We start from the raw sequence: 57,671 nt of genomic DNA, 5'->3' as shown, positions 1-57,671 counted from the left end.
GCTTGCTGGTGGTCGGTTCGCACGGACGTACGGGCGTGCGACGGCTCATGCTCGGGTCGATCAGTGGTGAGGCATTGCACACCGCCGCTTGTCCGGTGGCTGTAGTGCCCTCGATCCCCTCCCGAGATGAGTGACCGGCGAGAGCGGCCCGGCGAGCTGTTCGACGCCGCGGAAACCGCCGTTTCACCGGTCAGTTCCCACAACGAGTGGGACCCGCTGGAGGAGATCATCGTCGGACGGCTGGAGGGCGCGACGATCCCTTCCAGTCATCCGGTCGTGGCCTGCAACATCCCGCCGTGGGCGGCGCGACTGCAGGGGCTTGCCAGCGGTTTCGAGTATCCGAGCCTGCTGATCGAGCCGGCGCAGCAGGAGCTTGATCAGTTCGTGGCTCTCCTGGAGTCCCTCGGCGTCACGGTCAGGCGCCCGGACGAGGTCGTGCACAAGCAACGTTTCGGCACCCCCGAATGGTCGTCGCGCGGATTTTGCAACACCTGTCCGCGCGACAGCATGCTCGTGATCGGTGACGAGATCATCGAAACCCCGATGGCCTGGCCGTGCCGGTATTTCGAGACGCACTCGTACCGCACGGTCCTCAAGGAATACTTCCGGCGCGGCGCACGCTGGACGGCGGCGCCCAGGCCGCAGCTCACCGACGAACTCTTCGAGGCTGATTTCAGCATCCCTGAGGGCGATGAGCCCATGCGCTACATCCTCACCGAATTCGAGCCGGTCTTCGACGCGGCGGACTTCGTGCGCGCGGGACGCGACTTGTTCGTGACGCGGAGCAATGTCACCAACCAGATGGGCATCGAATGGCTGCGCCGTCATCTCGGAAGCGGATATCGCATTCACGAGATCGAGAGCCGCTGCCGTACCCCGATGCACATCGACACGACGTTCCTCTTGCTCGCGCCAGGAAAGGTGTTGATCAACCCCGAGTACATCGACGTCGACCGCCTGCCCGACGTTCTGAGCTCGTGGGAGATCCTGGTCGCCCCGGAGCCCAACCCCCTCGACGAGCGCTTGCTCAAGATGACGTCGATGTGCGGCAAGTGGCTCAACATGAACGTGCTCATGATCGACGAAAAGCGGGTGATCGCGGAGCGACACCACACCGACACCTTGCGCGCGTTGGAGAGATGGGGGTTCGAACCGATCCCGTGCGACCTGCTGCACTACGCACCGTTCGGCGGATCGTTCCACTGCGCGACGCTCGACGTCCGGCGCCGCGGCACGCTGGAATCCTACTTCGACTGACTCCGGTCAGGTCTTCTCAGGTGACTTGCGCACTGAGCTGACCGGCGCCTGCTCCGGTACGTACTGGTCGCAACGCGGTTGGTGGCATGGGCCCGCGACCCAGTGGGGGACGTAGACGCCCATGGTCTTGTGCCGTTCCACCACGGTGCCCACCGGCTGTTTGCATGAGCGGCAGACGTGTTGGGTCGACGAGTTCGTCTCTGGCTTCGGCTGCGCTTTCATGACCATAGTTTACGACAATTTTAAGCGGCTTTAGAAGGGAATTGGTTGATTTTTTTGACTTGGCACCGATCAGGTGTCGGGGGGAGGGCGCAGCACGCTGATTGCGACAGAGGTGGCCAGTACGGCGACGATGACGGCGAGGCTGAGAAGCGAAGGGATCTCGGGGATGGCGCTGTTGATCGTCTTATGGGATGCCTGAAGGACGAGCTTGACGCCGATGAAGGCGAGGATGATCGCCAGGCCCACGCTGAGGTAATGGAATCGGTCGAGCAGACCGGCCAGCATGAAATACAGCGCGCGCAGGCCCAGGATGGCGAAGGCATTGCTCGTGTAGACGATGAAAGCGTCATTGCTGACGGCCAGGACGGCGGGAACGCTGTCGACGGCGAAGACGAGGTCGGCGGCTTCGATCGCGGCGACGACGGCCAGCAGCGGGGTGCCCACGCGTCGTCCGGCTTCCCTGACGAAGAAATGAGCCCCGGCGTATTCGTCCCGCACCGGGATGATCTTGCGCAGGAGCCTTACGGCGATGCTCTTGCCGGGGTCAAAACTGTCGTCCTCTTCCTTGAGGATCTTGTAGGTGCTGTAGAAGAGGACGGCCGCGAAGACGAAGAGTACGGCGGTGAAGCGGCTGACCACGGCCACACCGGCGGCGAGGAAGATGCCGCGGAACACCAGGGCGCCCAGGACGCCCAGAAAGAGCACGCGGTGCTGGTAAGCCCGTGGCACCCGGAAGTAGCCGAAGATCAGGGCGAAGACGAAGAGGTTGTCGACCGACAGGCTCTTCTCCAGAAGCCAGGCGGTCGTGTACTCCACACCGGCATCCGTACCGACCACGAGGAAGACGACAGCGCCGAAGGTGATCGCCAGACCCACCCAGACCCCGCTCCAGGCGGCGGCCTCCCGGAAACCGATGACGTGTGCTTCCCGGTGCGCAAGCAGATCGACCGCCAACGACACCAGCACGGTGATGGCGAAGACCAGCCACAACCACATCGGTACTTCGTGCACGATCCGACCCCTCAGACACGGTCGACCGACAGCCTTACTTCGAGTCTGCGGGATGCGGCCGCGGTTGTCCTTGGGGGCGCTTGCCGCTCCGGACGCGACGACCGCCAAGCGACGTGATCTCTTACTCGGGGGAGGGGCCCCGCCGACTGCCGTCGTGCCGCTGGCCGCTCACCATTCGGTACATCAGGTAGGTCAGGCTCACGATGACGTCTGTGGCCATCCAGAATGCGAGGATGAGACCGACGCCGATGGTGGTTCCGAGGGTGCCGGCGTTCTCGCACGCTTCCAGGCTGTCCCCTGTCAGGCCCTCGCACGAATCGGGGGTCCCGCCGGCAGAGGTGATGCCCGCGATGATCCAGACCAGGAACATGATCTGCAGGGCCAGGAAGCACCAGAAGAAGACGCGGCCGTGCTTCCTCGGAGGAGGGGGAGGCCGCCGATGCTCGTGAGGGACTCCGTGCGGCCGCTCCTGGCCGTCTCCCGGCCTGGGCATGCCCTCGGCGCGCTGCCCCCACCCCTGGGGCGGCTGTGCCGATGAGTGCCGGGCACGGCTGTTCTTGCTCATGGCCCGTTCCTTCCGGAAGGCGCTCCCTTCTATTGTGCGCTTGTGAAATGGTCTTCACCATCACAGCTCCGAACGAGGCTGGGCCCTCTTACGCGCCGACGCTCACTCGCCGGCCTGTTGGTCAGGCGCCAAGTCGAGGAATTCCCAGTGTGCTCGGGGCTGCGCGCCGCTGAGCCACTTCCCGCAGTTCTGCAGAACCGTGGGGCTCGAGGTGATGTGCTGGGTGCCTGTGCCGAGATCACGCAGGAACCGGTCGATCGGCCCGCGTCGGATCGCCGCCGTCCCAGCCCATCGGTGCACCGTCTGGCCCACGTCCTGCACGGTCCATGTCGTGTGGTTGAGCGCCAGCCTGAGCAGCGTGTCCTGCTCGGTGCTCGGCACCTCGCCCGCTTCCAGGGTGACTTCGACGCCTCGCCATACCTCCATCGCCCATGCCCGCGCCGAACGAAGCCTGGCTTCGGCCGTCGCGTACTCCGCGTGGAACTGAGCGGTACCGACCGCGGCGTTACGTGTGCCGGACTTGGCCGCGGCGACCAACTTCAGCTCATCGAGCAGGCGCCGCCCGACGCCGAGGGCCCAGCCGGTGTGCCCGATCGCGGACATGTTGACCAAGCCGAGGCGGTAGATAGCGCCGCCGTTGGCCGGGTCCGTCGTCGTGGCGAGGTACGTGTGCGTCGCGGGGACATGCACATCGGCGCAGTGATAGTCGATGCTGTGCGTCGCACGCAGCCCCAGCACATCCCAATTGTCGACGAGTTCGACCTGTGACTTCGGCATCGCAAGCACCCGCAGCTCACCGGTGCCCTCGACCTGGATCGCACTGTGGATATGGGTGGCGTGCGCCATTCCCGAGGCGAACTGCCAACTGCCGCTCACCAGATAGCCACCGCCCACCGGAACGGCCCGGCCCGGCCGAGTGCCATGCCCTGCCAACAACGCGTGGTCTCCGCCCGCGACGTCCGGAAACAGGTCGGCTGCCGCGACCGCGTCGAGGTAGGCCGCGGTGGTACCGGTCATCAACTGCAGGGCCATCATCGTCCAGCCGGCAGAGGCATCGTGGTAGCTGACCCGCTCGACTGTCTCCATCAGTTGGCGCGGGGAGAACTCGTAGCCACCGAGGTCCAGTGGCAGCGCGGCCCTCACGACCCCGGTGCCGAGCAACTCCCGCGCGGTGTCGTCGGTGAGTCTGCCGAGCTCCTCGGCCGCGTCCGCGCCCGCCTCAAGAGCCTTGCCGAGTACGTCGATTCGCTCGAGCATCGTGGGAAATTCCGGGCTGACGTGCAGTCCGGCCGAGACCGCCATGGGTGGTCACTCCTCACAACTAGTGCTGCCTGGGCGGCAGATGACAGGGAACGGCAGAAGAGCGGGGGTCGGCGGCGGCACACGTGCCTGCCCCTGAGTACCAGCGATCACGCTCCGTCCACAACCTCTCCCAATGCACCGGGCGCTGGGCGTGACGCGAGACGCGTGACCGCAGGCGTCAGGAGCGGGTAGCAGTTGCGCAGTCGGTGCCCGTGGCCGGCGTGCCGTTGCTCGTGTCGATCGGTTTGCTGCGGTCGTACGGGTCGACCTGGTGGGCCTTGTCGGTGGGCTGCTCGTCCGCTGTGCCGAAGGGCGGCGTGAAGTAACCGGTGGGGTCGGAGCAGCCGCCGTTGGTCATGTCGAGCGTGTACGACACGAGGGACATCGTGCCCGGTTCGGTGATGACCTTGGCGGGGTCGTCCCAGCTCATCACCGTCTCGCGACGCACGATCGTTCGGACGACCTCGGCGTCCCGCTCGCCGTCGCGCGCCGGGGTGACCGGATAGACGAAGGTGACGTCCGCTGTCACCTCGAGCGCCCCCCGTTTCCCCTCCCGGTAGGTGAGGCGACCGCGCGTCTTGACCACGTCACCGGCCAACCGGGCCTGCTCGGGCCGGAAGCGGCTGAACAGGAGCAGCGGGTCGGTCTCGGAAGTGGGCGTCTTCGACGACAGGGCGGTACGGAGATACTCCTGCACGTCCTTCTGGTGCGGGTTCAGCAGCGCGATCGCCTTCGTGGGCCGTTCGCCGCGAAGCACGCGGGGATCGAGCCCCGCGGCCACCAGGAAGCGTCGGCTCTGCCGCAACGCCGTCTCGACCTGGGCGGCGTCCATCCAGCCGGTCGCCTTGGCCGGTGGCACCGTGATTCCTGCCGCTCCGTCGGCCCAGCGGCTCGCGGGCGAACCGCGGAACGGTTCGGCAGGGGTGGGGCGCAGACCGGGCTCGGCCCCGGGAGCCGTGCGCGGCTTCTGTGACTCGGCGGCCAACGGCGCCTTGTCCTGCCCGTCGTCGTTGCCACCGAACCAGCCGATGACCTGGTGCGGGAACAGGCCCCCGACGAGCAGGGCCACGGCCGCGGCCAGCCCCGCCACGTACCAGCCGGTCCTGCGCCGGGGCCGGGCCGGTGAGTACGTACGCCAGCCCTCCGGCGGCTGACCCGAGCGCTCTCGCAGCCGCCGCTCCACTCCACGGGCGCGCGCCGACGGCTCTACGGGGGCCCCGGCCGAACCGCCCACCGATTCACGAAGGAACCGCTCCCACTCCTCATCAGACACGGACGACCCGTCCTGCCCCCCAGCCCCGCTCACACCGCACTCCCATGCTGCTCGATTGGTCGATTGCTCGGTTCCTCGATGCCCCCGTGGTTCAATCGCTCGACCGTCTGATCAGTCATGGGTGCGCCGGTACATCGAACCGTCCGCATAATCGCATGAGTTGGCCGGCGCCCCGCCTACTGACCTCCCTCCTCGGCATCATTGACTGTGCGGATCGACGCTCGGGGACTGCGGTGCGTCGTCCAACTGCAACCGTTCGGCTTCGCTCAGCTCGAGTCCGGCTGCCTTGGCGGAGTCCCGGATGGACGCCGGGCGGCTGGCGCCCGGTACGGGGATCATCGCCGGGGAGCGGGTCAGCAGCCAGGCCAGGGCGACCCGTTGTGGGCTGACGCCGTGCCTGACCGCGATGCGGTGGAAGGCCGTGTGAACAGCAGCGGTCGGTCTGCCGGGGCCGTCGAGGGAGCTTCGGGAGATGCCGCCCAGAGGGCTCCAGGGCAGGAAGGCCAGGCCCAGCTGAGTACTCAGCCGCAACTCGGGCTCGCTGACGCGGACGGCCGGCGAGTACTGGTTCTGTACGGAGACGAGGCCCTCGCCCAAAATGGCGTGCGCCTCGCGGATTTGTTCCGTGGTGACGTTGGAGATCCCGGCGGATCGGATGGTGCCCGCGTCGAGCAGTTCGCGCAGCGCGCCCACGGAATCCGCCCAGGGCACGGCCGGGTCGGGCTTGTGCAGCTGGTAGAGGCCGATGGCCTCCACGCCCAGCCGTTTGAGGGACGCTTCGGCGGCGCGCTTGAGGTGGGAGGGGGCGGCGGCGACGGTCCAGCTGCCGTCGCCGGGGCGTCCCCGGCCGCCCTTGGTGGCGACGAGCAGGTGGGAGGTGTCGCCGCCAGAACGGGCCAGGGCGCGGGCGATGAGGAGTTCGTTGTGTCCGGCTTCGCCGGCGTGCCAGTGGTAACTGTCGGCGGTGTCGATGAGCGTGACCCCGGCGTCCAGGGCCGCGTGGATGGTGGCGATCGCCCGCTGCTCGTCCGGGCGGTGCTCGATGGACAGCGGCATGGCGCCCAGGCCGACGGCGCTCACGGAGGTGTCCCCGATGAAGCGGTAACGCATGGTGTCTGCTCCTCAGGTGGTGTGTGCGGCGCGTGCGGTCGACGTAGCCGAGGCCGTGTATGCGTCGAGGGCTTCGGTGACGACGCCGGGGAGCCAGTGGGCGGTGTGGGAAAAACAGAAGCCCAGTTCCTTGGCGCGGGTATTGCTCATGGCGTAGTGGCGGTCGAAGGAGAACGGTGAGGCCGACTCGCCCACACTGACGCTGCGGTAAAGGGCCTGGGTGCCGGCCTGTGAGGCGATCACAGCACTGAGCGCGCGGGCATCGAGCGGCCCGTCGGAGCACGCGTTGAGCGGGCCGGTGAAGTCTGTCGCCGTGGCTGCCCACACCAGCAGGTCGGCCAGCTCCCGGTAATGGATGAAGACCGTGGGCAGGGCCTGGTCGTGCACGGTGATCGGAGTGCCCTTCGTGATGTGCTCGATGTAGTGCGCCAGTCGGCCGGTGAACTCCTGGGGACCACCGCCCAGGACATGGGCGCTGCGCACAGCGGCGGAATGGAACCCGTGATGCTGCGCGAAGACGGCCTCTGCCTGCCGCTTCCCCTCGGCGTAGTGCGCTTCCAGATACGCCGCGTCGTGCCAGGGCAAATCCATCTGCACCCGCCACGTGTCCGGATCAACCGCCTGTTCATGCACGGGTGTTCCGGTCGGGGCGATGGGCAGCGCGGCGGTCGCCGGATCGTAGACCTCGATGGTGGAGGTCATGACGTAGCGCTGAGTGCGGCCGCCGAAGGCATGGGCGGCGATTGCGGCCTGAACCGGCGTGTAGCAGACCTGGTCCACGACCACGTCGAAGCTGCGGGCGCCCAGTGCGGCGATCAGGGCGGCCTCGTCATCGCGGTCGGCGACGAGGTGCTCGACCCCTGCCGGCGCCGGGGTGGAGCCGCGGTTGACGACGGTGACCTGGTGGCCTGTCGCCTGTAGGCGCTGCACCAGGAGCTTGCCGAAGTATCGGCTTCCGCCGACCACGCAGATTCTTTGCATGCGCCTCATCCTGACCACCTAAAGTCGCCAGTAGAAGTGCCTGCTTACTGGATACGTATTAAGGAATACTGTTGATCGATGTGCAGCGGCTCCGGGTCCTGCGGACCGTGGCCGAACACGGCAGCTTCAACCAGGCGGCGGCAGCTCTCCACCTCACCCCCTCCGCCGTCTCCCAGCATGTCGCCGCACTCGAGCGCAGTCTGGGCGCCCAGGTCGTTGCGCGCAGCACCCGCGGAGTCACCCTCACTCCGGCCGGCCGGATCATGGTGGGGGCTGCCGAGTCGGTCGCCGCGGAACTCGTACACGCCAAGCAGCAAGTCGACCGACTCGGCAGCGGTCGCGGCCAGATCACCATTGCGACCTTCACCAGCGGAGGCAGGCTCCTGCTGCCCGGCGCGCTCGCCTCTCTGGCCGCCGCCCATCCCGACACCGTGGTCCACGTCAGGGAAGCCGAGCCCGAAGACAGCCTGCCACTGGTGCGTCAGGGCGCCGTGGACGTCGCCCTCGCCTATCACTTCGACGGCCCGCTGCCCGGTCGGCTCGGCCCGAGCTCCAGCCTGGCGTGGACGGCGCTCATGAAGGATCCTCTGCATGTCGTCCTGCCCGACGCTCATCGGCTGGCCGACCGTGCGTCACTTGACATCGCTGAACTGGCCGACGACCCCTGGGTACTTGGCTGCCTCAAGACCGAGGCGTACCTACGTCGCTACGCCGAGCGTGCCGGCTTCGACCCGGAGGTGCGCAGCACGACGACCGACTATTTCTTCGCCCGCTCGCTCGTCGCCGCAGGCGTGGGAATCTCACTGATCCCCTCCATCGCCCTGGCCCCGCAGATCGCAGGGGTACGCACTGTCCCTGTCGCACCGCCGACACCGACTCGGCACATCGGCGTGGCCACCATCCTCCGACGCAACAACCCGCAGGTCATGACGGTGATACAGGCTCTCCAGGAGCAAATAGAAACGCTGGAGGAAAGCTGACAGCGGCCCCGCAAGGGTTGTCGATGGCCGTGGTTGCCGGTTGGCACAACGGGTGAGCGCCCTCAGCTGTGGCGGTTCGAGCGTGTGCTCAACTCGTGGTTGCACGCTGGGCGTGCAGGCTCTCGCGGATGCGCTCTTCGGCTTCGGCGCGGGTGGGGCCCCAGGCGACGGTGCCGGTCGTCTGCTCGAGGGCCATCACGCCGTCGGTGTCGCTGTCGACGTCGTCGGCAAGATAGATGATCTGGGTGTTCATGGGCTGTCCTGGTTGGCTCGGGGCCGTCCCGAGATGGTCTGGACGGTGATGAAGGGGGCTTTGACTGCCAACGCCGGAACCGCACGGCTGGTCACGACGGCGCGGACAGAAAGGCCCTTTCAGCGGTGGTCGGCCGGGGTCTTCCCGAACGAGCGGCCCTTGACGACCGGACTGTAGGTTTTGGCCATGACTGGTGACTGGCGGACGGACCGGATCGGGACCGCGCTGCGGGGCGAGAACCCCACCGTATTGCGACGGTTGTCGTCGGGCTTCGCCGTGATCGGTGATGTTCAGTTCCTGCCGGGCTACTCGGTTCTTCTCGTGGATGAGCCGAAAGTGCAGCGGTTGTCGGACCTGCCGAGGGCGAAGCGGTCGTCGTTCTTGTCTGACATGGACCAGCTCGGTGAAGCGGTCGAGCGTGCCTGTCGGCGGCTGGATCCGGCTTTCCGGCGGGTCAACCTGGAGATTCTGGGGAACAGGGACCCGTTCTTGCATGCGCATGTCTGGCCGCGGTTCGAGTGGGAGCAGGCCGATGTGGCGTGTGCTCCGGTGTGGCTCTATCCGCGTGAACGGTGGAGTGACGAACAGTTCAGGCTCGGTCCGCAGCATGACGTGCTGCGAGATGCGATCAGCAGTGAACTGGCCCGGCTGGGCTCGGCGGGCCCGGTGATCGGTGACGGTCAGCCGAAGGTCATGGGAGGCATCAGGCAACGTCCGCTTCGGGCGGTCTGCGACGATGGATCCATGGACGAGGAAGTCATTCCCATTCTTTGCGTCGAGGACGCTGCGGCGGCAGTCGCGTGGTACGAGCGACTGGGCTTCGCCAAGCAGTGGGAACACCGATTTGAACCGGGACTTCCCGCGTTCGTCGAGGTTGCCCGGGGCGGGGTGCGGTTGTTCTTGTCGGAGCACAAGGGTGACGCCCGCCCCGACACGTTGGTCTACCTCCGCGTTCGGGATGTCGAGGCCATCGCCTCCGAGTTCGGTGTGCAGGCGAGGGATGTTCCGTGGGCGCGTGAGATTGAGCTGCGCGACCCCGACGGCAATCGGCTTCGGATCGGCACGCCGACGGAGTGACGCTCGCCGGCAGTGTCCGGCAGGGAAGCCGCTGATCTCTCTCAGTAGTACACCGCCCGCTGATCTTCGGCCTCAACTCGCGCGCCCACGCGCTTGGTTGTGGTGAGTCATGGGTGGGAGTCGTGAAGAGTTCGTACATCATTCTGGGGATTCGGTCACGGGAGCGAAAAGATCGGGGAGCTCACTCGGCGCTTCCGAACACGTCGGGCGCCGACCACGCGATGGGAGACCGATCAACGATGTTCACTCTGGTACGGAGCAGAGTGCGGACCGCCGCACTCGCGCTCTCGGCCGTCGCGGCCCTCGCTTTCGGCGCGACCGCCACGACCGGCGCGGCAGCGGCCCCCGCTCCCGCTCCCGCGAAACAGGGACCGACCTCGGTGGCGTATGTCGAGGTGAACAACAACAGCATGCGCAACGTCGGCAAGTACACGCTCGCCAACGGCGGCGGCAACGCCTTCGACGTCGCCGTGATCTTCGCGGCGAACATCAACTACGACCCGGGCAAGAAGGCGGCGTATCTGCACTTCAACGAGAACGTGCAGCGCGTCCTCGACAACGCCGCCACGGAGATACGGCCGTTGCAGCAGAAGGGCATCAAGGTCGTCCTCTCGGTGCTCGGCAACCACCAGGGCGCTGGTTTCGCCAACTTCCCGTCCCAGCGGGCGGCTTCGGCGTTCGCGAAACAACTCTCGGACACCGTGACCAAGTACGGCCTCGACGGCATCGACTTCGACGACGAGTACGCCGAGTACGGGAACAACGGCACCGGCCAGCCCAACGCCGGCTCGTTCGTGCACCTGGTGACGGCACTGCGCGCGAACATGCCGAACAAGATCATCAGTCTCTACAACATCGGTCCGGCCGCCTCGCGCCTGTCCTACGGTGGCGTCGACATCTCCTCCAAGTTCGACTACGCCTGGAACCCGTACTACGGCACCTGGCAGGTCCCCGGCATCGCACTGCCCAAGTCGAAACTCTCGCCGGCGGCCGTCGAGATCGGCCGGACTTCGCAGAGCACGTCCGCCAACCTCGCCCGCCGCACCGTAAACGAGGGGTACGGCGTCTATCTGACGTACAACCTCGACGGCACCGACCGCAGTGCCGAAGTCTCCGCGTTCACCAGGGAGTTGTACGGCAGTGACGCCGTCTACACGCCGTAGGGCGACCGCACGCCTCGGCGCAAGGTGCCCCTTCGGAGTGTGCCGCATCCCGTAGGGATGTGATTCGCCGACCCGTGCAGGCCGCGCCCTCGACAACGATGTCGGGGGCGCGGTCGCGGCTCAGAGGCAGGGGCAGCGGCGGCTGCTTATGGCGAAGTCCTTCTTTCATCGGCCCTGAGCCCGCGGAGTGTCCAAAGTCCGTACAGAGCCAGCAGCGGTTTGGCGACCACCCACTCGCCGGGGCGGTAGTCAGCCGCGCGCACGAGCTTCTCCGCCAGATCTGGGCGCTGCCGCCGTACGTACGCGCGGGCCTTGAGCGCGTGAGCCGGCTGGGACGTGATCTTGATGCGATCGACGTCCTCGAGCAAGGGGATTACGTTCGCGATGTTCTCCCATGTCGACGCACTTTGGTCTTCGAGGAGCACGGGGCCGTCGAACTCCCACACCGACTTGGCGTAGTCAGCCATCAGTTGGGCTTCCGAAGCGCAACCGCCGACCGCGCCACCGCTGAAGATCACGCGTGTGTCTCGCGCGTTGTCAGCAGCAACGGAGCGGGCCCCAGCACGGACTCGCCAGCGATTGACGAAGTTCGCCGTCGGTTGGGGGTTCCGGTAGCCCAACACCACCACGGCTTCGGATGTGCCTCCGCTGCTGCCCACGAGGGTTCGAGACCAGCGCCAGTTCAACCACTCGCCCCAGGCCAGGACCGCAGCCCCGGCTATCGCCAGTCCTGTCCTTCGTCGCATGCGGCGACTCTAGGGCACCGCGGAATCGAGCAGCGAAGGCACCAACCGCGCTACGGACGTGTGTGGCTGCTCAGCGGCTTGCCGTACTTGTGAGCCGTGGATAGGTACGGGAGGCCGAGCGTGCGGGGCGAGAAGGCCGCCGAGCCGTTGGCCTGGCCTTCGGGGAAGAGCCATACGGCGCCCAGGGACGAGTTCTCGCCCGGGGAGCCGACCGCGACGTCCGGTACGTCGCCGGCGTCGTGGTCGCCCGCGGCGATCGCCGCGCCGAAGGTGTCACCCGACTCGGCGACGCCCGGGACACCGGATGTGTCCTGGTTCCAGGCGACGGACGTAGCAGCGCCGCCTGCGTCGAGCAGGCCCCGAGCACCGCCGCGCAGCAGCCAGGCGGCGCCCGCCCCCGTTCTGCTTCCGATGGCCTCACCGGGAGCGCCTGCGATCAGGTCGTCGCGGCCGTCGCGGTCGACGTCGGCGACGGCGAGGGCGGCGCCGAAGCGGTCGCCGACCTCGGCCGCCCCCGGCACACCTGCGGTGTCCTGGTTGAGGGTCTGGGCGCGGCTGCCGAACGGGCCGCCCGTGGCGCTTGCGTAGTGGACGTGGACGCCACCGCCCTTGGCGAGTTCTTCGGGACCGCACGGGTCGTCGATGTTCTCGTCGGCGATCTCACGGCATTCGCCGAGCGCCAGGTCGTCGTGGCCGTCGCCGTCGAAGTCGCCGGCGGCCAGGGCGGTGACCCCGGCGTTGTCCGTGTTCCAGAAGTTGGCCATCTCGGACCGGTCGGCGTCCCACTTCCACAGGCGCACGTGGGAACGCGTGTCGGGGGCGCCCGCGGTCCAGTACGCCACGGCCAGGTCCGCCGTGCCGTCACTGTCGAAATCGCCGGTGGCCAGGACGGGGGCACGGCCGCCCATGGGGGCGGCGACGACTGTGGTGACCATGCTGTCCTCGCCCTGGATGACACGGGCGACGACCTTGTCCGTGCCGCCGATCACGATGGCTTTGTTGCCACCGCCGGTCAGGTCGGCCGCCACGACCGATGTGCCGTACGCGGCCGACGGCGACGGCCCGGTCAGGACCGTCGACGCCGGCCCCGGCCCGTTCTTCGAGCCGCCTACGGCGATGACCATGCCCGCGTCCGTGCCGCGGTCGGTGACGTCCTCACCCGGCACACCGGCGAGCAGTTCCGCGATGCCGTCGCCGTTGAGGTCCGTCAGGGCCACGGACGCGCCGAAGCGATCGCCCGCCTCAGGGGTGCCGGGGACCTCGGGGGTGGCCTGGGTGACGCGGATGCTTCCGTGGCCGCCGACGCCCTTCGGGCCGCCCCAGACGACGTTCACGTATCCGGCCTTGGCCTGGTCGGCCACGGTCCCGTCCGGGACGCCGACGGCGAGGTCCGCGTATCCGTCGCCGTTGAAGTCGCTCGTGGTGGTACGGGGTGCGGCTGCGGCGGCGGGCGGGAGCGCGAACCCGGCGGTGGCCGCAGCGGCGGCCGCGATGGCGTACGTCAAAATGCGGCGGCTGTGCGGCACGGTGGCTCCCACTCGGTCGACGGGGTGCGGGTCTGTCTGGTGTGACCGGCGAAGGGTGGCTCTGGTTGTACGGAGTGCGTCCCACCGATGAACTCCGTACCACCAGCCGCGCCCTTCGCCGGTGTCAGGTTCATGCAGAAGCAGCCAAGGACCGTGGGCCGCGAGGCTCAGGCACCAGACGACGGTGAGCCGGCCGTTGTTGCCGATCTCGGTGCCGAGGATCAGGCCGCGCAGGGTTTCGATGGCGGGGGTGAAGGGTCGTCCAGAGCTCGTTGAAACGGCCGCCCTGGGATCAGCTACGGCCTGACCTGCCCCGGGTTGCACCGCAGGCGCCCCCTGCGCGGGCCGGGAGCGCCTGTCGGTGTGTTCAGATGCCGCAGCTCGACGCCGACCAGAAGCGGCTTGCGCGGTGATCGAGGTGGGTGTGGTCGCTGTGGCCCGGGTAGCCGGGGCCGAGGATTCCGTTGAAGCCGTGGTTGCGGGCCTGCTGGGCGAGACGGCACAGCGAGTGGGGGCCCGCGCCGAGGTCGGCCGCGTCGCCGTACAGGTGGCGGCTGCCGGCTGCCCCGCCGACCGCGTCGTTGCAGGCATGTGAGCGGAAGCCGCTGGTCACGCGTATGGGTTGGTCTCCGAGCGCGTGCCGCAATGCCTCAAGTTTCCACATGGTGCGCAACGCGTTCGACTTCGCGGTGCTTGCGCTCACAGCGCCTCCCGCCCAGGTGGAGTTGCAGGTGTTGAGTTCGGCGTAGGTGAAGTGGAGCGGTGTGCAGTCGTCTTTCTGGAGGGCGTAGATCTTGCTGAATGTCGCCGGCCCCGCGACGCCGTCGGCGGCCAGTCCGTAAGCCGCCTGGAACCGTTTGACCGCGGCGGTCGTCGCGGGCCCGTAGGCGCCGTCGATCGCGAGCGCGCCGCCACTGCCGGCGTGACCCGCTACCCGGATCTGCAACTGCGATACGTCGGCGCCCGAGGCCCCTTGGGACAAGGTGCGCGACCATGTGTAGCAGCCGTCGGCCTGAGCGGTTCCGGCGGCGGCCACGACACCGCCCACGCTGGCAGCAAAGAGCATGACAAGTGACAGGACGAGTCGTACGGTGCGTCTGGCCATCAGAGCACTCCATGTGTGGCGGGGGATGGGGGGTGCGCACATGCACTCCGAGCGTGGCGGGATGGGCGGCGCACGTCAACGGGACGTGAATGACCGTCATTTGTCGGCCCAATGGCGGAGCCGCCGGTCCTGTGAGGCGCACCCTCCGGCTGGGGCGTCAGGGAGCGCGTTGCGTAATGCCTGGCTGCTGTGGCCCCTGGGACGGAACTCGTGCTCAAGCAGGTCGTGTTCACCGGGCGGCTGCCTTCGCACAACCCTTCGTATGCCTCGTGAGTCACATTGCCGGAAGTGAAGTCCTTCCCCCAAGGTCTTCCCCTGACTTCTTCTTGATTTGGCCCTTCGATCACCGGAGTTGCACTGTGCGTGTACGTACCCTGTCCGCCACCGCTGCCGTAGTGGCACTCACCGCCGCCGGACTGACCCTGCCGCTCGCCGGGAGCGCCGCGGCCGCCACGACTGCGCGGTTCGACTTCAACGGCGACGGATACGGGGACATCGCGGTCGGCATGCCCGACGCCACGGTGGACGGCAAGGCCAAGGCCGGCTACGTCAGCGTGATCTATGGCGGCCCGCAGAGCCCGAGCCAGTCCACCGGCGTCATCGGTCAGGCCGAGGCCGGCATACCCGGCACGCCCGAGGCGGGCGACCGCTTCGGGTCATCCGTGGCACCCGTGGACGTGAACGGCGACGGCGTCTTCGAGCTCGTCGTCGGCGCGAGCGGCGAGACGCTCAACTCCGAGCAGCACGGCAGCGAGGGCACCATCACCGTCCTGGACGGCTCGGGGTTCAACGTCAAGGGCACCACCGTGGCCAGGGGCACGTCCGAGTTCAGCGGCATCGGCAGCACCATCGCCACGGGCGACTACGACGGCGACGGCGACACCGACCTCGCGTACGGCGAGAGCAGCGAGGAGCGCGGGTCGCTCCGGTTCCGCCCTGGCCCGCTCACCGCCGACCCGGTGACCACCACCACTCTGCGCAGCTACGGCATGGGCGGCAGCACGAGCGACCTGGCCACCGGTGACTTCGACGGCGACGGCCGGGACGACCTCGCCACCACCTGGAAGGCCATGGAGGACTCCGGCACCTTCATCACGCGCTGGGACGACCAGGCCGAGCCCGCCCAGTGGTGGGCCGACGCCGACCGTGGCAGCGCGCTCGCCACCGCCGACTTCGACCGGGACGGAACGGACGACCTCGCGGTCGGCCTCGTACAGCCCAACCCCGAGTCGGAGACCACGCATTGCGAGGACCGCCTCGGCGGTGCGGTAGTCCTGCTCAAGGGATCGAAGACCGCGGACTTCGGCACCGAGAACGAGTGCATCACACAGTCCAACCCGGATGTCGGCGGCGCCGCCGAGGAGGGCGACGACTTCGGCGCCGCGCTGGCCGCCGGTGACCTGAACGGCGACAGCCGTCCGGAACTGGTCGTCGGTGTGCCCGGCGAGGACGTGGGCACCGTGAAGGACGCGGGCGGATACGTCACCATGAACGGCACGGAGCACGGCCTCCACGGCGGCCTGGCCCGCAGCCAGAGCACCCCGAACATGCCCGGCACGGCCGAGGCCGGCGACCGCTTCGGCGCCCAGGCGGCCGTCGGCGACTACAACCGCGAGGGTCTGTGGGACACCGCGGTGAGCGCGCCCGGGGAGAACGCCGGTGAGCCCAGGTCGGGTGGTGTCTGGTTCGCGCCGAGCAGCACCGAGGAGACGTACCCGCTGGGCAAGTCGCTGACCCCGTTCGGCTTCGCGCTGCCTCACGGGGCCATCAAGTACGGCGAAGTGCTGGGACTTTAGGCATCCGCCTGTCCTCCGGCATGTGAACTCACTGTCCAGCATCGTGATGTGGAGCACCTGTGCGCAGTAGGAGACTTTCCGCCGCCCTGCTCGGCGCCGCCACCGTCCTCGCGTCGGCGGGGCTCGCCCCTACGGCGGGCGCGGCGCCGGCGGCCGTCCAGGGGCCCGACTTCAACGGTGACGGGTACGCGGACTCGGTGGTCGGCGTGGCTCGAGGGGACATCGACGGTGAGAAGTCCGCGGGCTATCTGCACGTGCTCTACGGCGGATCGAGCGGGGCGGGCACCTCCACCACCTCTGTCAGCCAGGACAGCCCTGGCGTCCCCGGTACCAGCGAGAAGAACGACCAGTTCGGCAGTACCGTCGCAACGGCCGACGTGGACGGCGACGGCTTCACCGACGTCGTCGTCGGGGCGCCGGGCGAGGACGTCGGCAGCGACCCGGCGGCCACGGGCCACGGCTCGGTGGTCGTTCTGTACGGCTCGTCCAGTGGCCGCTTCGAGCGCGGCAGGACGATCGCGCAGGGCCCGGCGGGCGCCGGCGCCGGGGCCTCGCTCGCCGTGGGTGACTTCACCCAGGACGGCGCGGTGGACGTGGCGGTGGGCCTGCCCCACGGGGAGTTCGGCGAGGTCACCCTGCGGCCGGGCCCGCTCACCGAGGACAAGCCGCTGACGCATCTGCTCCACACCGGCTTCGGTGGCACCTCGGGCAGGCTGGCGGCCGGGGACTTCGACGGGAACGGCAAGACCGACCTGGCGATCTCCGCGTACTCCAACGACTACTCGCGCACCGCCCTGTGGCGCTGGAACGGCTCGGCCCTGCAGGAGTACTGGAAGTCCCCGGCCACCGGCTACGACATAGCCACGGGCGACTTCGACGGCGACAGCGTGGACGACCTGGCGCTCGGGCACTGCCTGATCACGGCCGAGGCCGACCGGCCCACCGGAGCCTGCGGCCCTGACGAACTGGCCAAGGGTGGCAAGGTCCGGGTGTTCTACGGAGGTGGGGGCGCCGAGGGCTTCGGCACCCGCAACCACACTGTCAGTCAGGACACCCCGGGCGTCGCGGGCACGGCGGAGGACGCGGACAACTTCGGCATCAAGCTGGCCGCGGGGGACCTCAACGGGGACGGCCGGGACGACCTGGTGGCGGGTGTGCCCGCCGAGGCCATCGGGACGTCGGACCGTGCCGGTTCGGCGACCGTGCTGACCTCGGGACCGGACGGTCTGCTCGACGCCTCGGGCACCGCCAGGTCGGCGGCCTGGCACCAGGACTCCGCCGGGGTGCCGGGGGCGCCGGAGGTCAACGACGAGTTCGGCTCGGCGCTGGCCCTCGGGGACTACGACGGTGACGGGGACGGCGATGTCACGGTCGGCGCCTACAACGAGAACAGCGCGGAGTACGACCAGAACCTCAGCACGGGCGGCGTCTGGACCCTGCCGAACGGCGCCGGGGCGGGCTCCAAGGCGCTGACGCCGCGGCTGTTCGGGCTGCAGGGTGCGCTGTACTACGGGCGGGTGCTCGGGCGCTGAAACAGCGGTGACGTGACCCGGCACGCTGTCCATGCGGGGTCACGGAACGCCCCGAACCGGCTGACCTTGGCCGGGCCCGCCTCGACGGCCCGCCGCCTTTCGGGCGGCGGGCCGCCCCATGCACGGACGTCATCCCGGATGCACACACCTCCGAGTCTTTGCTGCAGGCCGCGGATCAAGCGGCCGTGCCGGGAACAGTTGGCGCGACCGGCGCTGTTGCATCGACGAGGCACCGGTAACCCGCGGCAGGGAAAGGGCGACCACAAGGTCGCCCTCCCCACCAGGGACTGGGCCCCAGGATCGCGGTACGCCAGCCGCGCCCTGAGACCAAGACATAGTTCTGCAGGAGGACTGTTCCATGACTGACCGGCCTTTGACGCTCATGGCAGTACACGCCCACCCCGACGACGAGGCCACCGGAACCGGAGGGGTCCTCGCGCAATATGCGGCGGAAGGCATCCGCACGGTTCTCGTGACGTGTACCGACGGCGGGTGCGGTGACGGGCCGGGGGGCGTCAAGCCGGGCGATCCCGGGCATGATCCGGCGGCCGTCGCCCTGATGCGCCGTCAAGAACTTCAGGAGAGCTGTGAAGTCCTGAAGATCAGTGATCTGGAGACGCTGGACTACGCCGACTCCGGGATGATGGGCTGGCCGAGCAATGATGCCCCGGAGTCCTTCTGGCAGACCCCCGTGGAGGAGGGCGCCGCCCGGCTCGCGGAACTCATGCGGCACTACCGCCCCGATGTGGTCGTCACCTACGACGAGAACGGCTTCTACGGCCACCCCGACCACATCCAGGCCCACCGCATCACGATGGCGGCGCTGGAGATGACCGCGCTGACACCGAAGGTGTACTGGACGACGATGCCCCGCTCGATGATGCAGCGGTTCGGGGAGATCATGCGCGAGTTCCACGAGGACATGCCGGAGCCGGACCCTGCCGAGGCTGCCGCGCTGGCCGAGATCGGCCTGCCTGACGACGAGATCACCACGTGGGTGGACACCACCGCCTTCAGCGGCCAGAAGTACGACGCGCTGGCCGCGCACGCCAGTCAGGGCGAGAACATCTTCTTCCTCAAGATGGGCAAGGAGAGGTTCGGCGAGTTGATGGGCATGGAGACCTTCGTACGCGTCAAGGACGCCACCGGCGCGGCCGTACCCGAGAAGGATCTCTTCGCCGGACTGCGCTGATCCGCCCGGAGGGGTGCTCGGCAGGGGACGCCCTGCCGAGCACCCCTCCGCTGGACCCTGCGGGTGACCGGCCGTGGCTCCGGTCGTCACCCGAACGGATCCCGGCGCAGTGGTGCCTCCTCGTGCCCGAATCAGGCTCGTACCGACCCACCGCCCCGGGTCGATCAAGCGGGGTCGTGGTGAGGAGGCCGCGGCCGGTCCGGTGTGGATCAAGCCCGGTCAAGTCCTTGAAGGTCCCATCGCGTACTGGGTGACCTGCTGCAAAGCTGAGCCTGTGCCACCCGGTTGCGGGTGGTTTGGCGGCATTGGTCCGTGCGGAACGCTCAAATCCGGGTACCCCACTTTCACCATTGCGTGCGGGCTGCTCGTACGGCCCGCCCCAGCACGTCGCACCAAGAGGAGATGCAGATGGATGGCGACCACCCCATCAAGGCAGCTGCCGAGAAGCTGAAGGACACGGTCACGGGGACGACGGGGCCTGAAGAGGGCGTCCCCGGCAAGCCGGGCCCCGAGTCACCGACGTTCGCCGAGCCCACCGAGGTGCGAGATCCCCTGCCGCCCAAAGCCGACCAGAGCGGCCCGAGGCCCGTGAGCCCCACCGGCGCCCCCTCACGTGACGGCCAGGCGGACGCCGCCCAGCAGGGCGCCTACCTCACCACCGCGCAGGGCGACCGGCTGTACGACACGGACCACTCGCTCAAGGCAGGTCCGCGCGGGCCGGTCCTCCTCCAGGACCACCACCTGCGCGAGAAGATCACCCACTTCGACCACGAGCGCATTCCGGAGCGGGTCGTCCACGCGCGGGGTGCCGCTGCCCACGGCGTGTTCCGCGGTTACGGCCGGGCGACCAATGTCACCAAGGCGGCCTTCCTCGGAGAAGGGGTCGAGACCGACGTCTTCGTCCGGTTCTCCACCGTCCTCGGCTCGCGCGGCTCGGCGGACACGGTCCGGGACACCCGCGGCTTCGCGACGAAGTTCTACACCACCGAGGGCACCTTCGACCTCGTCGGCAACAACATTCCGGTCTTCTTCATTCAGGATGCCATCAAGTTCCCGGACATCATCCACGCCGGCAAGCCCCACCCCGACCGGGAAATCCCGCAGGCGCAGAGCGCCCACGACACGTTCTGGGACTTCGTCACCCTGCACTCCGAGGCAACCCACCACACGCTGTGGAACATGTCCGACCGGGGCATCCCCCGCTCGTACCGGATGATGGAGGGCTTCGGGGTCCACACCTTCCGCCTGGAGAACGCGGCCGGCGAGACCACCCTGGTGAAGTTCCACTGGAAGCCCAAGCTCGGTGTGCACTCCCTCGTGTGGGAGGAGGCGCAGATCGCCGGTGGCGTGGACCCCGATTTCCACCGCCGCGACCTCGCCGACGCCATCGAGGCGGGCGCCTACCCCGAGTGGGAGCTGGGCATCCAGACCTTCCCCGACACCCCCGAGCAGACCTTCGAGGGCATCGACCTGCTCGACCCCACGAAGATCGTGCCCGAGGAGCTGGCGCCGGTGCAGCCCATCGGGTTGCTGACGCTCAACCGCAACCCCTCGAACTTCTTCGCCGAGACCGAGCAGGTGGCCTTCCACGTCGGCCACCTCGTCCCCGGCATCGACGTCACCGACGACCCGCTGCTCCAGGGCCGGCTCTTCTCCTACCTGGACACCCAGATCAGTCGGCTCGGTGGGCCCAACTTCGCGCAGTTGCCCATCAACCGGCCGCACGCACCCGTCAACGACATGCTGCGGGACGGCATGCACCAGACGGCCGTGCACCGCGGCGCCGCGCCGTACCGCCCCAACTCGCTCGACGCGGGCTGCCCGTTCATGGCCGGCGCCGACACCGGGGCGGACATCGAGGTGCCCGTCGAGCTGCCCGCCTCGCGCAAGGTCCGCGAAGCGCCGGCCACTTTCGACGACCACTTCAGCCAGGCACGCCTCTTCTGGCTGAGCATGAGCCCGCCCGAGCGCGAGCACATCGTCAACGCCTACTCCTTCGAGCTCGGCAAGTGCTACGAGCAGGCCGTCAAGGAACGTGGGCTGCAGGCCTTGGCCAACATCGACACGGAGCTGTGCGCACAGGTCGCCGCCGCACTCGGGCTGCCCGCGCCCCGTCCGACCGAGCCGCTCGCGGACGCACAACCCAGCCCGGCCCTCTCCCAACTCGGCCACAGCTGGCCGGTGGACGGACGCATCATCGGCATCGTGACCGACGGTTCCCAGGACGCCGACGGAGTACGTGCCGTGCGCGAGACGATGCTCGACGCGGGCATGGTGCCGTTGGTCATCGCCCCGGCCGGCGGGAAACTGGAGGCGGGCGGCGAGCCCATCACCGTGCAGCGGACGTTCGCCACGGCCCGGTCCATCGAGTTCGACGCCCTCCTGGTGGTAGGGGCACCCGCCGCCGGCGCCGACGCTGTCCCGGCGCGCGACGCGAAGGCGAAGACCGCAGCCTCGGTGCCCGATCCGCGGCTGAGGCTGCTGCTCGACGAGGCGTTCCGCCACGGCAAGGCCATCGGCGGCTGGGCCGGTGCCGACCGGGTCCTCGAAGCCGCGGGCCTGCCGGCCGAAGCCCCCGGCGTCGTTCTCGGGGACAGCGGCGCCGCGGTACTCGACCAGATGCAGGAGCTGCTCACCCGGCACCGCGTCTGGGAGCGGTTCGGCACAACCATGTGACGACCGTCCACGGCACGCTCTGGGCCGGGAACACGTTTCCCCGGCCCAGAGCGTGCCGGCATCACACGGTTGGAACGGCGGTCGCTGCTTCCAAGGGGGACGCGCTGTCTTTCTGGGCCGCTCCTGCATTCTGGTGACGGGAGGCGCGTCGTATAGGGAGATCACTTCATCTCGCCGGTGTCGGATCTACGTTTCCACCTGGAGATACGGGCCTGCTACCAGCGGCCCGACGGCGCGTCACCAAGGAGAAACGATGATGGTTCGTCATGTCGTGAGCGTGTGCACGGCGGCGGCTCTTGCCTCCGCGGCGCTCACTGGCCTCGCGCACGCGGACGCTCAGCCGGCACCGACGTCCGCAGCCTCTCAGGCGGCGCCTCGGGTCATGCTCGGCCCGGCTACGGCCAAGCAGAAGGGCGCGGTCACGGTGAAGGTCGTGGGCGCCCCGAAGACCTGCCGTTCGGTACAGGCCAGGTCCGATGCCTTCGTCAGCGCAGTGGCGTTGGCGAAGAGAGGCAACCCGCCGGTGCACTCGGGCCGCGCAGTGGTGAAGGCGAAGGCCGCCCCCGGCGCCCACCAGGTCGCGGTGGCAGGTGTGGGCTGCGGCAAGTGGACGGCCAAGGCCAGGCTCACTGTTCTCGCATCGCCCACGCCGGCCCCGAAGGTGTTCAAGGGCACTGTCACCTCGAAGGCCGGCGTGAACGTACGCCAGCAGCCGACTTCCCGCTCGGCGGTCACCGGGGCCTACCGCAGCGGCCAGTCCACCGGTCTGATCTGCAGGAAGGTCGGTCAGCCGGTCGACGGTAACCGTATTTGGTACCAGGTCAAGTCGCCCAAGGGCTGGGTCACCGCCCGCTACGTGAAGGCCCGCGGCACGGTTCCGCTCTGCAAGTGACGTCGCCGGGCTGAGCCCCAGCATGCTGGGGCTCAGCCTCCCCTCGTGGACCACGCCGCTCGGCGTGGTCCACGTGCGGACGCTGTATGACGGCGACGGTTCGTGCATCCCGATGCAGGACATCGAGGGCGACGAGTTCTGCATCGACTGAGCGTCCTCCGAGCCGTCATGGTGCTGTTTTTCGTGCTTGGCGATCAGGATGGCTGGACTTGGTCGAACAGGGCGAGGGCGTCGGCGGGGTCCGGGCTCACGAGGCGTTCCAGACCGGCCGTCGTGATCTTCGCCCACCTGCCGGCCCGTGCCCACATGTGTTCCTCGAATGCGCGGACGGCCTCGTCCAGGTCGCCGGGGCAAGTGGCGATGGACTCGGCGAGCTCGGCGCCTTCGAGCATCGCGAGGTTCGCGCCCGCACCCAACGGGGGCATCAGATGGGCGGCGTCGCCCAGCAGCGTCACCCCGGGGACGTGGGTCCACGTGTGGGACTCGGGCAGGACGTAGAGGGGGCGGTGGACGAATGCGGCGCCCTGGCGCAGGAGGCCGAGGACGGGAGCGGCCCAGCCGTCGAACAGAGCCAGCAGACTCGATCGCAAAGCCTCGACGTCGGCCGGATCCAGGTTTGCGTGCCAGTCGAGCGGCGCGCGGAACTGGGCGTAGACCTTGACGTGGCCGCCGCTGTTTCGCTGGGCGACGAGAGCTCGGTTCACGCCGTACACCGCCACGGAACCGTCGCCGATCAGCCGGGCGATGTCGGGGTGGCGGGTGTCGACGTCGTCCAGGGAGGTCTCGACCATCGTGACGCCGGTGTAGTGCGGCGTCACCGACGAGACTGCCGGTCGGACCCGCGACCAGGCTCCGTCCGCGCCGACCACGAGGTCGAACGTTTCCCGTCGCCCGTGCGCGAGGTGGACCAGCGCGCCATCTCGGGTCCCCGGCTCCACCTGCGTCACGCCCCGCCCCCAGCGGACGTCGAGAGGGCCGAGCAGCAAGTCACGGAGTTGCCCGCGGTCGATCTCGGGATTGGCCCGGTCATCCGGACGGGGGCGCCAGTCGCGCAGGACGGACCCGTCCGGCCGCAGGATGCGCATCGCCTGCCCTTCAGGGCGTGACAGCGCCTGGAACCCGGCCAGCAGTCCCGCCTTGTCCAGTGCCAGCTGGCCCAGCTCTTCGTGCAGGTCCAGCGTGCCGCCCGGAGGACGGGCGTCGGGAGCGGGGTCGCGCTCGAAGACGGTGACGGGGTGGCCGTGACGGTGCAGGACGCGGGCGAAGGCAAGGCCGGCAGGGCCGCCGCCGACCACGGCGATGCGGTGTCTCATAGCGATACACCGTATCGACTCCATACGGCGTATCGCAACGGTACGGTGTTCCCATGACTGTGTGGGATCGCCCGGAGCCGTCGGCCAGCCCCGTGTCGCTCGATCGGAAGCGGATTGTGGCCGCTGCTGTCGAAGTGGCCGACGAGGGCGGGCTCGAGGCGGTGTCGTTGCGCAAGGTCGCCGCCCGGCTGGACGTCGGCCCGATGAGGCTGTACCGATTCATCACCACCAAGGAGGAGCTGTTCGACCTCATGGTGGACGAGGTCTACGCCGAGATCCTCCCCGAGGAACAACCCGGTGACTGGCGGGAGGCCCTGGGCGTCCTCGCCCACCGCACCAGGCGGGCCGCTGTCCGTCACGAATGGCTGGCCGACCTGCTCGGCGGCCGCCCCGCCCTGGGACCGAACGGCCTCGCCGTGGCCGAGTCCACCCTGTCCGCCCTCGACGGCCTCGCCGACATCGACACCGTCATGCGCGCCGTGGAGACGGTCAGCGCCTACTTCACGGGTGCGATCAGGCGCGAGATCACGAATTTGCGGGCCGAGCGCGCCACGGGCCTGTCCAGGCACGACTGGCAGCGCGCCCGCGGCCCGCACCTGACGAGAGAGCTGGCCACGGGTCGCTTCCCGGCGCTGACCAAGGCCGTGTACGACGGCACGGACGTGGACGCCGAGACGTCCTTCGCGACCGGCTTGGAGTGGGTCCTCGACGCTGTGGCCGGCAAGCTCGCCCGGCCGCCGGCGTGACACTCGGAACCATCCTCGGCAGCCGCCCGTTACGCATGCGATGTACCCGAACCGGGGGCTGGGGTCACTGGCTGCCGCTTGCGGCCAGCACTGCCGCGAGGCCTTCTTGCAGATCCTTGACGAAATACTCGGGAACCTCCAGCGACGGGAAGTGCCCCCCGGATTCGGGCGTCCTCCATCGGACGATCTGTCGGTACCGCTCCTGTGCCCAGGCGCGCGGACACCTCTCGATGTCGCGGGGATACACACTGATCGCTGACGGGACATCGACCCGAAGTTCGGGGTCGAGCGAGAGGTGACTTTCGTAGTAGATGCGGGCTGATGATGCGCCGGACCGCGTCAGCCAGTACAGGGTGACGTCGTCGAGAAAGCTGTCTCTGGAGATCGCCTCGAACGGGCTGTCTTCGGTATCTGTCCACTCGGCGAACTTGTCAAGGATCCAGGCCAGAAGCCCGACCGGCGAGTCGACGAGTGAGTAGCCGATGGTCTGCGGTCGGGACGCCTGCTGCTTCGCGTACGCCGCGCGGTACCGCCAGAAATCGCGGGTCCCCTCGGTCCATTCGCGCTCGGCCGCCGTCAGCCCGTCCGTTGTCAACCCGGGCGGTGCCTGCGCGGTCGTTGTGTGGATCCCGAGAACGTGCTCCGGGAACCTGCCGCCGAGGACGGTGGTGATCACACCTCCCCAGTCGCCGCCGTGGGCTACGAACTTGCTGTAGCCGAGCCTTCCCATCAGTTCCACCCATGCGGCGGCGATCTTTTCGATCCCCCACCCGGTTGCGGCCGGCTTGTCGCTGTAACCAAAACCGGGCAGCGACGGGACCACGACGTGGAACGCGGGTGCGTCTGCGCTTTTCGGATCCGCCAGTTCGTCTACTACGTGGGTGAACTCAGCAATGCTGCCTGGCCATCCGTGGGTAATGACGAGAGGTGTGGCGTCTGCGCGGGCGGACCGGCGGTGCAGGAAGTGGATTCCCAGACCGTCGATGACCGTGCGGAACTGGCCGATCTGGTTGAGGCGCGATTCGAACGAACGCCAGTTGTACCCGGTGCGCCAGTAGTTCACGACGTCCACGAGGTCGGCAAGAGGAACGCCCTGATCCCAGCGGCGCGGGTCGGGCGCGGCGCGATGGACCGTCTCGGCTTCCGGCAGCCGCGCCGCTGCCAAACGCGCGCGCAGGTCGTCGAGGTCGGCGTCAGTTGCGTGCGCTTCAAATGCGTGCACGTCGCTGGTTGGGCGGTTCACGAGATCCTCCCGGGATGAGCGGACGTGGTGACAGCCCCACGGTCAACGCCGACCGCGGCGTCGGTGACGCACCAGTGTGTGGGCATGAGACCTCCTGGTCATCGGCGAACCGGCTTGCGACACATCGGAACCGGCTAAGACGGTTCTAGCAGGGCTCGACGTGAGCGTGCAACCAGCTAAGGTGGTTCCATGCGCGCTCAGTTCCCTGACTTCCGTCTCGGCAAAGTGCTGGCGACCAGCTTCACGGCGACCCTGACGGAGCGTCGTGGCGACGCTGTGGAACGCATTCCCACGCCGAACCGACTCGTCGACTGGCTGGCGGTGAGCGGCCTGGCCGTGGAGTGCTCCACCACTGCGCAGCTCGAACGCGCCTGGGAGCTGAGGGAATCAATTCACGCCGCTGCGACAGCGGCCGCGCGCCGAGACCCCCTCCCTGTGTCTGCTGTCCAGGTCATCAATGACTGCAGCATTCAGGGCCGGGCCGCGGCTGTCTTGACGCCCGAGGGCAATCGACGCTGGCGACTCAGCTCGGCTTCCTCCGTGGAGGATGCCCTGGGCGTCATTGCCGCCGACGCGATCAGCATCGTGGCAGGCGAACGAGACGGAAAATTGGCCTTGTGCTCATCGCCGACCTGCCAAGCGGCATTCTTCGACACCAGCCAAAGCCGCACCCGCAAATGGTGTGACATGAACACGTGCGGGAACCGTCAGAAGAAGGCGCGCTTCAACGCCCACAAGCGCGAAAACCCCGAAGCAGCAAAGTAGTTCTTGCTCTCGGTGCATCGGTTTGGTCCGGTCCGCGGCCAGGCAGTCACGCCGCCGCAGCCGATCCGCTAGGCGGTCAGCTGTTCACGTGCACTGTGACCGGTCGCCGGTCCAACGCCGTGATCGGGCTGGCTGATTTCTGCCCACACCGCATCGAGGGAGAGGCCGAGGACATCGGCGATCGCCGCGATGGTCGGGAAGGCGGGAGTGGCTACGCGACCCGACTCGATCTTCCTGAGTGTCTCTGGGGAGACGCGAGCGTCGAGTGCGATCTCGAGCATCGAACGTTCTCCTCGGGCCCGACGCAGGAGGGCGCCAAGGCGCTGACCGCGAGCGACTTCTGCGGGAGTGAGCGGCAACCTGACCATGACCTAGATTCTAGACCGGTATAGTTTGACCGGGATAGTTATTGGCTGCATGGAAAGAGCGTCGCATGATCGAGATTCTGAACCCGACTCTGCTGGCCCGAGCGAAGGACTCTGGCGCCTTGGTCGCGGACATCCTGCACACGCTGAAGAGCCGCACCACGGTCGGTACGAATCTGCTCGACATCGACCGGTGGGCCGAGAAGATGATCGCCGAGGCGGGAGCGCAGTCCTGCTACGTCGACTACGCGCCCTCCTTCGGACGCGGCCCGTTCGGACACTACATCTGCACAGCCGTCAACGACGCCGTGCTCCACGGACTGCCCCACGAATACACGCTGGCCGACGGAGACCTGCTGACACTCGACCTCGCCGTCTCCAAGGGGGGCGTCGCGGCAGACGCCGCCATCAGCTTCATCGTCGGCGACACCAAGCCCCCGGAGAGCGTCGCGATGATCGAAACGACCGAGCGCGCGCTGGCCGCGGGGATCGCCGCCGCCGGGCCGGGGGCCCGCATCGGCGACCTCTCCCACGCCATCGGCACCGTCCTCAGCGAGGCGGGCTACCTGATCAACACGGAGTTCGGCGGTCACGGCATCGGATCGACAATGCACCAGGACCCGCATGTTTCGAACACCGGACGGCCCGGCCGTGGGTACAAACTGCGCCCCGGCCTGCTGCTCGCCCTGGAGCCGTGGGTGATGGCGGACACCGCTCAACTCGTCACGGATGCCGACGGGTGGACGCTCCGCAGCGCGACAGGCTGCCGGACGGCACACAGTGAGCACACGATCGCGATCACCGAGTCCGGGGCCGAAGTCCTCACGTCGCCCAACTGATCACTGACGAACGCCTCTGGAAAGCTTCAGTGCGCCGAGACCGTCAGGGGCAGCCGCGATTCGGCTGACCCTCACGGCGTCGCTCGATCAGTACCTGACACACGGCTCAGTCGAGCAGGCTCTCCCCGAACCGCGAGCCGCTCGCGAGGCCGAACTCGGCTGAGCTGAGGGACTTGGAGCCGGAGCCGGTGAGGCCGGACGACGTGCCCGGCAGGGTCCACAGGCCACCGCTGCGGTTGTTCTCGAAGGAGGCTGTCACCGCCAGGTCGCCCTTGCCGTTGTCGTCGTAGTCGGCGATGCGGACCTGTGCGCCGAAGAGGTCCCCGGCCTCGGCGGCGCCCGGAACTCCGGCGGTGTCCTGGGAAATGCGCACGACTGCCGACTGCGAAACACCGGAGGCGGAGCCGCGGAACACGGTCACGTCGCCGGCGTTGTCCAGATCGCCGAGCTGTTCACCGTTGGCGCCGACCACCAGTTCGGCCTTGCCGTCACCGGTGATGTCCCCGATCGCCACCGAGGCCCCCCAGTTGTCGCCGTCCTCGTTGGCACCGGGCACACCCGTACTGTTCTGGTGCAGGGTCACCGGGTCGCCGAAGCCCGTCGGGCTGCCGAGGCGGACGGTGACGTAGCCGGAGCCGTTGCTGGGGTCGTCGACGGAGAAGAAGTCGGGCCAGGTCAGAGAGGTGGCCATGTCGTCGAAGCCGTCACCGTTGATGTCACCGAGAGCGAGGGCGGTGTTGCCGTCGTCCACGCGCTGAGTCCGGCTCGGGCGGCCTTCCTGGCCCGTGAAGATGTCAGTGCCCGGTCGTCCGGTGCCGGCATCGCCGGTCACAGCCAGGTCGTCCTTGTCGTCCCCGTTGACATCGCCCACGGCGGCCTCCGAGTATCGAAGACCCGCCCCCGGGACCGACATGGTGTACGTAGGGGCTGGCTTGCTCCCTCGGGCGAAGCCGCCCCCGTACACGACGACCGCGCCCGGCTCGATCACCGCGAGGTCCGCGCCGCTGTCGCCGGTGAAGTCCCCCACCGCGACGTCGTAGCCGTGGGACTGCCACTGCTGCGGATTCTCCACGGTGGTCGTGGTGCTGCTGGTGAACGGCTCGGCGCCACCCCACAGGATGGTGACGCTGCCCTGGCCCTCGTAGGTGTCCACGTCCTCGCCGTCGGCGCCCACGACGAGGTCCGCGTATCCATCACCGTCCAGGTCGCCGCTGGCTATCGAGATTCCGAAATGGTCACTGTCCTCCGGCGTGCCCGGCACTCCCGCAGAACTCTGGGTCAGGGCGACCTTGCGGGTGGTCAGCCCGTCGGATGCCCCGAAAGCCACGACCACGCCACCCGCGGCTGCCGCCCCGTTGACGGACTTGTACGGCGCACCGACCGCGATGTCGCGGTGCCCGTCACCATTGAAGTCGTCGGCGAGCTGGGCGGGAGCAGCGGACGCCGACGTCACTGGACCAACGGCGAACAAACCACCGGTCAGCGCGGTGACGGCCGCGGTGGCAACGACGGTGCGGAAGGGCAGGGCCATGAAGGTTCTCTCCTTGGAGCTGTGCTGGACGGTGCCATAGACAAACCAAGGGGTCGAAGGGTTGTACGAGTCGGGCGGTACGAATGTGCGCCGCTCATCCGGTGACAGCAGTCGCGAGGAGCCGGTACCGCGAGCAGCTCGGCTCGGATCACGCTGGGCTTGCCGGCTACCGGCTGCCGATCAGGGCGAACCTCTCAACGGTCGCGAACGTCAGCTGTTGTGTCTGTCCTGTTCAGCGTTCCGGGAGGTAGCGTGGAGGACGAGGCCTCTACAGGAGGGCGATTCGATGCCGTGGTACGTATGGCTGCTCGCCGCGGGGGTGCTGGGTGCCGCGGAGTTCTTCACGCTGACACTGGTCTTCGGGTTGCTGGCGGGCGCCGCGGTGGTCGCCGCCGTCGTCGCCGGCGTGGGCATCGGCGTTCTCGGCCAGTTCGTGGCCCTCGGAGCGGCAGCGGCAGCGGGCCTGCTCATCGCCCGTCCTGTCGCGCTGCGGCTCATGACACAGCAACCCCTCATACGCGACGGCAGTGATGCACTGATCGGCAAGCGGGCCGAGGTCTTGCAGGAAGTCACCGCGACCCGCGGCCTGATCAAACTCTCCGGTGAACAGTGGTCTGCCCGCGCCTTGGACGAAAGCCAGGTGATCCCGGTGGGAGCGCTGGTGGACGTCATGGAGATCGAAGGCGCCACAGCCGTCGTCTACCCCCGCGAACTTCTTCCATGAACGGCTGAACGTACAGCGACGGAGGCAGTGTGGATCCCGTGGTCATTCTCATTCTCGTGGCGGCCCTTGTTGTCGTCTTCCTCGTGTCCTCCACCGTGCGGATCGTTCCGCAGGCGCGCCGCTACAACATCGAGCGGTTCGGCAGATACCGCCGGACGCTGCAACCGGGCCTGAATCTGGTCGTGCCGGTGGCGGACCGCATCAACACCAAACTCGACGTGCGCGAGCAGGTCTACTCGTCCGACCCCAGACCGGTGATCACCGAGGACAACCTCGTGGTCAACATCGACACCGTGCTCTACTACCAGATCACCGACCCGCGGGCGGCGGCCTACGAGGTCGCTGACTATCTGCAGGCGATCGATCAGCTCACCGTGACCACGCTGCGCAACGTCATCGGCAGCATGGACCTGGAAGGGACGCTCACCGGGCGTGAGGAGATCAACGCCCAGCTACGTGCCGTCCTCGACGATGCCACCGGCAAGTGGGGCATCCGGGTCAACCGCGTCGAGATCAAGGCCATCGATCCGCCGACCACGATCAAGGAAGCGATGGAGAAGCAGATGCGGGCCGAGCGTGACAAGCGCGCGGCCATCCTGCACGCCGAGGGGGAGCGGCAAGCCAAGATCCTTACCGCGGAAGGCACGAAACAGAAGGACATCCTGGAGGCGCAGGGCACGCAACAAGCGATGATCTTGCGGGCGGACGGTGAGGCGAAGGCGGTGGAGCTCGTTTTCCAGTCCGTCCACCGCAACAATGCCGATCCCAAGGTCCTGGCCTACAAGTACCTTGAGACGCTGCCGCACTTGGCGAGCAGCGACAACAACACGTTCTGGGTGATCCCGGGGGAGCTGACGGAGGCGGTCCGGACCGTCACTCGTGCGTTCGGCGATGAGCCGACTGCGGGGGCTCCCAAACCTGCGCAACCCGAGCAGGCAGAAGCAGCCGCCGCCGACGCTGACGGCACGTCGGACGCAAGCCGGGTTCCTGAGCTCGATACAGGCTCGACCCTTTCGCTCGACGCTGCCAGGGCTGCCGACGAGGCCGAGAAGCAGGCCGCCGCCGCGGTGAACGACGCCAAGGCCGAGGCCGAGGCCGCGAAGTCGCCCAAGGTACCGCGCCGGGGGCAGACTTCCGGCGATTGAGTTCATACCGGGTTCATCGAGGGCGCCGAGGTGGCCAGTCCGTTCCTGCGGTTGCCAGCCTGGTCCGGTGCTTCTTCCGTCGGCCCCGCGTGATGGGCAGGCCGATGAGATACAGCGCGAGAAGCGCTCCCCAGATGCAGCCGACGACAAGTACACGATCGCTGGTGTAGCCCGTGAAGGCGAGGAAGACGGCTGCGGCGACCAGCAGCACGATCAGGTTGCCCAGGACGCGCGCGTGGTAGCGGCTGCAGGCGTCGAAAGGAGAAGTACGGATTGTTCGTCGCGCCAGTCCCCGGCGTGTGGCCCGCGTAGCGGTAACCGAGCTGTTCGGCGACGTACGCGAAGGCGGCGAACGTCTTGGTGCTGACGGCGTACGGCCGCACGGAGTACTCGGTGTCACCCCGGGACCCGGCCTTCGCCACCCCCTTCAGCATGCGCTGCACATCCAGCACGGTGCCGTCCCCTTCCTCGACGAGCAGCCGGTCGCGTAGTCGGCGTCGTCGCCTGCGCTCAAGAACGCGTGAGTGTCGGCGAGGTCACGTGTCGACACGGTCGGCCTCTTCGCCGGTACTGAGCGGGGCGTTCGCGGTGACGACGCGTTGGCCGGGTACGCCGACGAGGTCGTCGACGTGGAAGAGGCGGGCGATGGGTACGTCGGTGCTGCTGTGGGCGATGATCGAGAAGGCGATGCAGACGGCGATGAGGGTGAATGCCTGCTCGCCCTGCGGTATCCCTGCCTGCAGTACGAGCAGCCCGTAGACCACCGAGGCGAAGCCCTTGGGCCCGAACCAGGCTGCCACCAGCTTCTCCTTGCGCACGAACCGGGTCCCGATGAGGGAGAGCAACAGCGAAACGGGTCGGATCAGCACGATCGCGAGCACCACGGCGGCGTAGCCGCCGACCGTCAGATCACTGAAGAGTTGTGGCGTCAGCAGCGCGCCGAACACCAACAGGGCTGCGAACTTCGCCAGTTCGGCAAGCGCTTCACCCAGCGGTTCGAAAGCTGTCTTCGCCTCTGCCGAGCGTGCGGTGAGTACTGCCCCCGCGGAGAAGGCGGCCAGGTAGGGGTTGGCGTGGGTGAGGTGGCACAGGGCGTAGAGGATCACGCCGATCGCGAGCGGGAGCAGCGGTTGCAGTTTCGGTTCGGCGCCGAGGTGACGGAAGCGTACGAGTTCGATGACCGCCATCGGCAGGATGACACCGAATACGAGTCCCAGCAGCAGCTCCAGGCCGATCTTCCCGAGCGAGGCCTCCGCGTGGCCGGAGGTGGGGCCGGCCGCGGCGATGAGGATCAGCACGATGGGGAGAGCCAGGCCGTCGTTGATGCCGCTTTCGACGTTCAGCAACTGCCGCAATTTGGACGGGACTTCCTTGCGTCCCACGATGGCCGAAGCGAACACCGGGTCGGTGGGCGCGAGGACCGCACCGACCAGGAACGACGTCGTCCAGTCAAGGCCGACCAGGTAGTGCGTGGCCAGCGCCATGAGGAGGAAGGCGAGTGGCATGCCGAGACCGAGCGCGCGGGCCGGGTTCTTCCAGTTGGTGCGTAGTTTGGGGAAGGAGACGTGCATGCCGTCCGTGAACAGCACGGCGAACAGCGCCAGGTCGGCCGTCACGGACACGATCTCGCTGTCCGGCGTGATGTGGATGAGCCCGAGGAAGCCATCGCTGACGAGCGCGCCGCCGACCAGGAAGAGGAGGGAGGTCGACAAGATGGTGCGGGCTGCGAGGCCGGACAGGAGCACCGCGATGAGCAGTGCGACTCCGAAGACGACGATGAGCACCATGGCCGGGATCCCCGATCAGTAAAGAGAGCTGTCTCAAAACCGCCGACCAGGCTTCCCGGCACACCGCAGGGAACCCTACACGTTCTTGACGCGGCACTGACAGGTTCTTGACGGGCGTGCGGGTGGCCAGGGTGACAACTCCGCCCCCGGAGCGCCCGCTTGCCCGGACACCTTGCCGTACCCGGGCACCGATGAGCCCGTCGGTTGCTACATGCCGCCACGCAATGCGCTAGAAAGGCGTTAACAGCGCATCAGGAAATCAGGGGCGGGCATGACAGCAGGCGAAATACCCGAGGAGTATCTGGACGGGTATGCCCACGTACTCGCCGACGCCGCGAAGACCGGCCGCAGACTGACCCGCGACGAGCTGGACTCGCGCCGTGCCCTGGGGGAGCGGGCCGCAGAGGCGGGCTTCGGGTTGCGTGCGCTGGTGGGTGCGCACCTGGCGGCGACCCGTACCCACTGGCCGAAGACGGACTCAGCCTCCTACGAAAGCGTACTGGCCGCTGTGGAACAGGCCATCGACGGCTTCGCGGAGGGCTACGAGCGGGCCCAGCGGTTGGCCGTACGCCAACAGGAGGCCATCCGGCGCGAGTTCATCGACGACTTGCTGTACGGCCGCAGCGATCTGGGGCTGCTCGCCGAACGGGCCGAGCGGTTCGGCCTGCGGCTCTCGTACGCACACGCCGTCGCGGTGGCCCAGGGCGCGGTCGCTTACGAAGAGGGCGATCCCGCGCCCCGCGAGGTGGAGCAGGCGCTGATCAGCCGGTTCGGGGACCGCAGCATTCTCCTCACCACCAAGGAGGGACGTCTGGTGTGCGTCGCGCCGGGCGATCAGGGCGAGGTGTTGCTGTACTTCGCCAAGCAGGCGTTCGCGGCCACCGGCGGTGGACGCGTGGCCATCGGTCGCCCACAGCAGGGCGCGGGCGGCGTGGTCCATTCCTACGAGGAAGCCCTGAACGCCCTTGATCTCGCCGAACGCCTCGACATCGACGAGCCCGTGCTGCACGCCGCGGATCTGCTCGTCTATCCCGTACTGACCCGCGACCGGCAGGCCATGGCCGAGCTGGTGCTCGGCACACTCGGCCCCCTGACGAAGGCCCGTGGCGGCGCCCAGCCGCTGATCGACACGCTCACCGCGTACTTCGACTCCGGGTGCGTGGCGGCAGAAGCGGCCCGTCGGCTGTTGCTGAGTGTGCGCGCCCTCACCTATCGCCTGCAGCGCATTCATCAGCTCACCGGAGCGGACCCGGCCGATCCCGGCCATCGCTACACCCTGCAGACCGCTGTGATCGGCGCACGGCTTCTCGACTGGCCGGCGCAGGAGTTCTGAGCCGGGGGACGGGGCGCGGGTGTACGTCGGCCGCGCAAGGCCGGTAGGCGCTGTGTCCCACAGTACGTCGCACGTCGGTGTCCGGTCCTGGCTACGTCAGGGGAGTGCCGTCCGGCATCAAGGGCGCGTAAAGATTGCCGGGTTCCGGCAATGCGCCGGTCGTGGGGAGCAGGCCAGTATGGCGGAGGCAGGAACGGGGGCGAGTTCGGATGCCGGGTTCCGGAAGCGGGACCCGGCATCCGGACACGCGTCGTCAGCACCGACGGGACGGGGGTGGGTCATGGAGGAGTTTCTCGGCGCGGTCGGAGGATTTCCGGGCGTCGTCTTCAGCGCCGCTCTCCTGGTCGTCATCGGGTTCTGGCTGCTGGTGCTGTTCGGTGGCTTCGACGCGGACGGCTTCGACGCGGACGCCGACCTGGGTGCGCTGGGGATGGGCGGTGTGCCGGTCGCCGTCCCTGTGTCGCTGATGGTCGTGATCGGCTGGTTCACCAGCGTGACCGGCGCGGTGCTGCTCGGGCGGTCCGGGATCAAGGGCGTCGCGCATCTCGCGGCCGACGGTGGCGTGTTCCTGCTCTCCGTCCTCATGGCCTGGTGGCTGACCCGCTCTGTCGTACGGCCGCTGGCCAAGCTGTTCCCCGATGAACCCGGGCCGTCCCGGCAGGACTTCATCGGATCGACCTGCACCATCCGCACGGGGCGGGTGGAGGCGGGCTTCGGTCAGGCGGAGGTCACCGCGCGGGACGGCTCCACCGCCATCGTCCAGGTCAGGCAAGAGGGCACCGACGCCTTCGTCGCGGGCAGTACCGCGCTGCTGTACGCCTATGACGACACCGGCGAGTTCTTCTTGGTCGCGCCCTACGACGCGGCGCTCGACCCCGGCCCCGGCTCCGGCGGCGCCTGAGCCTCGCCAGGCACCACCGAAGCCTGCCCGAACAGGCCCACGCCCGTCGTCGGCCGTAGACCTCCTTGACTTTCTTAGGACTTCACATGGATGCCATCACTCTGGGCATCGGCGTGTCAGTCGCCGCTGTCCTGCTCATCGTCGTCGTGCTGCTGTTCACGGTCACCCGCTTGTTCCGGAAGGTGGAGCAGGGCAAGGCGCTGATCGTTTCCAAGATGCGCAAGGTCGATGTGACCTTCACCGGGCAGGTCGTCCTGCCCGTCCTGCACAAGGCCGAGGTCATGGACATCTCGGTGAAGACCATCGACATCATGCGCACCGGCAGGGACGGCCTGATCTGCCGGGACAACATCCGCGCCGACATCCGCATCTCCTTCTTCGTGCGGGTCAACAAGACCGTCGAGGACGTCATCAGGGTGGCGCAGGCCATCGGCACGGCGCGGGCGAGCGACCAGAACACGCTGCAGGAACTGTTCAACGCGAAGTTCTCCGAAGCGCTGAAGACGGTCGGCAAGCAGATGGACTTCGCCGACCTCTACACCAAGCGCGATGAGCTGCGCGACCGCATCATCCAGGTCATCGGCACCGATCTGAACGGCTACAGCCTGGAGGACGCGGCGATCGACTACCTGGAGCAGACGCCGCTGAACCAGCTGGATCCGTCCAACATCCTGGACGCGCAGGGCATCCGGAAGATCACCGAGCTGACGGCCGTCGAGCACGTACGCACCAACGAGTACACGCGGCACGAGGAGAAGGAGATCACCCGCCAGAACGTCGATGCCCGTGAGGCCATCCTCGAGCTGGAACGTCGTCAGGCGGATGCCGAGATCAGGCAGAAGCGTGAGGTCGACACCGTACGGGCCCGTGAGGAGGCGGAGACGGCGCGGGTGGTGGAGGAGGAGCGGCTGCGGTCACAGGGCGCCTTCCTCGCGACCGAGGAGAAGCTCGGTGTGCAGCGCGAGAACCAGGCCCGTGAGGTCGCGGTCGCGCAGAAGAACCGCGAACGTGTGATCGCCATCGAGAACGAGCGCATCGAGAAGGACCGTCTGCTGGAAGTCATCGCGCGGGAGCGGGAAACGGACCTGACGCGTATCGCCGCCCAGAAGGAGGTCGAGGCGGAGAAGCGTGAGATCGCCGAGGTGGTCCGCGAGCGGGTGGCAGTGGACCGCACGGTCGCCGAGCAGGAGGAGTCCATCAAGAAGCTGCGCGCCGTGGAAGAGGCCGAGCGTGAGCGGCAGGCCGTGATCATCGCAGCCGAGGCACAGGCGCAGGAAGGCCTGGTCAAGAGCATCAAGGCGGCTGAGGCGGCCGAGCAGGCGGCCACGCACCGGGCCGCTGAGGAGATCACGCTCGCCGAGGCCCGGTTGAAGGCCTCCGACCTGGACGCGCAGGCCAAGCTCCGCCTGGCGGAAGGCGTCCAGGCCGAGGCAGCGGCGGCCGGGCTCGCCGAGGTGCAGGTGCGTGAGAAGGAGGCCGGCGCGATCGAGAAGGCGGGCCGTGCCGAGGCCGAGGCCACCGAGGCCCGCATGCGTGCGGAGGCGCAGGGCACCGAAGCCAAGCTCAGGGCCGAGGCGGCGGGTCTGACGGAGAAGGCGGCTGCGATGGCGGCGCTGGACGAGGCGTCCCGCACCCACGAGGAGTACCGGCTGCGCCTGGAGGCGGAGAAGGACATCCGCCTGGCCGGCATCGACGTGCAGCGGCAGATCGCCGAGGCGCAGGCCACCGTCCTTGCCACCGGCCTCGAAAACGCGGACATCAGCATCGTCGGCGGCGAGTCGATCTTCTTCGACCGCCTGATGTCATCGATCTCGCTCGGCAAGAGCGTCGACGGATTCGTGCAGAACTCCGAGACGGCCCAGGCCCTGGCAGGGCCGTGGCTGGACGGCACCACACGTTTCACCGACGACCTGTCCCGGATGCTCGGCTCCGTCTCCACTTCCGACGTGCAGCATCTCACCGTCTCCGCACTGCTGATGAAGCTCATAAAAGGCGGAGGCGAACAGTCCGGGCAACTGGACGAACTGCTGAAGAAGGCAAGCCAGCTGGGCCTTGCCGACATGCCGATCGCCGAACTGAACGGCTCTCTGAAGAACTGAAGGCTCCCTCAGAGCTGAACGGTTCTCCCGAGAGCCGACAGAGACCGGCCGGGACCGCTCCACGGGGGTGAGCGGCCCCGGCCTCCTCCTCCGTCCCGCACGTGCCGTGTCGGACGGCACCGCACACAGGACACACGAAGGGGAGCCGGACATGGAGAGCGCGACCGGTCTGGACGCGGGAACGTACGAGGTGCTGCGCGACCGTCTGGCGGCGCAGGCCCGGCAGTTGGCCGATCGCGCCACCGCCCTCAACGACCGGCGCGTGGCCGCCTTCGGCTCCACCGAGCTCACGCTCACCGGCACCGAGAGCATCCGCACCGAGCAGCCGTGCGTACCGCGCGACATCATCGCCGTCGGCGACACCCTGCTCTTCGGCTACCGCGTCCACCTCGGCCAGAAGCCCGAGACCGCCATCGGCGACGTCCTCGCACTCCACGACCGAGACCTGAAGCGCCTTCCCGACGACGCGGTACCCGGGCTCCTGGACGACCCGGACTTCGTCCGCGAATTCGCCGCGCTCTTCCGCTACTACCGTGGTGCCAGGCTCCTCCAGCTCCGGCATGTCGACGGCAAGGTCCTCGCCGTCTTCAGGACCGGCGAGAAGGCCGAGGACATCCGTGTCCTTCGCTGGGCGCTTCTCGCCGACGGGCGGGCCGAGTTCCTGGACGCGCGTGGTGAGCGCGACCACGTCTTCCCGCCCTCGCACGACTTCGCCTGGACCGAGACGACCCGCGAGGACCACGTCCTGGGCCGCCACCCGCACATCTCCATCGGCGGTGAGATCTTCGTCCGGACGGCCGGCGGCACCCTCACCGTCGAAGTCGAGGACGACGCCGAGACACGGCAGGAGGTCTACGAGGAGCCGGTCGAGGAACCGTCGCAGTCCCTCGCCGACGCGGACATCGCCCACGCGCGCGTGGGCAGACTGATCCTGCTGCGCGTGCGTCCCTACAAGGAGGACGCCTGGCGCCACCTCGTCTTCAACACCCTCACCCGACAGGTCATACGCCTCGACGGCATCGGGCAGGCATGCCGTCGCCTCCCCGACGACCAGGGCATCGTGTTCCCCGGGGGCTATTACCTGGCCACGGGGACGTACAAGACCTTCGACGCCCTGGACACCGACGGCCTGGAGTTCGAGCGCGCGGTGCGCTCCCCCAACGGTGAGGACGTCCTCTTCGCGTTCCACGCGCGCGTGGAGGGGCGCACGCTGCTCCTGCCGTACAACATGATCCGCAAGGAAATCCCCACCCCGCTGTCGTGTCATGGATACGCGCTCTTCGACGACGGCCTGCTGGCCGTCCTGCGCGCCGATTCCACGGAACCCGCACGCGTCCACCCGCTGCAGCTGTGGCAGTCCCCGTACGTCTGTGACACCTACGCCGCCGCCCGCCCGGCGGGGGAGGGCCCGCTGGCGCGCATCGGCAACGCGGACCTCGTACGGGGCATTTCCGACTGCCTTTCCATCGCCCGGTCCGTCAGCGAGACCACCCCTACATCCGAGGTGTACGAGGCGCTCGCTGCGGCCTGCGTACGGGCCGCCGACTCCTCCCACTGGCTCGGTGACGGCGAGGTGGGGGACCTGGGGGCATCGCTGGACGCCGTGCGTGAGACGGCCGAGCAGGTCGTCGCGGAGTTCGAAACCGTGCTCACCCTGACCCGGCAGGCCACCGATGCGCTCGCCGACTCGGCCGCACGCGTCGCCGCGCTCGTCCGCCGTATCCGTGGGGAGGCCCCGCGCGACGCGCCTGAATGGGTGGAACGGATCACGGAACTGCGGCGCGCGCAGGGGCATTTGCTGACCCTGAAGGACATGCGGTACGCGGACGGGGAGCGCATCGACTCGCTGGCCGGTGACCTGGCCGCCGACATCGCGTCGGCCGGGCAGCGCGCCGTCGCCTTCCTGGAACACCCGGACGCCTTCGCCGCCCACCACGCCGACATCGAGCAGCTGACCACCGGCGCCGGCTCACTGACCACCGCCGCCGACGCGGTCCCCCTCGCGGACCGGCTCCGGGAGCTGACCGAGCAGCTCCAGACCGTCACCGAGGTCGTCGCCGGTCTCGACATCACCGACGCCACCGTCCGCACCGGCATCCTGGAGCGCGTCGCGGAGGTCCTCGCCGGCGTCAACAGGGCCCGCGCCACGCTGGACGCCCGGCGCCGCGAACTGACCACGCACGAAGGACGCGCCGAGTTCGCCGCCGAGTTCTCCCTGCTCGGCCAGGCCGTCACCGGCGCCCTCGCCGCCGCCACGACCCCCGAGACCTGCGACGACCAGCTCGCCCGTCTCCTCCTCCAACTGGAGGACCTGGAGGGGCGGTTCGCCGAATCGGACGAGTTCCTCGCCGAGCTCGACACCAAGCGCACCGGGGTGTACGAAGCGTTCGCCGCCCGCAAGCAGACGCTCACAGACACCCGCGCCCGGCACGCCGAACGCCTCGCCACCTCCGCCACCCGCGTCCTGGAGACGGTCGCGCGCCGCCTGGCCACGCTCGCCTCCGCGGACGAGATCAACACGTACTTCGCCTCCGACCCGATGGTCGGCAAGGTGCGTCGCACCATCGGCGAACTGCGTGAACTCGACGAGCAGGTGCGGGCCGAGGAGCTGGCAGGGCGTCTGAAGGCCGCCCGGCAGGAGGCCGCGCGCTCCCTGCGCGATCGCACCGAGCTGTACGCGGACGGCGGCGACACCATCCGCCTGGGCCGCCACCGCTTCGCGGTCAACACCCAGCCCCTGGACCTCACGCTCGTCCCGGCCGCGGACGGCGACGGCATGGCCTTCGCGCTCACCGGCACCGACTACCGCGCGCCGGTCACCGACCCGTCCTTCACGGAACTGCGACCCTACTGGAACCAGCTCCTGCCGTCCGAGACCGCCGAGACCTACCGCGCCGAACACCTCGCCGCCCGACTCCTCGCCGAGCACGGCCCCGAGGCCCTCCTGGACGCCGACGACCTGCCCGGCCTCGTGCGCGCGGCGGCGGAGGCCGCGTACGACGAAGGGTACGAGCGCGGTATTCACGACCACGACGCGACCTTGATCCTCGGCGCTCTGCTGCGCCTCCACGACGGCGCGGGCCTTCTGCGGCACACGCCCGAGGCGCGCACGGCGGCCCAACTGTTCTGGGCGTACGGAACGGAGCCGGGGGAGCGTGAACTCTGGACGCGGCGCGCTGTGTCGCTGGCCCGGGCCCGGGACACCTTCGGCCTCGCGCCCGCCATCGACGACCTGTGCGCGGAACTGGCCGAGCGGATCGGTGAACCGGCGGCCGCATACCTCTTCGATGAGCTCACCACCGGACCCGAGGGGTTTGTCACCACGGAGTCCGCCCGCACTTTCCTGGACAAGTTCCGCCGTGCCGTGGACGGTCCTGCGTACGAGGACGATCTGGCGGGCATCCGCGACCTCGGCGCACGGCGGCAGCTGGTCGAGGCGTGGCTGTCCTCGTATGCCGCCGCCACCGACGAGAGCGTCGACGACCTCGCCGAGGCGATCGCCGTCGAACTCTGCCCCGACGTGCGGCGCTACGACCGCGAGGCACCTCTCGCCGAAACCGTCGGCGGACTCCTCGGCACCCACCCCCGCGTCGAAGGGCGGCGCCTCACGGTCCGCATCGATGAACTCCTCGCCCGTACCCGCGACTTCCGCGCCGAAACCGTCCCAGGCTTCCGCGCCTACCAGGCCCGGCGTACTGAGCTCGTCGCGGCCGAACGAACCCGCCTGAGGCTGGACGAGTACCGGCCCCTCGTCATGTCCGCCTTCGTCCGCAACCGCCTCATCGACGAGGTGTACCTACCGCTCATCGGCGACAGCCTCGACAAGCAGTTCGGCACGGCGGGCGGCCTGCTGTTGCTCATCTCCCCACCCGGTTACGGCAAGACGACCCTCATGGAGTACGTGGCCGACCGCCTCGGCCTGGTGCTGGTGAAGGTCAACGGCCCGGCGCTCGGCCACGGTGTCACTTCGCTCGACCCCGCCGAAGCTCCCAACGCCACGGCTCGCCAGGAGATCGAGAAGGTCAACTTCGCGCTCGAAGCGGGCAACAACGTCCTGCTCTACCTGGACGACATCCAGCACACCTCGCCCGAACTCCTGCAGAAGTTCATCTCGCTGTGTGACGCCCAGCGCCGCATGGAAGGCGTCTGGAACGGCGCTTCACGCACGTACGACGTGCGCGGCAAGCGCTTCGCCGTCTGCATGGCCGGCAACCCCTACACCGAGTCCGGCGCCCGCTTCCGCATCCCCGACATGCTCGCCAACCGCGCCGACATCTGGAACCTCGGCGACGTCCTGACGGGCAAGGAGGACGCCTTCGCCGTCAGTTTCGTCGAGAACGCCCTCACCGCGAACCCGGTGCTCGCGCCGCTCGCCGGGCGTGACCGCGCCGACCTGGACCTCCTGATCCGCCTCGCGGAGAACGACCCCAGCGCACGCGCCGACAAGCTCACACATCCGTACGCCCCCGCCGAGGTGGAACGCGTCGTCGCCGTGCTCAGACACCTGCTCACCGCCCGCGCGGCGGTCCTCGCGGTCAACGCCGCCTACATCGCCTCCGCGGGCCAGGCCGAGGACACCCGTACCGAACCGCCCTTCCGACTCCAGGGCTCCTACCGCGACATGAACAAGATCGCCGCCAGGATCGACCCCGTCATGAACAGCGCCGAACTCTCCGCCCTGATCGACGACCACTACACGGGCGAGGCCCAGACGCTCACCACCGGTGCCGAGGCCAACCTGCTCAAACTGGCCGAGCTGCGCGGCACGCTCACTCCGGAGCAGGCCGAACGCTGGTCCGGGATCAAGGCCGCCCATGTCCGCGCCCGGACACTGGGCGGCCCCGGCGGCGATCCCCTGGTCCGCGCCGTAGCCGCCCTCGGCCTCCTCGCCGACCGCGTCGCCTCGGTCGAGGCCGCCATCACCAGAGCCACCGACCCGCGGCACGCACTCGCCAACCCGAAGGCACGGCACGCCAGTCGCCCCTGAAGGACCGGCGGGGTGCCCGCATGAAATGGCCGGCCTTGGGCATTCGGTTTCTCTGAGTCAGGAGGAACCATGACCATGGCGGAGCAGTCGGTCGAGCTCGCGGGGCAAGCCCCCACCTGCCCTGCACGCCAGGGGGTTGAGGCTACGGGGACCGGAGCCGAACCGCCGGAGTATGCCCGTCAAAGAGTCAATCGACGCTGGAACGAGATTCTCCAGGAGACCAGGGTCGCCCAGACCGGTGTGCAAATCCTCTTCGGGTTTCTGCTCAGTGTGGCCTTCACCCCCTTGTTCCGGGAGTTGGGTACGTTCGATCGAACCATCTACGTCGTCACCGTCGTTCTGGGCGCGTCGGCGACAGGGTCGCTGATAGCGCCGGTCTCCATCCATCGCTTCTTGTCCGGCCAACGCATGAAGGACGAAGTGGTCGAAGCCGCAAGCCGCTTGATGATCTGCGGCATGGTGCTCCTGGCGCTGACCATTGGCTGCACGCTCCTGCTGATCCTGCGCCTTGTGGTCCCGGGCGTGTTGGCCGAAGTGCTGGTCGGCGCGGTCATGCTCTGGTTCGGGTTCTGCTGGTACGTGCTGCCGGCGCGCCTGCGCCGCCGTGCTGCGGCGCGCCGCAGCAGCGGGTTCGGCTGACGGGGCCCGGTCAGCGCGCCGCTGCGCACTCCCGGGCGGGAGCAGGCTGTAGGCGCCTCTCGCGGCTCTTGAGGCTGATCCAGCCGGTGAGCATCAGCGCGAGCAGTGCGGGGGCGGTGGCCCAGCCGGCGAGGTCGGCCGGGGTGGTGCCCGTGTCGAGCAGTCTGCTGCCGATGGCGGCGCCGACAGCGGATCCGAGGTACATCGCCCCCATCTGGAACGCGATGATCGGCATTGCCTGGGCAGGCCGGTCAACCGTCAGTGCCTGTTGCAGCGTCGGCACGCTGGACCACCCGGCAGCGCCCCACAGCGCGGCGGCGACTAGCCACACGGCGGGCTGGGCACTGGTCCAGACAGCGGCGAAACTCGCGGTCAGCACCGTAGGCAAGGCGACCAACAGGACGCGGGGACCGTACCGGTCCAGCGACCTGCCGACGAGCGCCGAGCCCACGACGCCACCGATACCCCAGGCCCACACCAGGGCGAAGCCCCAGCCCCCGAGGCCGCGCGCATCGGCCATCGGCAGCAGGTAGGTGTAGAGGCCCAGGCTGGCCACACCGAGCAGGAACGCGGCCAGCACACCCAGACCTGTCCTGGCTGAGCGGAGCACGCCGAGGACCGGCGCTCCGTCGCCCGTGGGCAGGACCGGCAGGGTGCGTGCGCGGACGGCGAGTGCGGTCATGCTCAGCACGCCGACGGCGACGACAAGAGCCATGGTCCACCGCCAGCTCAGGCTGGTGCCGATCAGCATCCCGACGGGAACCCCCGCGACCGTGCCGGTGGACAGGCCGAGCGTAACCATCGACATCGCCCGCCCCCGCTCGGCATCGGCCACCATCGCGGCCGCCGTCGCGGTGGCCACAGCGGTCAGAACACCCGCCCCGGCACCGGCGATGACACGGGAGGCGAGAAACGTCCCGACGTTCGGCGCGACGACCGTGAGCAGATTTCCGAGGTTGAAGACGCCCAACGCGATCAGCAGCGCGCGGGCGGTACTCCCGCGGGTGAGGCGGCTCGACAGCAGTGGTCCGGCGACAGCGTAGGCCGCCGTGAAGGCCGTTACGCCGAGACCGATCATCGCCACCGTCGTCGCCAGCGAGTCAGCGATCGACGGCAGCACGCCCGCCAGGACGTAGGCGTCGATACCGAGCGCGACCGCCGCCGCGACCAGCGGCCAGACCTTGCGCATCACTGCCCGTCCTCCGTGCCCTTCGTGTCAGCTTGGGCGAAGCCTGCAAGAACGGTGTCGATGAGGCCCGGGAAACGCCGCTCCAAGTCATCGGTACGCAGCCGGATCATGCACTTGCGGCCCTCGGCCCGTACGTGGACAACCCCTGATTCCCGCAGCAGGCTCGTGTGATGGGTCAGTGTCGACCTGGGCAGATCGGGGCCGAGCTCAATGCTGTCCACCTCCCCATGCTGCGCGAGCATCCGCACCATGCTCAGCCGCAACGGCTCACTCAACGCGAACAACACACGCGGGATCGCGATGTCATCAGGATCCGGGTGCGTATAGCTACGCGGGGGCGCCATCCTGTCTCCTCAGCAACCGTTCAACAATTCCCGCACGATGATAGTGCGGGAATTCCCGCAAGATCAAGTCGCGGTCACGCCGGCGGCCTTGACACGCCGGCAGCCTTGACCGGCTCAACGCCTCGGGGTGCCCGGTTCTGTTGTGTGTCAACGGCGTGGCAGCAGGCCCCGGACGTACGCGGCCTGCCCCACGTGCTGCAGATCGTCGGAGATGACACTGATCAGCCGGACGCCGAGGGTGACGTGCGGCGTCCATCCTTCGTCGACGACTCGGTCGAGCGCCGCCTCGTCGAGTCCGCGTACGAAGGACAGCGTCCGCTCATGGACCGCGTCGTAGTAACTGCGCAACTGGTGGGCGGAGATGCCGCGGACCGACGCCACCTGCGTGGCCGTGTGTCCGTAGCCCGTCTCCTGTTCATCGAGTGGCAGTTGGAACCTGTCGGACCAGCCCTGGGCGGTCCACACCTGCTCCAGGCCGCGGCGTCGGCGACATGGTCGTCCTGGACGCGGGTGAGGTGCCAGACCAGCCAGGTGATCGAATTCGCCTCGGCGTCCGGTCGGAACGCGAGGTCCTCGGGCGAGAGGCCGTCGACGACGGCGTGGACTTGCTCCTGGACGCGTCCGAACGCGTCTGCCATTAGCTCTGCAGGGTTCATCCACCCATGGTCGCTGTCGCTGCGGGAAGCCGCGCGGTATGGGAGCGGTATGGGCGGGGAGGGCGACCGGCGATCCACAGGTCAAGGTCAACTCGGCGGGGGCGTGTCGTGGAGGGCGCGGTGCGTACGGCCTCCTTGCGTGGGCCTTGTCCCTCACCGCTGCCAGATTGAGTGGTTTGTGGTGTTCTGTTGCTTATGGACAGCTCAGAAGAGCGAATTTCTGCTGGTCAAGTCGGTGCGCCGGAACCGGGGACGCAGCCTGGGGCGGAACCTGACAGCCGTCGCTGGTGGGCCTTGGCCGTGATCGCGCTGGCGCAGCTGATGGTCGTCCTGGACGCGACCATCGTGAACATCGCCCTGCCTTCGGCGCAGCGCGAACTGGGCCTCACCAACGGCAACCGCCAGTGGGTCATCACCGCCTACACGCTCGCTTTCGGCGGCCTGCTGCTGTTGGGCGGCAGAATCGCTGACCTGGTAGGGCGTAAGCGGACCTTCATCGTCGGGCTGGCCGGGTTCGCCGCCGCCTCGGCCTTGGGCGGCGCGGCCACCGGCCCCAGCATGCTCTTCGCCTCTCGCGCGCTGCAAGGGGTGTTCGCGGCGGTCCTTGCCCCCTCGGCGTTGTCGCTGCTCACCACCACCTTCATCGACGGCAGGGAGCGGGCGAAGGCATTTGGCATCTACGGCGCCATCGCAGGCGCCGGCGGCGCGCTCGGGCTCCTGCTCGGCGGGATTCTGACCGAGTACCTGGACTGGCGTTGGTGTCTCTACGTCAATGTGCCCATCGCCGTGCTCGCCGTCTTCGGCGCTGTTTCCCTCCTCCACGACCGCACCGGCCACAAGGACGCCAAGCTGGACGTCCCCGGAGTGATCTTGGGGTGCGGTGGGCTCGTCGCCGTGGTCTACGGACTCAGCGAAGCAGAGTCGCGCGGCTGGACATCGGCCATGGTTGTCGCGCTGCTCATCAGCGGCATCGCTCTACTGGTGGCGTTCGCGTGGTGGCAGGCGCGCGCGGCGCACCCCCTGCTCCCGCTGCACATCGTGAAGAACCGCAACCGCGGGGGCTCGATGCTGACCATGGGGCTGGCCACCATCGGGATGTTCGGCGTGTTCCTGTTCATGACCTACTACCTGCAGAGCATCCTCGGGTACTCACCGGTGAAGACCGGCTTCGCCTTCCTGCCCATGTCGCTCGCGATCATCATCGGGTCGACGCAGATCTCCGCACGACTGCTCCACCACGTACCGCCGCGGCTTCTGATGGGCCCCGGGTTGTTGCTCGGAGCGGCAGGTCTGTTCACACTGACCTTCCTCGACACCCACTCGAGCTACGCCGGACACATCCTGCCGGGAATGCTGATGCTGGGCCTCGGACTGGGCCTCACCTTCATGCCCGTCATGGCGACCGCCACGGCGGGAGTGGCCCCGAAGGACGCCGGAGTGACCTCGGCGACCGTCAACACCGCCCAGCAAGTGGGCGGTTCCATCGGCACGGCCCTCCTGAACACGATCGCGACGACGAGCACGGCCACCTACGTCACCTCCCACATGGGAGAAGCGCGACGTACCGGGCAGCTGACGCCCAAGGGCAAGGCCGAGATTCTCGACTCCGGCGTGGTGCACGGCTTCACCGTCGCCACCGGCTGGGCTGCACTGATCATGCTCGCCGCCTCCGCAACTGCCTTCCTCCTGGTCAACGCCCGCGCACCACGCCACCGCGACACGACGGCAGCGCCCGAGGTCACTTCGGTCTGAGATGCCGATGAGCCGGGGGCGCGACCCGGTCCAAGACGTCTCATCCGGCGGCGGATGTGGTGAGTTGGCTGAGTGGCAGTGGCAGTGGCAGTGGCAGAGGCAGGGGCAAGAGCGGGGTAGGAGCAGAAGCAGAAGCACGGACAGGAGCGGGAGCAGGGACAGCGGCCTGAGCGCCACCGCGGCGGCTTGCGTAGCTTTCGTCGCAAGAAGAGGGAAAGGGTTCCCCATGACATCGAATCAGCCCAAGACCGAGCTCGACGCCCGTTACAGCTCGGCGCTCAACCCGCGCCCAGGCGCGGAGAACGTCACCGCCACCGACTGGGCCAAGGCCCAGCGCCGGCTGAGGGAGGCCGAGGTCTTCTGGATCACCACGGTCCGGCCGGACGGCCGGCTGCACGTCACTCCGCTGATCGCCGCCTGGCACGACGGCGCGCTGCACTTCAGCACCGGATCGGGCGAGCAGAAGGCGAAGAATCTGGCCGGTAACGCCCACTGCGCACTCACCACAGGAAACAACTCGCTCTCCGAAGGGCTCGACATCGTGATCGAGGGCACGGCGGAGCGGGTGACGGATCCGGCGCGCCAGGAAGAGGTCATCGCCGCGTTCGAGGCGCAGTACGGGGATCACATCACCTCGCCGGAGGGGACCTTCCACGGCTTCGGCGACAGCATCCGGGAGGGCGACGACCTGCTGTTTGCGGTGGCACCCGGTACGGCGTACGGCTTCGGGCACGACGGCCAGGTGTTCAGCCACACCCGCTACACCTTCTAGCGGGCCTGTACACGGAGCGCGGCAGCGCTACTCGTCGGCCGCCGCTCGCGCCTTCGCTTCTACCTCCGCCTCGACCTCTTGCCGGGCAACACCTTGCTCCGCCGCGTGTTCCGCGACGGCATCCTGGGTGTCGCGCGCCAGGTCACGCCACGCGCGCCACGCCGTCTCGTACGCCTTCTTCTGCGCTTCAGTCCACGGTGCGGTGGCGGGCGGACCGTACTGGTCTCGCATTCTCAGAACCTCGCGGTGCGCCGCGTTCGTAGCCTGCTGTCTTTCGACCAGTTCATCGAGAGTGTGCGCCATCAGCGGATTCTAAGCAGCCGCGCTCGAGCGCCGGCCTCGACGCGCGAGGGGGGCCGTACGAGAGTGACGAGCCCCGTGGCTGCGTTCCGCTGCAGATCGCCGAAACGCCCAGGGCTCCGCAGTCAACATCTCCGGCAGCACGCGCGGATGCGGTGGCCGGGCGTTATCCGCTCGCGCGTGTGGTGGTGCTCAGCTGCGCGGGCCGGCGCCGCGCAGCAGGGTGTCGACGATGCGGGCGGCGAGGGTGTCGGTGTCGATGTCGGCATCGTCCGAGCGTCCGTGCAGGGACTCCCCGAGGAGCGCGTAGTAGACCCGCTGCACCCAGTGGAGGTCCGCCGCCTCGTCGATGAGTCTGTCCGCCCGGGCCCGCTCCAGCACGGTGATGCAGCGCTGCGCCATGTCCTGGTGCAGGGCCGCCGCTTCGCTGTCGGGATCCGCGGGTAGCCCAAGGGCGAATGTCCAGGCGCTCTTCACCTCGAGCACATTGGCCGTGATCCTGTGCAGCGCCACCAGTGGGGGTGCGGTGTCCGGCCGACCGTCGTCCACGGCTTGGGCGAGTTGACGCGCGGCGGACGAGGCCAGCGCATCGACCAGCGCCTGCCGATTGGCGAACCGTCGGTGGATCGTCGTCCTGGCCACTCCCGCCGCGGTGGCGATCTGCTCCATCGACGCGCCGGGGTCCGTCGAGAGCACGCGTTCGGCTGCCTCCAGGATCGCGCGCACACTGCGCTCCGCGTCCGCCCGCAGCGGCCGTGCCGCCGTCTCACTCATGGCGCCTCCCGCTCATCTGTCTCACTCCCGCAAACGGTACACCACTGAGCCACTTGAGAATTACTTGCGTCACAGCTGTTGCAGCTAGGTGTTAAGCAAGTACTCTCACGTTTCAGTTACTCATCGATGGAAGGGTCTTCCATGCACAGTGCAGCGCTTGTCACCGGTGCCTCGTCCGGACTCGGCGCGGAGTTCGCCGCGCAGCTCGCCGCCCGCGGCCACGATCTGATCCTGGTGGCGCGTTCCGAGGACAGGCTCACCACCCTCGCCGAGCGCCTGAGCGCCGAGCACGGTGTCCAGGCCCACGTCCTGGTCCAGGACCTCGCCGAGCCGGATGCGGCTCGGCGCGTCGCCGGCCAACTCGCCGCCCGCGGCCTGAGCGTCGACTTGCTGGTCAACAACGCCGGATTCGGTACCTGCGGTCGCTTCGAGGACATTGCCGCGGAGCGTGACCACGATCAGCTGATGGTCAACGTCGTCGCGCTCGTCGACCTCACCCACGCACTGCTCCCCGGCATGCTGGAGCGCGGCACCGGCGCGGTCGTGAACGTCGCTTCCACCGCCGCCTTCCAGCCCTCCCCGTACTTCGCCGTCTACAGCGCGGCAAAGGCCTTCGTACTGAACTTCGGGCTCGCCCTGCGCCAGGAGTACCGCAAGCGCGGCATTCGCGTGCTCACCCTCTGCCCCGGCCCGGTCGACACCCCGTTCTTCGACGTCATCGGCACCCGCAAGGCGGCCGTCAACGGCTCGATGACCACCCCGGAGCCAGTGGTACGCGCCGCTCTGCGCGCGCTTGACCGCGGCCGCGGCTACGTCACCCCCGGGCTCGGCAATGCCCTCTCCGCCCACCTGCCGCCGCGCCGGCCACGCACCCTGGTCGCCGCCATCGCCGAACGCGTCACCCGCAATGTCCTCACCCCCTCAAGCGCCGCCCCGCAGCCGAAGGAGCACGCGGCATGAGTTCCTCAGCCGTCCCCGCAACGGGTGCCGCCACCGCGAGGCCGCTGCGGCGCGCCGGCCAACCCGCTGCCGTCCGGCTTTCCCTGTCGTGGCCCTGAGGCGCGTCTCAGGAGGCGTCCACTCCGAGGTTCTCCGAGAGCCAGGTGTGGACGGCCAGGGCGGTCGTGCGGGAATGGTCCTCCAGAACGGTGAAGTGGTCGCCGGGCACGGTGATCTCGTAGTGCGGCAGGCTCCATGGTTCGGCTGCTTCGATGCCCGGCAGGCGGTCTCCGGCCCGGACGAAGAGGGTGGGCGCCGACAGGGAGGTGGGCTTCCAGTCGGCGTAGAGCTCCAGATAGCCGGCCATCGCAGTGAGCCGGTCGGTCTCGACTGAGGCGAACTGCGCGGAGTTCTCCAGCATGCCCGCGGTCATCGCCGAGAGCGCGGGCCCGTCGCCACCGAGTCCTCCGGAGCCGCTTTCCGCGCCGGGATAGGTGTCGATCAGGACGACGGCGGACGGAGTCAGGCCCATGGTCTCGAGCTTCTCGGCGACCGCGTGTGCCACCCACCCACCGGCCGACCGCCCCAGCAGGACGAACGGTTCGTCTCCCGCACACGCGTGCACGGCACAGGCCTGTGCCGCCACGAAGGCGTCGAGTGTGGCGGGCAGCAGTTCCCCCGGCAGGAAGCCGGGGTTCGGCAGTACCGAAACCGGACGCCGTTCCTGGAGGGCGGGTCCAAATCGGGTGTACTCGTGCGGCCCGGACAGCGCGCTGAGGGCGGGGAAACAGATCAGGCGGGTCCCGGAGCCCCCTGTCGCAAGGGTGACGGCCGCGGGCGGCGAGCCGAGGACCGCGGCGTCCTCGAACACCTCACGCAGACGTGCCGCTGTCGTCAGGAGGGCCATCCCGTCCCACGCCTTGCCACGGGCGCACGCCGTACGGAAGAGCGCGGACAAGGAGTCTGCGGCCGTGCCCTTCGGAGCCGAAGTACTTTGCGACGCACCCTCCTGCCGCAGCGGTGCGGCCGACGCGCCGGATGGTTCAGGGTTGTTGAGGGTCCAGAGCTCCTCCAAGTGAGCGGCGACCCCGCGCGGCGTCGGGTAGTCGAACAGGAGCGTGGCGGGCAAAGCGAGTCCCGTCAGCACCGCGAGCCGGTTGCGCAGCTCGACCGCGGCCAGTGAGTCGAGGCCCAGCTCGGCCAGCGCGCGGTCCGCCTCGACCGCGGAATCTCCCGAGCCATGGCCGAGCGCCAGGGCGGCTTCCGCCCGCACCTGCGAGAGGAGCAGCGCACCGCGTTCGGCCGCGGGCATGGCGGCCAGCCGTCGGCGCAGGGAGTCCTCACCTCCGGTGCCGGGCCCTGTCAGCGATGCGGAGGCCCTCCGTACGGGCCCTCGGCCCGGTACACGCGAGAGCGGCGCCGCGGGTTCTCCGGATGCCGCCGCTGCCGCCGGGTCGAGACGCGCGGCCACCAGGGCCGCCTCCTGCCCTTCGACGGCGGCGTCGAAGAGCGCAAGGCCCTCCTCGGTCCGCAGCGGGAGGAAACCGGAACGGGCCATCCGGCGCAGGTCCGCGCCCCGGAGCCCGGCCGTCATCCCACCGCTCTGCTGCCACGGCCCCCAGGCGAGAGAGGTACCGGGCAGCCCGAGCGCCCTGCGGTGCTGTGCCAGCGCGTCCAGGAACGAGTTCGCCGCCGCGTAGTTGCCCTGGCCACCGGAGCCGAACACCCCGGCCACCGACGAGAACAGGGCGAACACCGCCAGGTCGCTGCTCCGGGTCAACTCGTGCAGGGCCAGGCCCGCGTCCACCTTCGGCCGCAGTACGCGGTCCAGCCGCTCCTGGGTGAGTGCGGACACCACACCGTCGTCCAGGACCCCCGCGGTGTGCACCACTCCGGTCAGTGGGTGTGCCTCCGGCACGCTCGCGAGGAGGGCGGCGAGCGCCGTGCGGTCGGCGACGTCGCAGGCCGCCAAGGTGACCTCCGCGCCCAGTCCGGTCAGGTCCGCGCGGAGTCCGGCGGCACCGGGCGCGTCCGCTCCACGCCGTCCCACGAGCAGCAGGTGACGTACGCCGTGTGCGACCACGAGGTGACGGGCGAACTGCATGCCCAGGGAGCCGGTGCCCCCGGTGACCAGGACGGTGCCGTCCGGGTGCAGCCGCCGCGGTGTGCCATCGGCCGCCGCAGGGGTCGCCTTCACCGTCGTCGCCGTTGCCGCTTGGGTTACGCGGACCAGTCTCGGTACGTACGCGACACCGTGGCGTACGGCCATCTGCGGCTCGGTGCTCATCAGGGCTCGGGCCAAGGTGCCCGCGGACGCGGGATGGTCGTCGATGTCGATCAGCGAGAAGCGGCCCGGGTTCTCGGTCTGCGCCGAGCGGAGCAGGCCCCACACAGGTGCGTGGACGAGTGCGGCATCGTCGTCGGTGATGCTCGCGTCCGGGCCGGCTCCGGGAGTGACGACGCCCGAAGTGAGGACGGCGAGACGTGAGTTGGCGAGCCGGTCTTCGGCGAGCCAGTCCTGTACGAGCCGCAGTGCCCAGCCGGTTGCGTGGTGTGCGGCCGGCGCACGGTCAGGCTCGGCCCTCCCCGTGAGCGGAGGGCAGGCGATCACGACGGCCGGTGCGTCGGGGGCCGCCGAAGCAGGGTCTGCGTAGACCGTCGGCCGGATACCCAACTGTGCGAGTGCGCCGCTCAGTTCCGGGCCCGGCTCGCCGAGGAGCCCGTACAGAGGCGGCCCCGTCGGTATCGGGGCGGCGGAATCATGTAGAGGTGTCCACTCAAGGCGGAACAGACTGTCACTGTGCGCGCGTACGCCGCTCAACTGCTCGGGGGCGAGCGGACGCAGGGCGAGCGAACGCACCGTGGCCACAGGGGCTCCGGCCCCGTCGGTCAACTCCAGCCGGACACTCTTTCCCTTCGCTTTCCCCTCTGCTTCCCTCTCCGCCGGGGAGACCCGCACCCGCAGTGTGCGGGCGCCGGACGCGTGCAGCCGTACACCGCTCCAGGCGAACGGCAGCGACAACGCCGCTCCGGTCCCGCTGTCCCGGTCGCCGTCCGGGACGGTCTGATACTGATCCAGCGTCAGGGTGTGCAGTGCCGAGTCCAGCAGCGCCGGATGCAGAGTGAACAGGCCGGCGTTTACGTGTTCGCCCTCCGGGAGTTCGACCTCGGCGAGGAGGTCGTCCCCCAGGCGCCAAGCGGTCCGCAGGCCCTGGAAGGCCGGCCCGTAACGGAGCCCGCCGTGCGCGAGTCCCTCGTAGAGGCCGATACCCGCCTCGGTGCCGAACGGCAGCGGTACGGCGCCCGCCGGAGGCCATGGGGAGGGCGCGTCCGTGGAAACCCGCTGTTCCGGAAGGCTGAACTCCGCAGGGGCCAGGACTCCGGAGGCGTGGCGGGTCCAAGGACGGTCGTCGTGACCGGGAGCGTGCGTCCGTGCGTGGAAGACCACCGCCCGGCGTCCATCCGAGTCGGCTCGCGCCACCTTCACCTGGAGCTCGACCGGCTCGCCGGGGGAGAGCACGAGCGGTGCGGTCAGCGTCAGTTCCTCCAGTGTGGAGGCACCCGTCCGGTCCCCGGCGTGGATCGCCATGTCGACGAAGGCCGTCGCCGGCAGGAGCACCGTGTCCAGCACCGCGTGGTCGGCGAGCCAGGGCTGGTCACGCAGGGACAGCCGGCCGCTCAGCAGCAGGCCGTCGTCGTCCGCCGTCGACGTCACCGCTCGCAGGAACGGATGGGGCTCGGGGCCGGGCTCCGCCGCGGATGCCGACGCGTTGGCCTGCGTCGCGGATCCAGCCGAGTCGGCCTCGAGCCAGTACCGCTCACGCTGGAACGCGTAGGTGGGCAGTGCCGTGTGCCGTGCGCCGCGTCCGGCGAAGACCGCGTGCCAGTCCACACTCACACCGTAGGCGTGGAGTGTGGCCACGGTGGCGAGCAGTGCCGCTGCCTCGGGCCGTGGGCCGCGCAGCGTCGGGACGACCAGCGGCACGGGGCCGTCCGTATCGCCACCGGATGTCGCCGTCGCCGGGACCGCTGTGGCTGCGTCTGCTGTGGTCGCGTCTGCCGTGGCCGTCGGGCGGCGGTCGGAGAGGCAGTCGCGCGCCAGGCCCGCGAGGACGCTGTCCGGGCCGAGCTCCACGAAGTGCGTGGCCCCCTGCTCCCGCAGGTACCGCACCGAGTCGGCGAATCGGACCGGTCGGCGTACGTGGTCCACCCAGTACCGCGGCGAGCAGACCTCCTCGGTGGTCGCGGGCCGGTCCGCCACCGCGGTGACCAGGGGCAGTTGCGGAGGGGAGTAGCTGATCCCCTGCGCGACCAGGCCGAAGGCATCGAGCATGGGTTCCATGTGCGCCGAATGAAAGGCATGGCTCACGCGCAGCCGGGTGGTCTCGCGGCCTTGTCCGCGCCAGTACGCGATGGCCTCCAGCACTGCGGATTCGTCCCCGGAGACCACCACGGAGCGACCGTTCACGGCTGCGATGTCCACCCTTCGGGCGCTGCCGACGCCTTGGGCACTGTCCGCCCTTCGGGCGGGGTCCGCTCCACCCGCCAGGTACGCGGTGACCTCGCTCTCGTCGGCCTGTATCGATGCCATCGCTCCACCGGTGGGCAGTGCGTCCATCAGCCGACCCCGTGCCGCGACCAAGGTGCAGGCGTCCGCGAGGGACAGCACCCCGGCGACATGAGCCGCCGCCAGTTCGCCGACCGAGTGCCCTGCCACCATGTCGGGGCGTACGCCCCAGGACTCCAGCAGCCGGAACAGGGAGACTTCCAGAGCGAAGAGTGCGGGCTGCGCGAAGCGCGTTGTGTGCAGAAGCCCACCCAGCCCGCCCGCTCGCGAGCCGCCGATGAACTCGGCGCTTCCCGTGCCGCCGCCTTCGACGCTCTGGGCGGTACCGACGTTCTCGGCGGTATCGGTGGCGAACACCACGTCCCGTAGCGGCTCCGGCAGAAGCGGGTCCAGCAGGGCGCATATCTCGTCGAAGGAACGGGCGTAGACGGGGTGGGCCTCGTACAGTTCCTGGCCCATGCCGGTCCGCTGGCTGCCCTGCCCGGTGAACATGAAGACGACAGGGCCCGCCGGGTGGGGGCCGCTGGTGCTCAGGCCCGGCCGGTAGCGACCTTCCGCCAACGCTTCGAGCGAGGCGAGCAGTTCTTCGCGGTCACCGGCGACCGGCACCGCGCGATGCTCGAAATGGGCGCGGGTCGTGGCCAGGGAGAAACCGAGGTCCAGCAGGTCGGTTCCGGGACGTTCGGCCACGTAGGCGTGCAGTCGCTGAGCCTGTGCCCGCAGCGCCGGGGCGCTCCTTGCCGACACCGGAAACGGCACGGCCGTCGCCGGGGCCGACCGAGCGGGCACCTGAGTGACCGTGGTTCCGCTGTCCGGCCGGGCCGCGGCACCGGCACCGGACTTCTCCACGGGCGGCTGCTCGATCACCACATGCGCGTTGGTCCCGCTGATCCCGAAGGACGACACACCTGCCCGCCGGGGCCGCCCGGTCGGAGGCCAGGGCCTCGAACGGGTGAGCAGCGACACCGCGCCCGAGGACCAGTCCACGCCGGGATTCGGCTGCTCGGCGTGGAGCGTGCGCGGCAGTACGCCGTGCTCCATCGCCAGGACCATCTTCATCACGGCGGCCATGCCCGCCGCCGCCTGGGTATGCCCGATGTTGGCCTTCACCGAGCCGAGCCACAGCGGATGCTCACGTGTTCCGGCCGGTCCGGACGCTTCCGGTCCGTGAGCCTGGGGTTCGTACGCCTGCGGTCCGTACGCCTCCAGGAAGGCCTCCGCCTCGATCACGTCGCCGAGCCGGGTGCCTGTGCCATGCGCCTCCACCGCGTCGATGTCCGCGGGCGCGAGGCGGGCGTCCGCCAGAGCCTGGCGGATCACCCGTTGCTGCGCCGGCCCGTGCGGCGCGGTCAGGCCGTTGCTCGCGCCGTCCTGGTTCACCGCGGAACCGCGCACCACGGCCAGGACCCGGTAGCCGGCGCGCCGGGCCTCCGAGAGCCGGGTCATGAGCAGCATCCCGGCGCCTTCGGCCCATCCGGTGCCGTCCGCCGCCGCCCCGAACGCCTTGCAGCGGCCGTCGGGGGCGAGCGCGCGCTGCCTGCTGAACTCGACGAAGGAGTGGGGTGCCGACATCACCGTGGCGCCTCCGGCGAGCGCCATCGAGCACTCACCCCTGCGCAGTGCCTGGGCTGCCAGGTGCAGGGCCACCAGCGACGACGAGCACGCCGTGTCCACGGTGACCGCAGGACCCTCCAGGCCCAGGGTGTAGGCGATACGGCCGGAGGCGACGCTGCCCGCGTTGCCGATACCGAGGTAGCCCTCCACACGTTCCGGCGTGCGGGCGAAGCGACTGGCGTAGTCGCTGTACATGAGCCCGGCGTACACACCAGTAGGGGTTGCGCGTGCCGTGCCCGGATCTATCCCCGCGTGTTCGAAGGCTTCCCAGGCGACTTCGAGCAGCAATCGGTGCTGCGGATCCATGGCCAGGGCCTCGCGGGGCGAGATCCCGAAGAAGGCCGGGTCGAAGCGGTCGACGCCGGACAGGAAGCCTCCCTCGCGTACGTACGTACGGCCCGGCTGCCCTGGATCCGGGTCGTACAGCCCGTCCACGTCCCACCCCCGGTCGGTGGGGAAGGGGGTGATGGCGTCGATCCCGTCCTCGACCAGCCGCCACAGGTCCTCGGGATTCTGTACGCCGCCGGGGAAACGGCACGCCATGCCGACGATGACCACGGGGTCCTCGTCCGGACCGGCCCCTGCCGGACGGCTGGGCGTGGCAGTCGCCGTCCCACCGGTGAGCCGCGCCCGCAGATGTGCGGCGAGCTCGGCCGCGGTGGGGAAGTCGAAGGGCGCCGCCTCGGACAGGGCGAGACCGGTCGCCGTCGACAAGCGGTCGCGCAGCACCGTCGACGTCAATGAGTCAAGACCCAGGTCACGGAACGCGGTGCTCTGCTCCACCTCGTCCACGGCGCAGCCGAGCACGGCGGCGACCTCGGCGCGCACCAGAGCCGTCAGGTCCACCGTCTCCGCCTCTTGCGGCGTGAGGGCCTGGACCGGCAGAGGCCGCGCGGACACGTCTGCGAGGGTGTACCGCTTCACCTTGCCCGAGGCGGTACGAGGGATCGCTTCCACCTCGTAGAAGGCGGCGGGCACCTTGAACGGTGAGAGGTGTTCCCGGCAGGCTGCGAGTATCTCTCTCCTGTCGAGGGCACCGGCCTGCGCCGGGACCAGGTAAGCGGCCGGGACCTCACCGAGCACGTCGTCCGAGAGGCCGGCCACGGCGGCGTCCTGGATTCCCGGCAGGGCCAGCAGCACCGCCTCCACCTCGGAGGGATGGATGTTCTCCCCGGCCCTGATGATCAGCTCGCTGACCCGGCCCGTGAGGGTGATGTCACCGTCGGTGCCGATCCGGGCCAGGTCACCGGTGCGGTACCAACCGTCGCGCAGAACCTCGGCGGTGTCGTCGGGCCGCTGGTGGTACCCGGCCATGACGCCGGGCCCGGAGACCCACAACTCGCCCTCTGCCTCGTCCTCTCCCGGAGCTTCGGCGTCGCGGCCGTCGCCGATACGCGCCCGCATGCCTGGCAGCACACGGCCGCAGGAGCCGGCCGCCCTGGCGGCACCCGGCGCCGTCATGGTGACGGGGCCCGCCTCAGTGCTTCCGTAATGATCGAGGAACGGAACCCGGCAGACTTCCTCGAAAGCCCGCTGGAAAGCGGCAGGGGCGGTCGCACCCCCGCTGACACAGCCACGCAGGGCGGGTGCCCCGAGGCCGCCGTCCCCTACGGCGTCAAGGAGCTTGCGGTACGTCGTCGGCACACCGGCCAGTAGCGTGAACGGGTCCTCGGTCCGGCGGAGTTCAG

At 69.0% G+C, this 57,671-nt stretch carries 44 protein-coding genes and 3 pseudogenes (2 of these 47 running past the window's edge); 26 read left to right on the top strand and 21 right to left on the bottom strand.

Annotated elements, in window-relative coordinates:
- Together AB0I94_RS33975 and AB0I94_RS33970 are read left to right on the top strand one after the other, a co-directional pair.
- Window positions 1-134, top strand: the 3' end of a protein-coding gene (locus tag AB0I94_RS33975; RefSeq protein ID WP_363313582.1) for a universal stress protein. 754 nt of this gene lie to the left of the window's left edge; the window shows 134 of its 888 coding nt (coding positions 755-888); its start codon lies off the left edge, out of view; its stop codon occupies window positions 132-134.
- Window positions 127-1,257: an amidinotransferase gene (locus AB0I94_RS33970; protein WP_363313581.1), complete on the top strand. Its 1,131-nt coding sequence runs from the start codon at window positions 127-129 to the stop codon at window positions 1,255-1,257. Before AB0I94_RS33975 ends, AB0I94_RS33970 begins: the two co-directional genes overlap by 8 nt.
- Before the next feature lie 291 nt (window positions 1,258-1,548).
- Here AB0I94_RS33970 and AB0I94_RS33965 read toward each other — a convergent pair whose 3' ends face one another.
- The 6 genes from AB0I94_RS33965 to AB0I94_RS33940 form a co-directional block, all read right to left on the bottom strand.
- A complete protein-coding gene (locus AB0I94_RS33965) occupies window positions 1,549-2,490 on the bottom strand; it encodes a TerC family protein (RefSeq protein ID WP_363313580.1) in 942 nt (313 codons plus the stop codon).
- A gap of 121 nt (window positions 2,491-2,611) precedes the next feature.
- Window positions 2,612-3,055 (bottom strand): hypothetical protein, encoded by a 444-nt coding sequence (locus tag AB0I94_RS33960; protein ID WP_363313579.1) that lies wholly within the window; start codon window positions 3,053-3,055, stop codon window positions 2,612-2,614.
- Between the two features lie 102 nt (window positions 3,056-3,157).
- Window positions 3,158-4,357 carry an acyl-CoA dehydrogenase gene (locus tag AB0I94_RS33955; protein WP_363313578.1) on the bottom strand — a complete coding sequence of 400 codons (1,200 nt, stop codon included), beginning with the start codon at window positions 4,355-4,357 and terminating at the stop codon, window positions 3,158-3,160.
- Window positions 4,358-4,535: 178 nt separating this feature from the next.
- The gene (locus tag AB0I94_RS33950) at window positions 4,536-5,630 is read right to left on the bottom strand and encodes a hypothetical protein (RefSeq protein ID WP_363313577.1); all 1,095 of its coding nucleotides are present in this window, start codon (window positions 5,628-5,630) and stop codon (window positions 4,536-4,538) included.
- A gap of 198 nt (window positions 5,631-5,828) precedes the next feature.
- Complete coding sequence (locus AB0I94_RS33945) at window positions 5,829-6,740, bottom strand: aldo/keto reductase (protein ID WP_363313576.1); 912 nt, start codon at window positions 6,738-6,740, stop codon at window positions 5,829-5,831.
- 12 nt (window positions 6,741-6,752) lie between these two features.
- Window positions 6,753-7,721, bottom strand: coding sequence for an NAD-dependent epimerase/dehydratase family protein (locus tag AB0I94_RS33940; protein ID WP_363313575.1), 969 nt, complete (start codon window positions 7,719-7,721; stop codon window positions 6,753-6,755).
- A 71-nt stretch (window positions 7,722-7,792) separates the two neighbouring features.
- Between AB0I94_RS33940 and AB0I94_RS33935 the strand changes: the two genes are divergently transcribed.
- Window positions 7,793-8,701 carry a LysR family transcriptional regulator gene (locus AB0I94_RS33935; protein WP_363313574.1) on the top strand — a complete coding sequence of 303 codons (909 nt, stop codon included), beginning with the start codon at window positions 7,793-7,795 and terminating at the stop codon, window positions 8,699-8,701.
- An 88-nt stretch (window positions 8,702-8,789) separates the two neighbouring features.
- On the opposite strand, the gene AB0I94_RS33930 is transcribed toward AB0I94_RS33935, so the two are convergent.
- Window positions 8,790-8,954: a hypothetical protein gene (locus tag AB0I94_RS33930; RefSeq protein WP_363313573.1), complete on the bottom strand. Its 165-nt coding sequence runs from the start codon at window positions 8,952-8,954 to the stop codon at window positions 8,790-8,792.
- A 186-nt stretch (window positions 8,955-9,140) separates the two neighbouring features.
- On the opposite strand from AB0I94_RS33930, the pseudogene AB0I94_RS33925 reads away from it, so the two are divergent.
- The 3 genes and pseudogenes from AB0I94_RS33925 to AB0I94_RS33915 form a co-directional block, all read left to right on the top strand.
- A pseudogene (locus AB0I94_RS33925) lies at window positions 9,141-9,611 on the top strand (diadenosine tetraphosphate hydrolase); the annotation flags it as partial.
- A gap of 87 nt (window positions 9,612-9,698) precedes the next feature.
- Entirely contained in the window at window positions 9,699-10,031 is a 333-nt protein-coding gene (locus AB0I94_RS33920) for a glyoxalase superfamily protein (RefSeq protein ID WP_363313603.1), read from the top strand.
- A 239-nt stretch (window positions 10,032-10,270) separates the two neighbouring features.
- Window positions 10,271-11,194, top strand: coding sequence for an endo-beta-N-acetylglucosaminidase H (locus AB0I94_RS33915; RefSeq protein WP_363313572.1), 924 nt, complete (start codon window positions 10,271-10,273; stop codon window positions 11,192-11,194).
- Between the two features lie 146 nt (window positions 11,195-11,340).
- Here AB0I94_RS33915 and AB0I94_RS33910 read toward each other — a convergent pair whose 3' ends face one another.
- The 3 genes from AB0I94_RS33910 to AB0I94_RS33900 form a co-directional block, all read right to left on the bottom strand.
- Window positions 11,341-11,940 (bottom strand): YdcF family protein, encoded by a 600-nt coding sequence (locus AB0I94_RS33910; protein WP_363313571.1) that lies wholly within the window; start codon window positions 11,938-11,940, stop codon window positions 11,341-11,343.
- Between the two features lie 50 nt (window positions 11,941-11,990).
- A complete protein-coding gene (locus tag AB0I94_RS33905) occupies window positions 11,991-13,466 on the bottom strand; it encodes an FG-GAP repeat protein (RefSeq protein WP_363313570.1) in 1,476 nt (491 codons plus the stop codon).
- A gap of 367 nt (window positions 13,467-13,833) precedes the next feature.
- Window positions 13,834-14,571: a D-Ala-D-Ala carboxypeptidase family metallohydrolase gene (locus tag AB0I94_RS33900; protein ID WP_363313569.1), complete on the bottom strand. Its 738-nt coding sequence runs from the start codon at window positions 14,569-14,571 to the stop codon at window positions 13,834-13,836.
- Between the two features lie 359 nt (window positions 14,572-14,930).
- Between AB0I94_RS33900 and AB0I94_RS33895 the strand changes: the two genes are divergently transcribed.
- From AB0I94_RS33895 to AB0I94_RS33870, 6 genes and pseudogenes are all read left to right on the top strand, one after another.
- A complete protein-coding gene (locus AB0I94_RS33895; RefSeq protein WP_363313568.1) occupies window positions 14,931-16,367 on the top strand; it encodes an FG-GAP repeat protein in 1,437 nt (478 codons plus the stop codon).
- A gap of 59 nt (window positions 16,368-16,426) precedes the next feature.
- Window positions 16,427-17,899: an FG-GAP-like repeat-containing protein gene (locus tag AB0I94_RS33890; protein WP_363313567.1), complete on the top strand. Its 1,473-nt coding sequence runs from the start codon at window positions 16,427-16,429 to the stop codon at window positions 17,897-17,899.
- 358 nt (window positions 17,900-18,257) lie between these two features.
- Window positions 18,258-19,091, top strand: coding sequence for a PIG-L family deacetylase (locus AB0I94_RS33885; RefSeq protein WP_363313566.1), 834 nt, complete (start codon window positions 18,258-18,260; stop codon window positions 19,089-19,091).
- Between the two features lie 408 nt (window positions 19,092-19,499).
- Complete coding sequence (locus AB0I94_RS33880) at window positions 19,500-21,767, top strand: catalase (protein ID WP_363313565.1); 2,268 nt, start codon at window positions 19,500-19,502, stop codon at window positions 21,765-21,767.
- Window positions 21,768-22,020: 253 nt separating this feature from the next.
- Entirely contained in the window at window positions 22,021-22,659 is a 639-nt protein-coding gene (locus AB0I94_RS33875; RefSeq protein ID WP_363313564.1) for an SH3 domain-containing protein, read from the top strand.
- A gap of 55 nt (window positions 22,660-22,714) precedes the next feature.
- Window positions 22,715-22,810: pseudogene (locus AB0I94_RS33870) on the top strand (VOC family protein); the annotation flags it as partial.
- 43 nt (window positions 22,811-22,853) lie between these two features.
- On the opposite strand, the gene AB0I94_RS33865 reads toward AB0I94_RS33870, so the two are convergent.
- Complete coding sequence (locus tag AB0I94_RS33865) at window positions 22,854-23,972, bottom strand: NAD(P)/FAD-dependent oxidoreductase (protein ID WP_363313563.1); 1,119 nt, start codon at window positions 23,970-23,972, stop codon at window positions 22,854-22,856.
- 53 nt (window positions 23,973-24,025) lie between these two features.
- On the opposite strand from AB0I94_RS33865, the gene AB0I94_RS33860 reads away from it, so the two are divergent.
- Window positions 24,026-24,718 carry a TetR/AcrR family transcriptional regulator gene (locus AB0I94_RS33860; RefSeq protein ID WP_363313562.1) on the top strand — a complete coding sequence of 231 codons (693 nt, stop codon included), beginning with the start codon at window positions 24,026-24,028 and terminating at the stop codon, window positions 24,716-24,718.
- Between the two features lie 64 nt (window positions 24,719-24,782).
- Here the strand turns inward: AB0I94_RS33860 and AB0I94_RS33855 are convergent, their stop codons facing one another.
- The gene (locus tag AB0I94_RS33855) at window positions 24,783-25,961 is read right to left on the bottom strand and encodes an epoxide hydrolase (RefSeq protein WP_363313561.1); all 1,179 of its coding nucleotides are present in this window, start codon (window positions 25,959-25,961) and stop codon (window positions 24,783-24,785) included.
- A gap of 189 nt (window positions 25,962-26,150) precedes the next feature.
- Here AB0I94_RS33855 and AB0I94_RS33850 point away from each other — a divergent pair, with 189 nt between their 5' ends.
- Complete coding sequence (locus AB0I94_RS33850; protein ID WP_363313560.1) at window positions 26,151-26,726, top strand: CGNR zinc finger domain-containing protein; 576 nt, start codon at window positions 26,151-26,153, stop codon at window positions 26,724-26,726.
- Window positions 26,727-26,794: 68 nt separating this feature from the next.
- On the opposite strand, the gene AB0I94_RS33845 is transcribed toward AB0I94_RS33850, so the two are convergent.
- A complete protein-coding gene (locus tag AB0I94_RS33845; RefSeq protein ID WP_363313559.1) occupies window positions 26,795-27,094 on the bottom strand; it encodes a helix-turn-helix transcriptional regulator in 300 nt (99 codons plus the stop codon).
- 65 nt (window positions 27,095-27,159) lie between these two features.
- On the opposite strand from AB0I94_RS33845, the gene map reads away from it, so the two are divergent.
- Window positions 27,160-27,930 (top strand): type I methionyl aminopeptidase, encoded by a 771-nt coding sequence (map, locus tag AB0I94_RS33840; RefSeq protein ID WP_363313558.1) that lies wholly within the window; start codon window positions 27,160-27,162, stop codon window positions 27,928-27,930.
- A gap of 106 nt (window positions 27,931-28,036) precedes the next feature.
- On the opposite strand, the gene AB0I94_RS33835 is transcribed toward map, so the two are convergent.
- Complete coding sequence (locus AB0I94_RS33835) at window positions 28,037-29,461, bottom strand: FG-GAP repeat protein (RefSeq protein ID WP_363313557.1); 1,425 nt, start codon at window positions 29,459-29,461, stop codon at window positions 28,037-28,039.
- Window positions 29,462-29,747: 286 nt separating this feature from the next.
- Between AB0I94_RS33835 and AB0I94_RS33830 the strand changes: the two genes are divergently transcribed.
- The 3 genes from AB0I94_RS33830 (at window position 29,748) to AB0I94_RS33820 (ending at window position 31,821) form a co-directional block, all read left to right on the top strand.
- On the top strand, window positions 29,748-30,185 hold the full coding sequence (locus tag AB0I94_RS33830) for an NfeD family protein (protein ID WP_363313556.1): 438 nt from the start codon (window positions 29,748-29,750) through the stop codon (window positions 30,183-30,185).
- 29 nt (window positions 30,186-30,214) lie between these two features.
- A complete protein-coding gene (locus AB0I94_RS33825; RefSeq protein ID WP_363313554.1) occupies window positions 30,215-31,330 on the top strand; it encodes an SPFH domain-containing protein in 1,116 nt (371 codons plus the stop codon).
- A gap of 299 nt (window positions 31,331-31,629) precedes the next feature.
- On the top strand, window positions 31,630-31,821 hold the full coding sequence (locus AB0I94_RS33820) for a hypothetical protein (protein WP_363313553.1): 192 nt from the start codon (window positions 31,630-31,632) through the stop codon (window positions 31,819-31,821).
- 45 nt (window positions 31,822-31,866) lie between these two features.
- On the opposite strand, the gene AB0I94_RS33815 is transcribed toward AB0I94_RS33820, so the two are convergent.
- Entirely contained in the window at window positions 31,867-33,117 is a 1,251-nt protein-coding gene (locus AB0I94_RS33815) for a cation:proton antiporter (RefSeq protein WP_363313552.1), read from the bottom strand.
- Between the two features lie 271 nt (window positions 33,118-33,388).
- Here AB0I94_RS33815 and AB0I94_RS33810 point away from each other — a divergent pair, with 271 nt between their 5' ends.
- The 5 genes from AB0I94_RS33810 to AB0I94_RS33790 all read left to right on the top strand — a co-directional run bounded on the left by AB0I94_RS33810 (window position 33,389) and on the right by AB0I94_RS33790 (window position 43,076).
- Window positions 33,389-34,450, top strand: coding sequence for a helix-turn-helix domain-containing protein (locus AB0I94_RS33810; protein ID WP_363313551.1), 1,062 nt, complete (start codon window positions 33,389-33,391; stop codon window positions 34,448-34,450).
- A 280-nt stretch (window positions 34,451-34,730) separates the two neighbouring features.
- Complete coding sequence (locus tag AB0I94_RS33805) at window positions 34,731-35,351, top strand: hypothetical protein (protein ID WP_363313550.1); 621 nt, start codon at window positions 34,731-34,733, stop codon at window positions 35,349-35,351.
- Window positions 35,352-35,437: 86 nt separating this feature from the next.
- Window positions 35,438-37,450, top strand: coding sequence for an SPFH domain-containing protein (locus AB0I94_RS33800; RefSeq protein ID WP_363313549.1), 2,013 nt, complete (start codon window positions 35,438-35,440; stop codon window positions 37,448-37,450).
- A 151-nt stretch (window positions 37,451-37,601) separates the two neighbouring features.
- Complete coding sequence (locus tag AB0I94_RS33795) at window positions 37,602-42,437, top strand: DNA repair ATPase (RefSeq protein ID WP_363313548.1); 4,836 nt, start codon at window positions 37,602-37,604, stop codon at window positions 42,435-42,437.
- Window positions 42,438-42,506: 69 nt separating this feature from the next.
- Entirely contained in the window at window positions 42,507-43,076 is a 570-nt protein-coding gene (locus tag AB0I94_RS33790; RefSeq protein ID WP_363313547.1) for a DUF6328 family protein, read from the top strand.
- A gap of 10 nt (window positions 43,077-43,086) precedes the next feature.
- On the opposite strand, the gene AB0I94_RS33785 is transcribed toward AB0I94_RS33790, so the two are convergent.
- The 3 genes and pseudogenes from AB0I94_RS33785 to AB0I94_RS33775 all read right to left on the bottom strand — a co-directional run bounded on the left by AB0I94_RS33785 (window position 43,087) and on the right by AB0I94_RS33775 (window position 45,265).
- On the bottom strand, window positions 43,087-44,265 hold the full coding sequence (locus AB0I94_RS33785; protein WP_363313546.1) for an MFS transporter: 1,179 nt from the start codon (window positions 44,263-44,265) through the stop codon (window positions 43,087-43,089).
- The gene (locus AB0I94_RS33780) at window positions 44,265-44,609 is read right to left on the bottom strand and encodes a helix-turn-helix transcriptional regulator (RefSeq protein WP_363313545.1); all 345 of its coding nucleotides are present in this window, start codon (window positions 44,607-44,609) and stop codon (window positions 44,265-44,267) included. Before AB0I94_RS33780 ends, AB0I94_RS33785 begins: the two co-directional genes overlap by 1 nt.
- Window positions 44,610-44,756: 147 nt before the next feature.
- Window positions 44,757-45,265: pseudogene (locus AB0I94_RS33775) on the bottom strand (DUF664 domain-containing protein).
- A 195-nt stretch (window positions 45,266-45,460) separates the two neighbouring features.
- On the opposite strand from AB0I94_RS33775, the gene AB0I94_RS33770 reads away from it, so the two are divergent.
- Both AB0I94_RS33770 and AB0I94_RS33765 read left to right on the top strand, forming a co-directional pair.
- Entirely contained in the window at window positions 45,461-47,017 is a 1,557-nt protein-coding gene (locus tag AB0I94_RS33770; RefSeq protein ID WP_363313544.1) for an MFS transporter, read from the top strand.
- A gap of 226 nt (window positions 47,018-47,243) precedes the next feature.
- On the top strand, window positions 47,244-47,789 hold the full coding sequence (locus AB0I94_RS33765) for a pyridoxamine 5'-phosphate oxidase family protein (protein ID WP_363313543.1): 546 nt from the start codon (window positions 47,244-47,246) through the stop codon (window positions 47,787-47,789).
- A 27-nt stretch (window positions 47,790-47,816) separates the two neighbouring features.
- On the opposite strand, the gene AB0I94_RS33760 is transcribed toward AB0I94_RS33765, so the two are convergent.
- Entirely contained in the window at window positions 47,817-48,092 is a 276-nt protein-coding gene (locus AB0I94_RS33760) for a hypothetical protein (RefSeq protein ID WP_363313542.1), read from the bottom strand.
- A 189-nt stretch (window positions 48,093-48,281) separates the two neighbouring features.
- Window positions 48,282-48,863 (bottom strand): helix-turn-helix domain-containing protein, encoded by a 582-nt coding sequence (locus AB0I94_RS33755; protein WP_363313541.1) that lies wholly within the window; start codon window positions 48,861-48,863, stop codon window positions 48,282-48,284.
- Between the two features lie 141 nt (window positions 48,864-49,004).
- Here AB0I94_RS33755 and AB0I94_RS33750 point away from each other — a divergent pair, with 141 nt between their 5' ends.
- Entirely contained in the window at window positions 49,005-49,823 is an 819-nt protein-coding gene (locus tag AB0I94_RS33750) for an SDR family oxidoreductase (RefSeq protein ID WP_363313540.1), read from the top strand.
- Between the two features lie 106 nt (window positions 49,824-49,929).
- Here AB0I94_RS33750 and AB0I94_RS33745 read toward each other — a convergent pair whose 3' ends face one another.
- Window positions 49,930-57,671 carry the 3' portion of a type I polyketide synthase gene (locus AB0I94_RS33745; protein ID WP_363313539.1) on the bottom strand. The gene runs 781 nt beyond the window's last position, so 7,742 of the gene's 8,523 nt are visible here — the last part of the coding sequence; its start codon lies beyond the right edge, outside the window; it ends in the stop codon at window positions 49,930-49,932.

The organism is Streptomyces sp. NPDC050147, from assembly GCF_040660195.1.
Lineage (GTDB): Bacteria > Actinomycetota > Actinomycetes > Streptomycetales > Streptomycetaceae > Streptomyces.
Note: the sequence above shows the minus strand (reverse complement) of the source record. Positions and strands in the feature narration are given on the sequence as shown.

Excerpts from the sequence above, each read along its gene's own strand:
- AB0I94_RS33970 (WP_363313581.1), top strand. The coding sequence starts at position 127 with ATGAGTGACCGGCGAGAGCGGCCCGGCGAGCTGTTCGACGCCGCGGAA.
- AB0I94_RS33960 (WP_363313579.1), bottom strand. The coding sequence starts at position 3,055 with ATGAGCAAGAACAGCCGTGCCCGGCACTCATCGGCACAGCCGCCCCAG.
- AB0I94_RS33955 (WP_363313578.1), bottom strand. The coding sequence starts at position 4,357 with ATGGCGGTCTCGGCCGGACTGCACGTCAGCCCGGAATTTCCCACGATG.
- AB0I94_RS33945 (WP_363313576.1), bottom strand. The coding sequence starts at position 6,740 with ATGCGTTACCGCTTCATCGGGGACACCTCCGTGAGCGCCGTCGGCCTG.
- AB0I94_RS33940 (WP_363313575.1), bottom strand. The coding sequence starts at position 7,721 with ATGCAAAGAATCTGCGTGGTCGGCGGAAGCCGATACTTCGGCAAGCTC.
- AB0I94_RS33930 (WP_363313573.1), bottom strand. The coding sequence starts at position 8,954 with ATGAACACCCAGATCATCTATCTTGCCGACGACGTCGACAGCGACACC.
- AB0I94_RS33920 (WP_363313603.1), top strand. The coding sequence starts at position 9,699 with ATGGACGAGGAAGTCATTCCCATTCTTTGCGTCGAGGACGCTGCGGCG.
- AB0I94_RS33915 (WP_363313572.1), top strand. The coding sequence starts at position 10,271 with ATGTTCACTCTGGTACGGAGCAGAGTGCGGACCGCCGCACTCGCGCTC.
- AB0I94_RS33910 (WP_363313571.1), bottom strand. The coding sequence starts at position 11,940 with ATGCGACGAAGGACAGGACTGGCGATAGCCGGGGCTGCGGTCCTGGCC.
- AB0I94_RS33900 (WP_363313569.1), bottom strand. The coding sequence starts at position 14,571 with ATGGCCAGACGCACCGTACGACTCGTCCTGTCACTTGTCATGCTCTTT.
- AB0I94_RS33885 (WP_363313566.1), top strand. The coding sequence starts at position 18,258 with ATGACTGACCGGCCTTTGACGCTCATGGCAGTACACGCCCACCCCGAC.
- AB0I94_RS33880 (WP_363313565.1), top strand. The coding sequence starts at position 19,500 with ATGGATGGCGACCACCCCATCAAGGCAGCTGCCGAGAAGCTGAAGGAC.
- AB0I94_RS33875 (WP_363313564.1), top strand. The coding sequence starts at position 22,021 with ATGATGGTTCGTCATGTCGTGAGCGTGTGCACGGCGGCGGCTCTTGCC.
- AB0I94_RS33865 (WP_363313563.1), bottom strand. The coding sequence starts at position 23,972 with ATGAGACACCGCATCGCCGTGGTCGGCGGCGGCCCTGCCGGCCTTGCC.
- AB0I94_RS33860 (WP_363313562.1), top strand. The coding sequence starts at position 24,026 with ATGACTGTGTGGGATCGCCCGGAGCCGTCGGCCAGCCCCGTGTCGCTC.
- AB0I94_RS33850 (WP_363313560.1), top strand. The coding sequence starts at position 26,151 with ATGCGCGCTCAGTTCCCTGACTTCCGTCTCGGCAAAGTGCTGGCGACC.
- AB0I94_RS33845 (WP_363313559.1), bottom strand. The coding sequence starts at position 27,094 with ATGGTCAGGTTGCCGCTCACTCCCGCAGAAGTCGCTCGCGGTCAGCGC.
- map (WP_363313558.1), top strand. The coding sequence starts at position 27,160 with ATGATCGAGATTCTGAACCCGACTCTGCTGGCCCGAGCGAAGGACTCT.
- AB0I94_RS33835 (WP_363313557.1), bottom strand. The coding sequence starts at position 29,461 with ATGGCCCTGCCCTTCCGCACCGTCGTTGCCACCGCGGCCGTCACCGCG.
- AB0I94_RS33830 (WP_363313556.1), top strand. The coding sequence starts at position 29,748 with ATGCCGTGGTACGTATGGCTGCTCGCCGCGGGGGTGCTGGGTGCCGCG.
- AB0I94_RS33815 (WP_363313552.1), bottom strand. The coding sequence starts at position 33,117 with ATGGTGCTCATCGTCGTCTTCGGAGTCGCACTGCTCATCGCGGTGCTC.
- AB0I94_RS33810 (WP_363313551.1), top strand. The coding sequence starts at position 33,389 with ATGACAGCAGGCGAAATACCCGAGGAGTATCTGGACGGGTATGCCCAC.
- AB0I94_RS33805 (WP_363313550.1), top strand. The coding sequence starts at position 34,731 with ATGGAGGAGTTTCTCGGCGCGGTCGGAGGATTTCCGGGCGTCGTCTTC.
- AB0I94_RS33800 (WP_363313549.1), top strand. The coding sequence starts at position 35,438 with ATGGATGCCATCACTCTGGGCATCGGCGTGTCAGTCGCCGCTGTCCTG.
- AB0I94_RS33795 (WP_363313548.1), top strand. The coding sequence starts at position 37,602 with ATGGAGAGCGCGACCGGTCTGGACGCGGGAACGTACGAGGTGCTGCGC.
- AB0I94_RS33790 (WP_363313547.1), top strand. The coding sequence starts at position 42,507 with ATGACCATGGCGGAGCAGTCGGTCGAGCTCGCGGGGCAAGCCCCCACC.
- AB0I94_RS33785 (WP_363313546.1), bottom strand. The coding sequence starts at position 44,265 with ATGCGCAAGGTCTGGCCGCTGGTCGCGGCGGCGGTCGCGCTCGGTATC.
- AB0I94_RS33780 (WP_363313545.1), bottom strand. The coding sequence starts at position 44,609 with ATGGCGCCCCCGCGTAGCTATACGCACCCGGATCCTGATGACATCGCG.
- AB0I94_RS33770 (WP_363313544.1), top strand. The coding sequence starts at position 45,461 with ATGGACAGCTCAGAAGAGCGAATTTCTGCTGGTCAAGTCGGTGCGCCG.
- AB0I94_RS33765 (WP_363313543.1), top strand. The coding sequence starts at position 47,244 with ATGACATCGAATCAGCCCAAGACCGAGCTCGACGCCCGTTACAGCTCG.
- AB0I94_RS33760 (WP_363313542.1), bottom strand. The coding sequence starts at position 48,092 with ATGGCGCACACTCTCGATGAACTGGTCGAAAGACAGCAGGCTACGAAC.
- AB0I94_RS33755 (WP_363313541.1), bottom strand. The coding sequence starts at position 48,863 with ATGAGTGAGACGGCGGCACGGCCGCTGCGGGCGGACGCGGAGCGCAGT.
- AB0I94_RS33750 (WP_363313540.1), top strand. The coding sequence starts at position 49,005 with ATGCACAGTGCAGCGCTTGTCACCGGTGCCTCGTCCGGACTCGGCGCG.